At 69.4% G+C, this 55917-nt stretch carries 52 protein-coding genes, 2 tRNA genes and 1 riboswitch (1 of these 55 only partly in view); of the genes, 41 read left to right on the top strand and 13 right to left on the bottom strand.

Going from position 1 to position 55917, the window contains the following annotated elements; all coding sequences use genetic code 11:
- Positions 1–2 precede the first annotated feature (2 nt).
- The 6 genes from boxC (at position 3) to KAK06_RS03710 (ending at position 7340) form a co-directional block, all read left to right on the top strand.
- Positions 3–1673, top strand: coding sequence for a 2,3-epoxybenzoyl-CoA dihydrolase (boxC, locus tag KAK06_RS03735; RefSeq protein ID WP_210800483.1), 1671 nt, complete (start codon positions 3–5; stop codon positions 1671–1673).
- Between the two features lie 97 nt (positions 1674–1770).
- Positions 1771–3198 carry a benzoyl-CoA 2,3-epoxidase subunit BoxB gene (gene boxB / locus KAK06_RS03730; RefSeq protein WP_210800482.1) on the top strand — a complete coding sequence of 476 codons (1428 nt, stop codon included), beginning with the start codon at positions 1771–1773 and terminating at the stop codon, positions 3196–3198.
- A gap of 108 nt (positions 3199–3306) precedes the next feature.
- The gene (gene boxA / locus KAK06_RS03725; protein ID WP_210800480.1) at positions 3307–4605 is read left to right on the top strand and encodes a benzoyl-CoA 2,3-epoxidase subunit BoxA; all 1299 of its coding nucleotides are present in this window, start codon (positions 3307–3309) and stop codon (positions 4603–4605) included.
- A 5-nt stretch (positions 4606–4610) separates the two neighbouring features.
- Positions 4611–5405, top strand: coding sequence for an enoyl-CoA hydratase-related protein (locus tag KAK06_RS03720; RefSeq protein WP_210800478.1), 795 nt, complete (start codon positions 4611–4613; stop codon positions 5403–5405).
- Positions 5398–6909, top strand: coding sequence for a 3-hydroxyacyl-CoA dehydrogenase (locus KAK06_RS03715; protein WP_247652617.1), 1512 nt, complete (start codon positions 5398–5400; stop codon positions 6907–6909). The genes KAK06_RS03720 and KAK06_RS03715 overlap by 8 nt, the downstream gene beginning before the upstream one ends.
- Positions 6906–7340 (top strand): MaoC family dehydratase, encoded by a 435-nt coding sequence (locus tag KAK06_RS03710; protein ID WP_210800477.1) that lies wholly within the window; start codon positions 6906–6908, stop codon positions 7338–7340. Before KAK06_RS03715 ends, KAK06_RS03710 begins: the two co-directional genes overlap by 4 nt.
- A gap of 6 nt (positions 7341–7346) precedes the next feature.
- On the opposite strand, the gene KAK06_RS03705 is transcribed toward KAK06_RS03710, so the two are convergent.
- Positions 7347–8108 carry a hypothetical protein gene (locus KAK06_RS03705; protein WP_210800475.1) on the bottom strand — a complete coding sequence of 254 codons (762 nt, stop codon included), beginning with the start codon at positions 8106–8108 and terminating at the stop codon, positions 7347–7349.
- 97 nt (positions 8109–8205) lie between these two features.
- Here KAK06_RS03705 and mnmH point away from each other — a divergent pair, with 97 nt between their 5' ends.
- Positions 8206–9252, top strand: a complete 1047-nt coding sequence (gene mnmH, locus KAK06_RS03700; RefSeq protein WP_210800474.1) for a tRNA 2-selenouridine(34) synthase MnmH — start codon at positions 8206–8208, stop codon at positions 9250–9252.
- Here the strand turns inward: mnmH and KAK06_RS03695 are convergent, their stop codons facing one another.
- A complete protein-coding gene (locus KAK06_RS03695; protein WP_310741025.1) occupies positions 9253–10140 on the bottom strand; it encodes a LysR family transcriptional regulator in 888 nt (295 codons plus the stop codon).
- 98 nt (positions 10141–10238) lie between these two features.
- Between KAK06_RS03695 and KAK06_RS03690 the strand changes: the two genes are divergently transcribed.
- From KAK06_RS03690 to KAK06_RS03665, 6 genes are all read left to right on the top strand, one after another.
- The gene (locus KAK06_RS03690) at positions 10239–11243 is read left to right on the top strand and encodes a tripartite tricarboxylate transporter substrate binding protein (RefSeq protein WP_210800472.1); all 1005 of its coding nucleotides are present in this window, start codon (positions 10239–10241) and stop codon (positions 11241–11243) included.
- Positions 11240–12409 (top strand): M20 aminoacylase family protein, encoded by a 1170-nt coding sequence (locus KAK06_RS03685; RefSeq protein ID WP_210800471.1) that lies wholly within the window; start codon positions 11240–11242, stop codon positions 12407–12409. The genes KAK06_RS03690 and KAK06_RS03685 overlap by 4 nt, the downstream gene beginning before the upstream one ends.
- 94 nt (positions 12410–12503) lie before the next feature.
- Positions 12504–12624: riboswitch (glycine riboswitch) on the top strand.
- 43 nt (positions 12625–12667) lie between these two features.
- Complete coding sequence (locus KAK06_RS03680) at positions 12668–13945, top strand: D-amino acid dehydrogenase (RefSeq protein ID WP_510604441.1); 1278 nt, start codon at positions 12668–12670, stop codon at positions 13943–13945.
- A 65-nt stretch (positions 13946–14010) separates the two neighbouring features.
- On the top strand, positions 14011–14799 hold the full coding sequence (locus tag KAK06_RS03675) for a class I SAM-dependent methyltransferase (RefSeq protein ID WP_210800468.1): 789 nt from the start codon (positions 14011–14013) through the stop codon (positions 14797–14799).
- A gap of 103 nt (positions 14800–14902) precedes the next feature.
- Positions 14903–15376 carry a helix-turn-helix domain-containing protein gene (locus tag KAK06_RS03670; protein WP_210800466.1) on the top strand — a complete coding sequence of 158 codons (474 nt, stop codon included), beginning with the start codon at positions 14903–14905 and terminating at the stop codon, positions 15374–15376.
- Entirely contained in the window at positions 15369–16076 is a 708-nt protein-coding gene (locus KAK06_RS03665) for a nucleotidyl transferase AbiEii/AbiGii toxin family protein (protein WP_210800465.1), read from the top strand. The genes KAK06_RS03670 and KAK06_RS03665 overlap by 8 nt, the downstream gene beginning before the upstream one ends.
- 82 nt (positions 16077–16158) lie before the next feature.
- Here KAK06_RS03665 and boxB (KAK06_RS03660) read toward each other — a convergent pair whose 3' ends face one another.
- A complete protein-coding gene (boxB, locus tag KAK06_RS03660) occupies positions 16159–17613 on the bottom strand; it encodes a benzoyl-CoA 2,3-epoxidase subunit BoxB (protein WP_210800679.1) in 1455 nt (484 codons plus the stop codon).
- Positions 17614–17823: 210 nt separating this feature from the next.
- On the opposite strand from boxB (KAK06_RS03660), the gene KAK06_RS03655 reads away from it, so the two are divergent.
- The 5 genes from KAK06_RS03655 to miaB all read left to right on the top strand — a co-directional run bounded on the left by KAK06_RS03655 (position 17824) and on the right by miaB (position 22813).
- A complete protein-coding gene (locus KAK06_RS03655) occupies positions 17824–19635 on the top strand; it encodes a feruloyl-CoA synthase (protein ID WP_210800460.1) in 1812 nt (603 codons plus the stop codon).
- A gap of 11 nt (positions 19636–19646) precedes the next feature.
- Positions 19647–20894 carry a thiolase family protein gene (locus tag KAK06_RS03650; RefSeq protein WP_210800458.1) on the top strand — a complete coding sequence of 416 codons (1248 nt, stop codon included), beginning with the start codon at positions 19647–19649 and terminating at the stop codon, positions 20892–20894.
- Positions 20895–20946: 52 nt separating this feature from the next.
- Positions 20947–21023: transfer RNA gene (locus tag KAK06_RS03645), tRNA-Met, on the top strand.
- Between the two features lie 66 nt (positions 21024–21089).
- Complete coding sequence (locus KAK06_RS03640; RefSeq protein WP_210800457.1) at positions 21090–21473, top strand: hypothetical protein; 384 nt, start codon at positions 21090–21092, stop codon at positions 21471–21473.
- A complete protein-coding gene (gene miaB / locus KAK06_RS03635) occupies positions 21470–22813 on the top strand; it encodes a tRNA (N6-isopentenyl adenosine(37)-C2)-methylthiotransferase MiaB (protein ID WP_210800451.1) in 1344 nt (447 codons plus the stop codon). The genes KAK06_RS03640 and miaB overlap by 4 nt, the downstream gene beginning before the upstream one ends.
- Here the strand turns inward: miaB and KAK06_RS03630 are convergent.
- Positions 22803–23078 (bottom strand): hypothetical protein, encoded by a 276-nt coding sequence (locus KAK06_RS03630; RefSeq protein WP_210800449.1) that lies wholly within the window; start codon positions 23076–23078, stop codon positions 22803–22805. The genes miaB and KAK06_RS03630 overlap by 11 nt on opposite strands.
- Positions 23079–23199: 121 nt before the next feature.
- Here KAK06_RS03630 and hemA point away from each other — a divergent pair, with 121 nt between their 5' ends.
- The 6 genes from hemA (at position 23200) to KAK06_RS03600 (ending at position 28131) form a co-directional block, all read left to right on the top strand.
- A complete protein-coding gene (hemA, locus tag KAK06_RS03625) occupies positions 23200–24504 on the top strand; it encodes a glutamyl-tRNA reductase (protein WP_210800447.1) in 1305 nt (434 codons plus the stop codon).
- Positions 24505–24573: 69 nt separating this feature from the next.
- Positions 24574–25656, top strand: coding sequence for a peptide chain release factor 1 (gene prfA / locus KAK06_RS03620; RefSeq protein ID WP_210800446.1), 1083 nt, complete (start codon positions 24574–24576; stop codon positions 25654–25656).
- Complete coding sequence (prmC, locus tag KAK06_RS03615) at positions 25653–26486, top strand: peptide chain release factor N(5)-glutamine methyltransferase (RefSeq protein ID WP_210800444.1); 834 nt, start codon at positions 25653–25655, stop codon at positions 26484–26486. The genes prfA and prmC overlap by 4 nt, the downstream gene beginning before the upstream one ends.
- Before the next feature lie 106 nt (positions 26487–26592).
- The gene (locus KAK06_RS03610) at positions 26593–27156 is read left to right on the top strand and encodes a hypothetical protein (protein WP_210800443.1); all 564 of its coding nucleotides are present in this window, start codon (positions 26593–26595) and stop codon (positions 27154–27156) included.
- A gap of 82 nt (positions 27157–27238) precedes the next feature.
- On the top strand, positions 27239–27550 hold the full coding sequence (gene grxD / locus KAK06_RS03605; RefSeq protein ID WP_210800442.1) for a Grx4 family monothiol glutaredoxin: 312 nt from the start codon (positions 27239–27241) through the stop codon (positions 27548–27550).
- A 2-nt stretch (positions 27551–27552) separates the two neighbouring features.
- Complete coding sequence (locus tag KAK06_RS03600; RefSeq protein ID WP_210800441.1) at positions 27553–28131, top strand: UbiX family flavin prenyltransferase; 579 nt, start codon at positions 27553–27555, stop codon at positions 28129–28131.
- Here KAK06_RS03600 and KAK06_RS03595 read toward each other — a convergent pair whose 3' ends face one another.
- Together KAK06_RS03595 and KAK06_RS03590 are read right to left on the bottom strand one after the other, a co-directional pair.
- Entirely contained in the window at positions 28132–28764 is a 633-nt protein-coding gene (locus KAK06_RS03595; RefSeq protein WP_210800439.1) for a lytic transglycosylase domain-containing protein, read from the bottom strand.
- Complete coding sequence (locus KAK06_RS03590; RefSeq protein WP_210800432.1) at positions 28761–30509, bottom strand: proline--tRNA ligase; 1749 nt, start codon at positions 30507–30509, stop codon at positions 28761–28763. The genes KAK06_RS03595 and KAK06_RS03590 overlap by 4 nt, the downstream gene beginning before the upstream one ends.
- A 100-nt stretch (positions 30510–30609) precedes the next feature.
- Between KAK06_RS03590 and KAK06_RS03585 the strand changes: the two genes are divergently transcribed.
- Entirely contained in the window at positions 30610–31206 is a 597-nt protein-coding gene (locus tag KAK06_RS03585) for an RNA pyrophosphohydrolase (RefSeq protein WP_210800431.1), read from the top strand.
- A gap of 262 nt (positions 31207–31468) precedes the next feature.
- On the opposite strand, the gene proB is transcribed toward KAK06_RS03585, so the two are convergent.
- The 4 genes from proB to rplU form a co-directional block, all read right to left on the bottom strand.
- The gene (proB, locus tag KAK06_RS03580; RefSeq protein ID WP_210800429.1) at positions 31469–32590 is read right to left on the bottom strand and encodes a glutamate 5-kinase; all 1122 of its coding nucleotides are present in this window, start codon (positions 32588–32590) and stop codon (positions 31469–31471) included.
- Between the two features lie 7 nt (positions 32591–32597).
- Positions 32598–33959, bottom strand: coding sequence for an Obg family GTPase CgtA (cgtA, locus tag KAK06_RS24015; RefSeq protein WP_247652616.1), 1362 nt, complete (start codon positions 33957–33959; stop codon positions 32598–32600).
- A gap of 106 nt (positions 33960–34065) precedes the next feature.
- A complete protein-coding gene (rpmA, locus tag KAK06_RS03565) occupies positions 34066–34323 on the bottom strand; it encodes a 50S ribosomal protein L27 (protein ID WP_210800428.1) in 258 nt (85 codons plus the stop codon).
- A 26-nt stretch (positions 34324–34349) separates the two neighbouring features.
- Complete coding sequence (gene rplU, locus KAK06_RS03560) at positions 34350–34661, bottom strand: 50S ribosomal protein L21 (protein WP_210800427.1); 312 nt, start codon at positions 34659–34661, stop codon at positions 34350–34352.
- A gap of 283 nt (positions 34662–34944) precedes the next feature.
- Between rplU and ispB the strand changes: the two genes are divergently transcribed.
- From ispB to KAK06_RS03500, 12 genes are all read left to right on the top strand, one after another.
- The gene (gene ispB, locus KAK06_RS03555; RefSeq protein WP_210800678.1) at positions 34945–35886 is read left to right on the top strand and encodes an octaprenyl diphosphate synthase; all 942 of its coding nucleotides are present in this window, start codon (positions 34945–34947) and stop codon (positions 35884–35886) included.
- 24 nt (positions 35887–35910) lie between these two features.
- A tRNA-Pro gene (locus KAK06_RS03550) sits at positions 35911–35987 on the top strand.
- 249 nt (positions 35988–36236) lie between these two features.
- The gene (gene pilB / locus KAK06_RS03545) at positions 36237–37955 is read left to right on the top strand and encodes a type IV-A pilus assembly ATPase PilB (protein ID WP_210800425.1); all 1719 of its coding nucleotides are present in this window, start codon (positions 36237–36239) and stop codon (positions 37953–37955) included.
- 32 nt (positions 37956–37987) lie between these two features.
- The gene (locus tag KAK06_RS03540; RefSeq protein ID WP_210800423.1) at positions 37988–39208 is read left to right on the top strand and encodes a type II secretion system F family protein; all 1221 of its coding nucleotides are present in this window, start codon (positions 37988–37990) and stop codon (positions 39206–39208) included.
- Between the two features lie 21 nt (positions 39209–39229).
- Positions 39230–40141 carry a prepilin peptidase gene (locus KAK06_RS03535; RefSeq protein WP_375140875.1) on the top strand — a complete coding sequence of 304 codons (912 nt, stop codon included), beginning with the start codon at positions 39230–39232 and terminating at the stop codon, positions 40139–40141.
- Positions 40141–40764 carry a dephospho-CoA kinase gene (gene coaE / locus KAK06_RS03530; RefSeq protein WP_210800421.1) on the top strand — a complete coding sequence of 208 codons (624 nt, stop codon included), beginning with the start codon at positions 40141–40143 and terminating at the stop codon, positions 40762–40764. The genes KAK06_RS03535 and coaE overlap by 1 nt, the downstream gene beginning before the upstream one ends.
- A gap of 40 nt (positions 40765–40804) precedes the next feature.
- On the top strand, positions 40805–41560 hold the full coding sequence (gene zapD / locus KAK06_RS03525; protein ID WP_210800420.1) for a cell division protein ZapD: 756 nt from the start codon (positions 40805–40807) through the stop codon (positions 41558–41560).
- Positions 41561–41576: 16 nt separating this feature from the next.
- A complete protein-coding gene (locus KAK06_RS03520) occupies positions 41577–41774 on the top strand; it encodes a DNA gyrase inhibitor YacG (protein WP_210800419.1) in 198 nt (65 codons plus the stop codon).
- A 200-nt stretch (positions 41775–41974) separates the two neighbouring features.
- The gene (gene groES / locus KAK06_RS03515; RefSeq protein ID WP_210800418.1) at positions 41975–42265 is read left to right on the top strand and encodes a co-chaperone GroES; all 291 of its coding nucleotides are present in this window, start codon (positions 41975–41977) and stop codon (positions 42263–42265) included.
- A gap of 53 nt (positions 42266–42318) precedes the next feature.
- On the top strand, positions 42319–43962 hold the full coding sequence (groL, locus tag KAK06_RS03510; protein WP_210800417.1) for a chaperonin GroEL: 1644 nt from the start codon (positions 42319–42321) through the stop codon (positions 43960–43962).
- Between the two features lie 130 nt (positions 43963–44092).
- Positions 44093–45469: a cytochrome P450 gene (locus KAK06_RS03505; protein ID WP_210800416.1), complete on the top strand. Its 1377-nt coding sequence runs from the start codon at positions 44093–44095 to the stop codon at positions 45467–45469.
- Positions 45466–47709 (top strand): patatin-like phospholipase family protein, encoded by a 2244-nt coding sequence (locus KAK06_RS03500; RefSeq protein ID WP_310741024.1) that lies wholly within the window; start codon positions 45466–45468, stop codon positions 47707–47709. Before KAK06_RS03505 ends, KAK06_RS03500 begins: the two co-directional genes overlap by 4 nt.
- A gap of 6 nt (positions 47710–47715) precedes the next feature.
- Here KAK06_RS03500 and KAK06_RS03495 read toward each other — a convergent pair whose 3' ends face one another.
- Together KAK06_RS03495 and yihA are read right to left on the bottom strand one after the other, a co-directional pair.
- Complete coding sequence (locus KAK06_RS03495; protein WP_210800415.1) at positions 47716–48594, bottom strand: alpha/beta fold hydrolase; 879 nt, start codon at positions 48592–48594, stop codon at positions 47716–47718.
- The gene (gene yihA / locus KAK06_RS03490) at positions 48587–49297 is read right to left on the bottom strand and encodes a ribosome biogenesis GTP-binding protein YihA/YsxC (protein WP_210800414.1); all 711 of its coding nucleotides are present in this window, start codon (positions 49295–49297) and stop codon (positions 48587–48589) included. The genes KAK06_RS03495 and yihA overlap by 8 nt, the downstream gene beginning before the upstream one ends.
- 135 nt (positions 49298–49432) lie before the next feature.
- Here yihA and KAK06_RS03485 point away from each other — a divergent pair, with 135 nt between their 5' ends.
- The 4 genes from KAK06_RS03485 (at position 49433) to KAK06_RS03470 (ending at position 53973) form a co-directional block, all read left to right on the top strand.
- The gene (locus KAK06_RS03485; RefSeq protein ID WP_210800413.1) at positions 49433–50059 is read left to right on the top strand and encodes a c-type cytochrome; all 627 of its coding nucleotides are present in this window, start codon (positions 49433–49435) and stop codon (positions 50057–50059) included.
- Positions 50060–50149: 90 nt separating this feature from the next.
- Positions 50150–52270 (top strand): cytochrome c biogenesis protein ResB, encoded by a 2121-nt coding sequence (locus tag KAK06_RS03480; protein WP_210800412.1) that lies wholly within the window; start codon positions 50150–50152, stop codon positions 52268–52270.
- Positions 52267–53607 (top strand): c-type cytochrome biogenesis protein CcsB, encoded by a 1341-nt coding sequence (gene ccsB / locus KAK06_RS03475; protein WP_210800411.1) that lies wholly within the window; start codon positions 52267–52269, stop codon positions 53605–53607. Before KAK06_RS03480 ends, ccsB begins: the two co-directional genes overlap by 4 nt.
- Positions 53608–53652: 45 nt before the next feature.
- Positions 53653–53973, top strand: a complete 321-nt coding sequence (locus tag KAK06_RS03470) for a hypothetical protein (protein WP_247652615.1) — start codon at positions 53653–53655, stop codon at positions 53971–53973.
- Between the two features lie 6 nt (positions 53974–53979).
- Here the strand turns inward: KAK06_RS03470 and KAK06_RS03465 are convergent, their stop codons facing one another.
- Positions 53980–55917 carry the 3' portion of a putative bifunctional diguanylate cyclase/phosphodiesterase gene (locus tag KAK06_RS03465; RefSeq protein ID WP_210800410.1) on the bottom strand. The gene runs 576 nt beyond the window's last position, so only the last 1938 of its 2514 coding nucleotides appear in the window; the start codon falls outside the window, past its right edge; the stop codon is at positions 53980–53982.

Below are 55917 nucleotides of genomic sequence, written 5' to 3'. Positions count from 1 at the left end.
CCATGAGCACCACCCCCGACACCGCCGCCCTGGTCGACTACCGCACCGAGCCCGGCCGCTACCGCCACTGGACCCTGAAGTTCGAAGGCCCGGTCGCCACGCTGGCGATGGGCGTGGACGAGAACGCCGGCCTGCGCCCCGGCTACAAGCTCAAGCTCAACAGCTACGACCTGGGCGTGGACGTCGAGCTGCACGACGCGATCAACCGCATCCGCTTCGAGCACCCCGAGGTGCGCACCGTGGTGCTGACCTCCAGCCGCGAGCGCGTGTTCTGCTCGGGCGCCAACATCTTCATGCTGGGCGTCTCCAGCCACGCCTGGAAGGTGAACTTCTGCAAGTTCACCAATGAGACCCGCAACGGCTTCGAAGACTCGTCCAAGCACTCGGGCCTGAAGTTCCTGGCCGCCGTCAACGGCTCCTGCGCCGGCGGCGGCTACGAGCTGGCCCTGGCCTGCGACGAGATCCTGCTGGTCGATGACCGCAGCTCGGCGGTGAGCCTGCCCGAAGTGCCGCTGCTGGGCGTGCTGCCCGGCACCGGCGGCCTGACCCGCGTCACCGACAAGCGCAAGGTGCGCCATGACCTGGCCGACATCTTCTGCACCACCACCGAAGGCGTGCGCGGCCAGAAGGCCGTGGCCTGGCGCCTGGTCGACGAGATCGCCAAGCCCGCCCAGTTTGCCGCCCGCGTGCAGGAGCGTGCTCTGCAACTGGCCGAGCAGAGCGACCGCCCGGCCGACGCCCAGGGTGTGGCCCTCACCCCGATCCAGCGCACGTTCAACGGCGACAGCCTACAGTGGCAGCACGTGGGCGTGGAGATCGACCGCGCCAAGCGCCAGGCCGTCATCACCGTCAAGGCGCCCGAGGGCGCGCAGCCGGGCAACGTCGAGCAGATCGTCGCCGCCGGTGCCGACTGGTACGCGCTGGCCCTGGCCCGCCAGCTGGACGACGCCATCCTGCACCTGCGCACCAACGAGCTGGAGATCGGCACCTGGGTGCTAAAGACCAGCGGCGATGCCGAGGCCGTGAAGGCGCTCGACGCCCTGCTGCTGGCGAACCAGAACCACTGGCTGGTGCGCGAAACCACCGGCCTGCTGCGCCGCACCCTCAGCCGCCTGGACGTGTCCTCGCGCTCGCTGTTCGCGCTGATCGAGCCGGGCTCGTGCTTCACCGGCACCCTTCTCGAGCTGGCCCTGGCCTGCGACCGCATCTACCACCTGGCCCTGCCCGACGACGAAGCCAAGGCGCCGAAGATCGGTGTCGGCGAGATCAACTTCGGCCTGTTCCCGATGGCCACCGGCCAGAGCCGCCTGGCCCGCCGCTTCTACGAAGAAGAAGCGCCGATGGCCGCGGTGCGCGCCAGCATCGGCCAGGCGCTGGACGCCGACGCCGCCTTCGCGCTGGGCCTGGTCACCGCCAACCCCGACGACATCGACTGGGACGACGAGGTGCGCCTGGCGCTGGAAGAGCGCGCCGCGATGTCGCCCGACGCGCTCACCGGCATGGAAGCCAACCTGCGCTTCAACGGCCCCGAGAACATGGTCACCCGCGTCTTCGGCCGCCTGACCGCCTGGCAGAACTGGATCTTCCAGCGCCCCAACGCCGTGGGCGAGAAGGGCGCGCTGAAGGTCTATGGCAAGGGCGAGAAGAGCCAGTTCGACATGAACCGGGTCTGAGTCCGACACCTCACTTTCGACGTTGGGCGGCGCGGTTCCGGGTGGAGCGCGCCGCCACCGAAACACCACTCCCCCGATCCCGGCACACGGAGACACCATGTCCTCGATCAACTACTCGGAAAAGATCCCCAACAACGTCAACCTGGCGGAAGACCGCACGCTGCAGCGCGCGCTCGAGCACTGGCAGCCCAACTACCTGCAATGGTGGCAGGACATGGGCCCGGACGGCTCGACCGACTACGACGTCTACCTGCGCACCGCGATCAGCGTCGACCCCGACGGCTGGGCGCAGTTCGGCCACGTCAAGATGCCCGACTACCGCTGGGGCATCTTTCTGAACCCCAAGGAAGAAGGCCGCCAGGTCAACTTCGGCGAGCACAAGGGTGAAGCCGCCTGGCAAGACGTGCCTGGCGAACACCGCGCCAACCTGCGCCGCATCATCGTCACCCAGGGCGACACCGAGCCGGCCAGCGTGGAGCAGCAGCGCCACCTGGGCCTGACCTGCCCCAGCCAGTACGACCTGCGCAACCTGTTCCAGGTGAACGTGGAAGAAGGCCGCCACCTGTGGGCCATGGTCTACCTGCTGCACCGCTACTTCGGCCGCGATGGCCGCGAGGAGGCCGAGGCCCTGCTCGACCGCCGCTCGGGCGACCAGGACAACCCGCGCATCCTGCAGGCCTTCAACGAGAAGACGCCCGACTGGCTGAGCTTCTACATGTTCACCTACTTCACCGACCGCGACGGCAAGTTCCAGCTGTGCGCGCTGGCGGAGTCGGGCTTCGACCCGCTGGCCCGCACCACCAAGTTCATGCTGACCGAGGAAGCCCACCACATGTTCGTGGGCGAGTCGGGCGTGAGCCGGGTGATCCAGCGCACCTGCCAGGTGATGAACGAGCTGAAGACCGATGACCCGGCCAAGATCCGCGCCGCTGGCGTGATCGACCTGCCCACCATCCAGCGCTACCTGAACTTCCATTTCTCGGTGACGATCGACCTGTTCGGCGCCGACGAGTCCAGCAATGCCGCGATCTTCTACAACACCGGCCTGAAGGGTCGCTATGAAGAGACCAAGCGCGGCGACGACCACCGCCTGCAGGGCCAGCACTACACGGTGCTGGGCCTGAAGGACGGCCATCTGGTGGAGCGCCAGGTGCCGATGCTCAATGCGCTGAACGAGGTGCTGCGCGACGACTACATCAAGGACTCGATCGGTGGCGTCAACCGCTGGAACAAGGTCATCGAAAAGGCCGGCATCCCCTTCCGCCTGACCACGCCGCACAAGGCCTTCAACCGCAAGATCGGCACGCTGTCGGGTGCCTGCATCACGCCGGAAGGCCAGGCCGTCAGCGCCGTCGAGTTCGCGGCCCGCGAGAAGGACTGGCTGCCCAGCGCCGAGGACCGCGCGTTTGTGGCCAGCCTGATGGGCCGCGTCGTCGAGCCGGGCAAGTTCGCCAACTGGATCGCGCCGCCGGTGATGGGCATCAACCGCCAGCCCGTCGACTACGACTACGTGAGATTTAATTGACCCCCCCGAGGCGGCTGCGCCGCTTCTCCCCAGGGGGCGCCGTCTGCGGCCCGGCGAAGCCGGTTCCGCGACGGCACTTGGTTAGCTAGTGCTACTGCAAGGCCCGTCATGAATGCACCGTTGCCCACTGTCGTCAAGCAGCACGTCATCGACCCCGAGATCTGCATCCGCTGCAACACCTGCGAAGCCACCTGTCCGGTCGGCGCGATCACGCACGACTCGCGCAACTACGTGGTCGACGTGGCCACCTGCAACTGGTGCAACGCCTGCATCTCGCCCTGCCCCACCGGCTCGATCGACAACTACCGCAGCGTGCCGGCCGGTCGGCCCTACACGCTGGAGGAGCAGTTCAGCTGGGACGAGTTGCCGGCGGAGCTGAGCCCCGAGCAGTTGCAGGCCGCCGTGGCCGAATCCGGCGGTGACGCCAGCGCCGTGGCCGCCGAGCCTGCCGCTGCACCCGCAGCAGACCCGAGCGGCGAAACCGCCTTCCGCAGCGCCGATTGGGGCGCCACGCTGCCCCCCTGGTCGGCCGCGCACGCCTACACCAACCTGTACGGCCCGAGCTCCAAAAATGCAGCCGCGCAGAAGACAGTCACCGCCACGGTCACCGGCAATGTCCGCGTCACCGAGGTCGGCAAGGACTACGACACCCACCACATCGTGCTGGACTTCGGCGCCATGCCCTTCCCGGTGCTGGAAGGCCAGTCGATCGGCATCGTGCCGCCGGGCACCGATGACAAGGGCAAGCCGCACCATGCGCGCCAGTACTCGATCGCCAGCCCGCGCAACGGCGAGCGCCCGGGCTACAACAACCTCTCGCTGACCATCAAGCGGGTGCTGGAAGACCACGCCGGCAAGCCGGTGCGTGGAGTGGCCAGCAACTACATGTGCGACCTCCAGGTGGGCGACACGGTGCAGGTGATCGGCCCCTTCGGCACCAGCTTCCTGATGCCCAACCACCCGCGCTCGAACATCGTGATGATCTGCACCGGCACCGGCAGCGCGCCGATGCGGGCGATGACCGAGTGGCGCCGGCGCCTGCGTGCCAGCGGCAAATTTGAAGGCGGCAAGCTGATGCTGTTCTTCGGTGCCCGCACCCAGGAAGAGCTGCCCTACTTCGGCCCGCTGCAGAACCTGCCCAAGGACTTCATCGACATCAACTTCGCGTTCTCGCGCACGGCCGGCGCGCCCAAGCGCTACGTGCAGGATGCGATGCGCGAGCGCGCCGCCGACCTGGCCGCGCTGCTGCAGGACCCGAACACCTGCATCTATGTCTGCGGCCTGAAGTCGATGGAAGAAGGCGTGGTGCTGGCGCTGCGCGACGTGGCGCAGCAGGCCGGCCTGAGCTGGGACACCATCGGCACCGCCCTGAAGACCGAAGGTCGCCTGCACCTGGAAACCTATTGACCCCGATGAGCTACAGCACGCTGGATGTCACCGTCGCCCCCGTTGCCCGGGTGCGGATGAACCGCCCCCAGGTCTTCAACGCCTTTGACGAGGCGATGATCGGCGAGTTGGACCAGGCCTTCAGCGCCCTCACCGCCGATCCGTCGGTGCGGGTGATCGTGCTGGAGGGCGCCGGCAAGGCCTTCAGCGCCGGCGCCGACCTGCAATGGATGCAACGCGCCAGCACCGCCAGCATCGACTGGAACGAGGCCGATGCGCGCCGTTTCGCCGGCATGCTGCACACGATCCACCGCTGCCCCAAGCCGACGATCGCGCGGGTGCACGGCGTGGCCCTGGGCGGCGGTGTGGGCCTGACCTGCGCCTGCGACATCGCCATCGCCAGTGAGGACGCCAAGTTCTCGGTCAGCGAGGCCAAGTTCGGCATCCTGCCCTCGGTCATCGGACCCTACCTGACCAACGCGGTCGGCAAGCGCCAGGCACTGCGGCTGGCACTGACCACGCAGCGCATCGGCGCTGCAGAAGCTCTGGCCATTGGCCTGGTCCAGCAGGTGGTGACGGTCGATGCGCTGGACGCCACGGTGGACGCCACCGTGGCCGAGCTGCTCAATGGCGGCCCAAACGCGCTGGCCGAGATCAAGGCGCTGTTCGCCCAGTTCGCGGTGGGCCCGATCAGCCCGGACGTGCGCGAACTGACCGCGCGTACCATCGCCCGCGTGCGCGGGACCGAGGAAGCCCGCGCCGGCTTCGCCGCCTTCCTCGCGAAACAACCTGCCCCCTGGGTTCCCCAAACGAATGACTGATCTGACTAACGCCCCGATGCTCGTGGTGGGCGCCGGCATCATGGGCGCCGGCATCGCCCAGGTGGCCGCCCAGGCCGGCCACCGCGTGTGGCTGCACGACACCCGCGAAGGCGCCGCCGCCAGCGCCAAGACCGCCCTGGCCAAGACGCTGCAGGGCCTGGTGGACAAGGGCAAGCTGGCCGCCGACGCCGCCGAGGGCGCACTGGCCCGCATCACGCCGATCAGTACGCTGGCCGAAGCGGCTGCCGCCCGCGTGGTGGTCGAAGCCATCGTCGAGAACCTCGAGGTCAAGCGCGGCCTGTTCCGCGACCTGGAAGCGCTGCTTTCCGACGACGCGATCCTGGCGACCAACACCTCGTCGATCTCGGTCACCGCCATCGCCAACGGCCTGCGCCTGCCGGGCCGGCTGGTGGGCATGCATTTCTTCAACCCCGTGCCGCTGATGAAGCTGGTCGAGGTGGTCTCGGGCCTGCACACCGAGCCGCCGGTGGCCGAGGCGATCTACGCGCTGTCCCAGGCCTGGGGCAAGGTGCCGGTGCATGCCAAGAGCTCACCCGGCTTCATCGTCAACCGCATCGCCCGGCCCTACTACGCCGAGACCCTGGCGCTGCTGCAGGAGCAGGCCGCCACACCCGCGGTGCTGGACGCCTGCCTGCGCGGCGCCGCTTTCCGCATGGGCCCGTGCGAGCTGATGGACCTGATCGGCCACGACACCAACTTCGCGGTGACGAACTCGGTCTACGGCGCCTATTTCCAGGACAAGCGCTTCGGCCCCTCGGGCGTGCAGCGCGACCTGGTGGATGCCGGCTGGCTGGGCCGCAAGAATGGGCGCGGCTTCTACCCCTACCCGCAGAGTGATGCCGACAAGGCCCTGCCCGCCGCGCCACAGGCGGCGCCGGGCGCGCTCACCGTGCACGGCCAGTGCGCCTGGGCAGCACGCATCGCCGACGCGCTCAGTGCGGCCGGCCTCAGCGTCACGCGTGACACCGCGGCCGCCGCTGTGGCGATCACGCTGGCCGAGGGCGGTGAACTGCGCCCCACCGATGGCCGACCCGCGGCCCAGCTCGCCTTTGAAGGCGGCGCGCGCGACGTGGCCGTGTTTGACTGGAGCGTCACCGAGACCGTGGCGCCCGGCACGCCCATCGCCTTCGCGCTGGCCAGCGGCGCCAGCGACGCTTTTGCCGCCCGCGCCGCCGGCGTGCTGGCCGCTGCCGGTTGGCAGCCGCTGCGCGTGGCCGATGCCGCCGGTCTGGTGGTGGCGCGCACCATCGCCATGCTCGTCAATGAAGCTGCCGACGCCGTGCTGCAAGGCGTGTGCAGCCCCGAGGGCGCCGATGCCGCGATGAAGCTGGGCGTCAACTACCCTGCCGGCCCCTTTGAATGGCTGGCCCGCGTGGGCGCGCCCGCCGTGATGGGCCTGCTCGACCGCCTGGACACCCACTACCGCGGCGAGCGCTACCGCGTGAGCCCCTGGCTGCGCCAGCGGGTGTGGAGCGCCGCATGAAGTTCGCCGAGTTCCATGCCGGCCAGGTGATCGAAGCCGGCCCCTACACGATCACCGAACAGCAGATCCTCGACTTCGCGACCGACTGGGACCCGCAGTGGTTCCACACCGACCCCGAGGCCGCCGCCCAGGGCCCGCACGGCGGCCTGATCGCCAGCGGCTGGCAGACCTGCGGCATCGCGATGCGCCTGCTGGCCGAGAAGGCGCTGGCCGGCAGCGAAAGCTTCGCCTCGCCTGGCCTGCAGTACGTGAAGTGGCTCAAGCCGGTGCGCCCGGACGACACGCTGCGCGTGGTCGCCACCGTGATTGAGACCCGCCGCGCCTCGGCCAAGCCGATGGGCATCCTGCGCTGGCGCTGGCAGCTCTTCAACCAGGACGGCGCCGAGGTGCTGGACCTGGAGGCGACCAGCCTGTTCCGGCTGGCCGATTGAGTCCGGTCAGCGCAGCGTGCCGGTGATCGTCACGCTCACTGGGTCGCCGCTGATGGCCTGCAGACCCGCCCGGCGGCAGTCGTAGCTGGGTCTGACCACCTGCTCCATCGTGACCTCCTGCCCGGTGCGGCCATTGCGGCAACGCACGGCGTAGGGCAGTTGGGCCCAGTCGGCGCGGCCGGCCACCCGCGGCGGCGGCTGCACGCGGCCATCATGCACTGGCCAGGGGATCATCGGATTGCCCGACAACGCGGTGTTCCAGCCATAGCCTTCCATGCCGAAGGTCGTGATGATCGGGCCCCAGACCTCGCTGGTCCAGACGTAGCGGCCTGTGCTGTCGTCATCAGCCGGGTAGCTGCCCAGGTTCATGAACGGCCCGCGCTCCTGCAGCACGTTGCCGCTGTGGCCCAGCGTCTGGAAGAACATCGAGCCGAACTCGGCCGGCGATGGCAGACGCCAGCCGCCCACGTCGCCGAAGCGCGCCCGGGCCAGCCAGCGCTGCGCGTTGTCGAACTCGGCCAGGGGCGTGCTCACATGGCCGTGCGACGGATCGGTCCAGGCATAGCGGGTGCCCTGCACCGCGCCCACGTCGGCCAGCCAGGTGATGCCCAGGCGCGTGTCGTAGAAGGCCTCGAAGCCGGGCTTCTCTGGCTCGAGATCGATGCCTTCGAGTGTGGTGAGCCAGTCTCCCGCTGCCGAGGCCAGCACCGGGTGCAAGGTGCCGGCCAGGGCCAGGCACAGGGCGGCGGTGGGGCGCAGTCGGACCATGGCGCAATCTCCTGAGCAACGGGAGCCGCATCGTGCCGGCCCGCCGCCGCCGGCACATCCTCCAGGCAGTGGACGCGCGGCCGGAGACAATCAGGCCATGAGTGCCCACCGCCCTGTCGGCGTCGACCAGATCGACCGCTTCGACGCCATCATCGACGCCCGCTCACCCGCCGAGTTCGCCGAGGACCACCTGCCCGGCGCGATCAACTGCCCGGTGCTGGACGACGAGGAGCGCCGCATCGTCGGCACGCTGTACGCCACGCAGGGCGCCTTCGTGGCGCGGCGCATCGGTGGCGCGATGGTGGCCGCCAATCTGTCGCGCCACCTGCGCACGCAGTTCAGCGGCATGCCCGAGCGCTGGCGCCCCCTGGTCTACTGCTGGCGCGGCGGCATGCGCAGCGGCTCGATGACCACCTGGATGCGCATGGTCGGCTGGGACGCCCAGCAGCTGGCCGGCGGCTACAAGAGCTTCCGGCGCCATGTGATCGCGCGGCTGGATGCGCTGGCACCCACGCTGGACCTGCGCGTGGTCTGCGGCCCCACCGGCAGCGCCAAGAGCCGGCTGCTGCGCCTGCTGGCTGACGAAGGCGCGCAGGTGCTGGATCTGGAAGCGCTGGCGGTGCACAAGGGCTCGGTGCTGGGCCAGGTGCCTGGTCAGGGCCAACCGACACAAAAGGCCTTCGAGACCCGGCTGTGGCAGGCCCTGGAGCCGCTGGATGCGGCGCGGCCGGTCTTCGTCGAGGCCGAGAGCCGGCGCATCGGCCGCGTGCAACTGCCCACGGTGCTGCTTGAGCGCATGCGCCAGAGCCGTTGCATCGAGCTGCAGGCGCCGGTGGCCGCGCGCCTGGCCTATCTGCTGCAGGACTACGCCTACCTGGGCGACGACCGGGCCGCGCTGGTGCGCCAGCTGGGACTGCTGCGCGGCCTGCACGCCAACACCACGATCGACCAGTGGCAGGCCTGGGCGCAGGCGGGCGAGCTGGCCCCGTTGTTCGAGGCGTTGATGGTGCAGCACTACGATCCGGCCTACGCCCGATCGCAGCGTGGCGATTTTCTGCGTCTGGCCGAGGCCGAGCAGCACCCGCTGGCGTCGCTAGACGATGCCGCCCTGCGCGTGCTGGCCAAGCAGCTGTCCGCGCGCTGATCAGGCGCAGCGCTCGCGCGCCAGCGTGCGCAGCAGCACCAGCGCCGGCGGCGGGCTGCGTCCGGCCAGCGTCACCAGCCCGAAGCGCGCCACTGCCTGCAGTGGCGGCTCCACCGTCAGCTCGACCAGGCTGGGCGCCGCAGCACGTACCGCGATCAGCACCGCATCGCTGGCGGCCGTGGCCTCGACCAGGCCGGCCAGGTCGTCGCCGCGCAGCGTGACGCAGCGCTCGGGATGGGCCTCGGGGCCGTAGCGGTCCATCAGCACGCCGGCCACCGCGTCGCTCAGCGGCGTGGCGGCGATCGGCCAGGCCTGCAGATCGGCAAAACGCAGCGGCTTGCGCTTGCGCAGCAGCGGATGGCCGCGCCGGCACAGGAAACCGCCGGGCAGCTCGCCGACGATCTCGCAGCGCAGGTCGGGGGCCGGTGGCAATGAGTAGGCATCCACCACCAGCGCGTCGAGCGCGCGCGCGCGCAGCGCATCGACCAGCAGCGCCGTGCCGCCACGGCGCAGCTCCAGCCGCAGCCCCTGGCCCTGCGCGGCCACGCGCTGCAGCAGCGGCACCGTCAGCAGCGCGCCCGGGCCCGAGCCCAGGCCCACGCGCAGCGTGCCGGCGCGGGCGCCGCGCACCGCCTGGCCCTGGGTCACCAGCTCATCGGCGTCGGCCACCAGTTGCCGTGCGCGCGCCAGCAGTTCGCGGCCCAGCGGTGTGGGCTCGGCACGGCGGCCGATGCGGTCAAACAGCCGGCCGCCCACCTCGTCCTCCAGGGCCGCGATGCTGCGGCTGAGCGCCGGCTGGGTGAGGTGCTGACGCTCGGCCGCCCGGCTGAATGAGCCGGTGTCGGCCAGGCTGATCAGGTGGCGCAGCTGGACCAGAGTCATATCCATGAGTAGAACTCATCGAACAGAGCATTGCAATGCATTGGACTGCCGAGGGTGCGCTGCCTAGGATCCGCACGACACCCACCCCTGCCGGAGCCTGACCCATGACTTCCCTGCTGCGTCGCATCCCTGCCCTGGTCGCCACCGTGATGACCAGCCTGTGTCTGGCCACCGGCGCCCTGGCCCAGTCGCCCTCCAAGCCGGTGAACCTGATGGTGCCCTACCCCGCGGGTGGCCTGTCGGACGTGATCGCGCGCATCGTCAACCAGCCGCTGGGCAAGGCGCTGGGGCAGCAGGTGATCGTCGAGAACCTGGGCGGCGTCAGTGGCGCCTTGGGCGCGCAGAAGGTGCTGGCCGCGCCATCGGACGGCCAGTACCTGTTCCAGGGCTCGCCCAACGAGCTGATCCTGGCGCCGCTGGCCAATGCCGCGGTGAAGTTCAAGAGCGAGGACTTTCGCCTGGTGCAGATGATCGGCGTGTCGCCCATCGCCATCCTGGCGCGGCCCGGCCTGCCGGCCAAGAACGTGGATGAGCTGGTGGCGCTGGCCCGCAAGGCCGCGGCCGAGGGCAAGCCGCTGAGCTACGCCAGCGTGGGCGTGGGCTCGTTCTACCATGTGCTGGGCGAGCACTTCTCGCAGACCATCGGCGCGAAGATGACGCACATCCCCTACAAGGGCATCGCGCCAATCTTCCAGGACCTGGGCGGCGAGATGGTGGACATCTCGATCATCGTCAGCGGCGCCCAGGTCGGTGGCCTGGTCGACAGTGGCCGGCTGAAGATCATCGGCACACTGGCCCCGGCCGGCAAGGTGGAAGCGCCCTTCCTGAAGCAGTACCCCAGCATCAACGACAGCAAGTCGGTCAAGGACTTCGCGTTCAACATCTGGACCGGCTACTTCGTCAAGAAGGACACGCCCGAGCCGGTGGTGCAGGCCCTGCACAAGGCCCTGTCCTCCGTGCTGACCGACCCCGCCGTGCACACCCAGCTGGAGCAGCAGGCGGTGATGGCCGCCAAGCCGCTGTCGCTGGCCGACGCGCAGGCCGAGTACGTGGCACAGACCGCGCGCTTTCGCGCCATCGCCAAGGCCATCAAGCTGGAAGCGCAATGAGCGCCGTTACGCTGGACGACTTCGTCGCGCTGCGGCGCGATCTGCACCAGCACCCGGAACTGGCCTTCGAGGAGCACCGCAGCGCCGGCCTGGTGGCCGAATGCCTGCGCGAATGGGGTTATGAGGTCACCACCGGCCTGGGTGGCACCGGCCTGGTGGGCACGCTGCGCCGCGGCAGCGGAGCGCGCCGCCTGGGCTTGCGCGCCGACATGGATGCACTGCCGATCAGCGAGCAGTCCGGCCGTCCCTGGGCCAGCCGCAAGCCCGGCCTGATGCATGCCTGCGGCCACGACGGCCACACCGCGATGCTGCTGGCCGCCGCACGCCGGCTGGCCGACGAAGGCGGTTTCGACGGCACGCTGCACCTGATCTTCCAACCGGCCGAGGAAGGTGGCGGCGGCGCGTTGCGGATGATGGCCGACGGCCTGTTCGAGCGCTTCCCCTGCGACGCTATCTTCGCGATGCACAACATGCCCGGCACGCCGCAGGGCCACCTGGTGTTCCGCGATGGTCCGGCCATGGCCTCCAGCGACTACGCCACGATCACCCTGCACGGCGTGGGCGGCCACGGCGCCATGCCGCAGCACACCGCCGACCCGGTGGTGGCCGCCGCCAGCCTGGTGATGGCGCTGCAGACGGTGGTCTCGCGCAATGTGGATCCGCTGCAGGCCGCGGTGGTCACCGTGGGCGCGCTGCAGGCCGGCCAGGCCAACAATGTGATCCCCGCCAGCGCCCGGCTGGAGCTGAGCGTGCGCGCGCTGGACCGAGCGGTCCGCGCCACGCTGGAGCGCCGCATCCGTGCCCTGGCCTCGGCCCAGGCCGAGAGCTTCGGCGTGCGCGCCGAGGTCGACTGGCGGCCGGGCTACACCGTGCTGGTCAACCACGCCGAGCCCACCGCTATCGCCCGCGCCGTGGGGGCCGAGCTGCGCGGCGAGGCCGGCATCACCCGGCAGGGCCCGCCGCTGACCGGCAGCGAGGACTTCGCCTTCATGCTCGAGCGCGTGCCCGGCAGCTACCTGCTGATCGGCAACGGCGGCACTGAGAGCACCGTGCCGGCCCATGCCTGCATGGTCCACCACCCCGGCTACGACTTCAACGACGACAACATCGCCGTCGGTGCCGCCTACTGGACGCTGCTGGCCCGGAGGTTCCTGGCCACCGCATAGAATCACCCCCTGGCAGGAGAGTGCTGCGGCCCTGCGCCGCAGCCACCGAAGGCGCAAACTCCCATGCACGCTCAGGTCCCGTACTGCCAACTCACACAGGCCGTCTGGAGAGCCGTCAGCGTCCGTTCACACAACGGCTGACGCACCGAAGGAGCAAGGCCCGGCCCGCAAGGTCGGCGCTGAATCTCTCAGGTACCAAGGACAGGGGGAGCGGCACATCGGCAGCCTCACCGCTGCGGATGCCATCGCTGCTCATCCTTGAATGGAGACTCTCCCATGCACGTCATCGTGTTGGGTGCCGGCCTGCTCGGCACCACCTCGGCCTACTACCTGCGTCAACTCGGCCACGAGGTCACGGTCGTTGACCGCCAGGCCACGCCCGCCGCGGAAACCAGCTTCGCCAACGGCGGCCAGATCTCGGTCAGCCACGCCGAGCCCTGGGCCAACCCCGGCGCCCCCGCCAAGCTGCTGAAGTGGCTGGGCCAGGAAGACGCGCCGCTGCTCTTCCGCCTGCGCGCCGACATGCGCCAGTGGCTGTGGGGCCTGCAGTTCCTGCGCGAATGCACGCCGGCGCGCACCCGCCACAACATCGAGCAGATCGTGCGCCTGGGCACCTACAGCCGCAGCGAGCTGCAGGCGCTGCGTGCCGAGCGCGGCATCGAGTACGACCAGCGCACCCAGGGCATCCTGCACTTCTACACCAGCCAGAAGGAATTCGACGCCGCCGAGGCCCCCGCGCAGCAGATGCGCGACCTGGGCTGCGACCGCCGCGTCATCAGCGCCGATGAAGCGGTGAAGCTGGAGCCCGCGCTGGCCCACATCCGCCCGCAGCTGGCTGGCGCCACCTACACCGCCGAGGACGAATCCGGCGATGCCAACCGCTTCGCCCGCGAACTGGTCAAGCGCTGCGAGGAAGACGGCGTGCGCTTCCTGATGAGCCACACCGTCACCGCGCTGCGCACCGCCGGTGGCGAGATCGACCACGTCGAAGCCACTGACGCCGAAGGCCGCTTCCAGCGCCTGCGCGCCGACGCCTACGTGCTGGCGATGGGCTCGCTGAGCCCGGTCTATGCGCAGACGCTGGGCCTCTCGCTGCCGATCTACCCGGCCAAGGGCTACTCGGTGACGATGCCGGTCAAGGACGCCAGCAAGGCGCACCAGGTCTCGCTGACCGACGACGAGTTCAAGCTGGTCTTCTCCCGCCTGGGCGACCGCCTGCGCATCGCCGGCACCGCCGAGTTGAACGGCTACGACCGCGACCTCAACCGCGTGCGCTGCGAGGCCATCGTGCGCCGCACCGAGGAGCTGTTCCCCGGCGCCGGCGACACCGAGCAGGCCCAGTTCTGGACCGGCCTGCGCCCGGCCACGCCGTCCAACGTGCCGCTGATCGGCCGCAGCCGCGTGGGCAAGCTGTTCCTCAACACCGGCCACGGCACGCTGGGCTGGACGCATGCCTGCGGCTCGGGCAAGAGCATTGCGCGCATTGTCAGCGGGATGCGGCCGGAGCTGGATTTCGCGTTTCAGCCCGGTGCGTAAAGGACAACCGGCCACTGCAGGCCGACCAGCGCCGGCCCGCAGTGGTTTTGCCGTAGGATCGTTCAATGACTACGGCCGGGTTTTACGACGCGCTCGCACCTGACTACCACCTGTTGTACGGCGACTGGAACGTGGCCATCGATCGGCAAGGCGAGGCCCTGGCCCAGTTGCTCACCAGCGCGGGCGTGCCGCCAGGTTCGGTGATTCTTGACGCAGCGTGTGGCGTCGGAACCCAGACCATAGGGCTGGTCGCTCGAGGCTATCGGCTGCAGGCGTCAGACCTGGCGGCTGGTGCCGTCGAGCGCTTGTCCCAGGAATTGCTGGCTCGCGGCCTCAGCGCAGACCTCCGGGTCGATGACATTCAAACGCTCCAGTCCGTCCAGGCCGGCTCGATGGACGCGGTCATCGCATGCGACAACAGCATCCCGCATCTGTTGTCAGACGAACAGATCCTGTGTGCCCTGCGGGCCTGCTATCGCAGCCTCAGACCGGGCGGCGTCATCGTGCTGTCGGTTCGCGACTACGCAGCGGAGGACCGCAGCAGTCCGTCCGTGAGGCCCTACCGGCTGCACCAGGCGCACGGCGAGCGCTTTTTGGCGGTGCAGGTGTGGGAGTGGGACGGTGATCACTACGGCCTTCGCCTGTACCTGACGAGGGAATCGCCAGACGGCACCTGCCAGACCCAAGTCCTGCTGAGCCGCTACTACGCCATCACGACTGATCGCCTTCTGGCGCTGCTAGAGAGCGCTGGCTTTGTTGACGGCGAGCGACGCGACTCGGTGCTGTTCCAGCCCGTGCTGTGGGCGCGACGGCCGGCGCGTGCCGCACCCACCGAAGCGAACGGCGTCGCCTGAGCATCCGGCATTCCATGCCTACCAGGACCGACGCCATCGGGGATGGGATCACAAGATGTCTCTCATTATTGACATTCGTCTTGAATGAGGAAATCATCTGAGCATGCCCGCCCGCGCCCCTGTCCCCACTGACCCCGCCATCCAGCGCTGCCTGGAACAGCTGGGCCAGCAGTTGCGTGAACGCCGCCAATCGCTGCGCATCGCCGCCGGCAGCGTCGCGGCCGCGGCCCAGATGTCGCGGCAGACGCTGCACCGCATCGAGCACGGCGAGCCCTCGGTCACGATGGGGGCCTACCTCAATGCACTGCGGGCGTTGGGCCTGCGGCTGCAGGTGGCGGATGACGCGCCCCCGGCGCCGCTGGCCGCGTCGGCGGTTGAGACGCTGCGTGTGGCCGACTACCCGCAGCTCCAGCTGCTCGCCTGGCACCGCGCGGGCGAGGTGGTCACCGCCGAGGAGGCGTTGGCGCTGTACGAGCGCAACTGGCGGCATGTGGACCGCGCAGCCCTGACCCCGGCCGAGCGTGATCTGATCCACCGGCTGGCCCAGCGCCATGGCCAGGGGGCGCTGCTTGTTTGAGCGGCCGCACCACCGGCGCATCGCCGCGCTGCTGTCGGCGCTGGATGCCGAGCTGCTGCGCACGCACCATTGCCTGTTTGGCGGCGGCACGCTGATCGCCTTGCTGCATGGTGAATACCGCGAGTCGCGCGATGTGGATTTCCTGGTGTCGGATCTGACCTGCTACCGCGCACTGCGCGGCGTGGTGACGCAGCAGGGAATCGGCGGGCTGTTTCGCACGCCAGTGGCGGCGCTGCGCGAGGTGCGGATGGACCAGTACGGCATCCGCACGCTGATCGAGGTGGAGGCTGTGCCGATCAAATTCGAGATCGTGCTGGAGGCGCGCATCGCGCTGGACGGGCCGATGCCGTCAGCTGCCGTGTGCGGCGTGTCCGCGCTGTCACCGGTGGATCAGGTCGCCGAGAAACTGCTGGCCAACGCCGACCGCTGGGCCGATGACGCGGTGGATGCGCGCGACCTGATTGACCTGGCGATGATGCTGCCCGACGGGCGCATTCCACGCGCGGCACTGGACAAGGCCAGCGGCGCCTATAGCTCGATCGAGGCCGACCTGGACAAGGCCAAGGCGCACATCGAGCGGCCGGGGCGTCTGGCACGCTGCATGACCCATTTGCAGATGACACTGCCGCCGGCGCTGCTGCTGGATCGCATTCGCCGACTCAGGCCGGCACCGCCGTCTCGGCGGCGTGGCGCACCGTGAGCGCTTCTGACCCAGAAGACACCTCGGGCCAAGCCCTGGCCCGAGGGCCAGCCCGAAGGTGCTCAGCGCCGCGCGGCCCTCATCAGTCGATCTTCACGTACTCGTAGTCCACCGGCTGCTGGTTGATGCCCATCCGCGGCGGGGCGATCCAGCTGGCGTACTGGCCGGCCTCGTGGTGGGGCTTCATCAGCGAGTTGATGAAGTCCAGGTCCTCGGCGTTGGGCAGCCACTCGTGCTTGCTGGCCTCCCAGACCTCGGCGCTCATCACTTCGCCCGTGGGGCTGATCTTGTGGCCGGCGAACTCGCCGATGCGGCGGTTGAAGCCCTTGTGCGGCTGGCTGATCTTGAAGCTGATGCCGGCCTTCTCGATGATCTTGTTCCAGCGGTCGATGCCGCCCTGGCAGTCGGCGATGTAGTCGTCGAGCAGGCGGGAGTTGATGGCACGCAGCGCCGGCACGTCTTCCCACACCAGCTCGCCGTTGACGACGCGCTGCACCTTGTAGGTGGCGTCCTGCAGCTGGTGGTCGTCGCCTTCCAGCTTGGCCTCGTTGAAGCGGCCCTTCAGGCCGGTGTTGAAGGCGTCGGCGCCGTTGGAGCTGATCTCGCTGCCGAACAGGTCGCGCGTCACGCTCATGTGGAAGTTGGCCTTGCGCTGCAGCAGCGGCAGGTCGACCACGCCCAGTTTCCGGATGGCCTCGATGTCGTACGGGTCGGTGATGCCGGCCTTGACCATCGCGGCGCAGGTGGCCTCGATCGTGCGGCCCACGCCGGTCTCGCCGACGAACAGGTGGTGCGCTTCTTCGGTGAGCATGAAGCGGCAGCTGCGGCTCAGCGGGTCGAAGCCCGACTCGGCCAGCGCGGCCAGCTGCATCTTGCCGTCGCGGTCGGTGAAGTAGGTGAACATGAAGAAGCTCAGCCAGTCGGGCGTCTTCTCGTTGAAGGCACCCAGGATGCGCGGGTTGTCCTGGTGGCCGCTGCGGCGCTCCAGCAGGGCCTGGGCCTCTTCGCGGCCGTCCTTGCCGAAGTACTTGACCAGCAGGTAGACCATGGCCCACAGGTGGCGGCCCTCTTCCACGTTCACCTGGAACAGGTTGCGCATGTCGTACAGGCTGGGGGCGGTGGCACCCAGCCAGCGCTGCTGCTCGACGCTGGCCGGCTCGGTGTCGCCCTGCACCACGATCAGGCGCTTGAGCAGCGAGCGGTACTCGCCCGGCACTTCCTGCCAGGCCGGCTCGCCCTTGTGCTTGCCGTGCGGGATGGTGCGGCCTTCCACCTTGGGTGCCAGCAGGATGCCCCAGCGGTAGTCGGGCATCTTCACGTAGCCGAACTTGGCCCAGCCGGCCGGGTCCACCCCCACCGCGGTGCGCAGGTAGACCTCGGCGTTCTGGAAGCCCTCGGGGCCCATTTCCTTCCACCAGTCGACGTAGTTGGGCTGCCAGCTCTCCAGCGCGCGCTGCAGCTGGCGGTCGGAGGACAGGTCGACGTTGTTGGGAATGCGGTCGTCGTAGTTGACCTCGACGAAGCGGTCGTTCTGGATCGATTCGCGGTCTTCGACCAGGCTGTCGGTGTTGAGTTGGCTCACAGGGGTCTCCTCGGGGTGTCGGTGGACTGAGGGTTTTCCATGCACTTTGATGCGTTAACCCTCAAGACGTATGCAGTATCATGCGTGTCGTTCGGTCGGCACTTTGCGCTAGATCAGAAAAACAGTGCATCGCGCCGCGGCCGCCCACCGCTGCAGGAGACACCCATGGCCACCTTCGTCGACGACACCGACAACGTCGCGCCGCCCCGCGCCGAGCTGCTCACACTGACCGATGGCAGCTTCGTGCTGCGCTCGCCGCAGGCGCTGGGCCCCTACGCCCGTTGCATTGGTGACTGGCTGGAGAAGTGGGCCAAGGACACGCCCGACGCGCTGGCCGTGGCCGAGCGCGCGCCCAGTGGCGACTGGCGCCAGCTGACCTGGGCGCAGCTGCGTGCCGGTGTGGGCCGGGTGGCGCAGGGTCTGCTGGGTCTGCACCTGCCGGCCGACAAGCCGGTGGTGGTGCTGTCCGACAACTCGGTCGACCACCTGGTGCTGATGCTGGCCTGCATGCACATCGGCCGCCCGGTGTGCACGGTCAGCAGCGCCTACTGCCGCCTGAGCAAGGACTACGTGAAGATCCGCGAGATCCTGCAGATGCTCGACCCCGCGCTGGTCTACGCCAGCGACGCCGCCACCTACGGCCCCGCCATCCGCGCCTGCCTGGACGGCGGCGCGCTCAAAGGCGTGGTGGTGCTGGGCACCGGCGCTGACGAGGTGCCCGGTGCCTTCCCCTGGGACACCCTGGCCAGCCGCCCCGAGGGCCCCGGCGTGATGCAGGCCTTCGCCCGCCTGCTGCCCGACACGGTGGCCAAGTACCTGCTGACCAGCGGCTCCACCGGCCACCCCAAGGTGGCCATCAACACCCACCGCATGCTGTGCGCCAACCAGCAGATGATGGCCCAGACCTGGCGCTTCCTGCGGCGCGAGAAGCCGGTGCTGCTGGACTGGCTGCCCTGGAGCCACACCTTCGGCGGCAACCACAACCTGAACATGGTGCTGTGCCACGGCGGCACGCTCTACATCGACGACGGCCGCCCGGTGCCTGGCGCGATCGAGAAGACGGTGCGCAACCTCAAGGACTGCCAGCCCAACATCCACTTCAACGTGCCCCGCGGCCTGGACATGCTGATGGGGTTCTTCGAGGACGACCTGGCCTTCGCGAAGAAGGTGCTGGCACCGCTGCGCGCCGTGTTCTACGCCGGCGCCGCGCTGCCGCAGGCCAGCTGGCAGCGGCTGCAGGCCATCGCCGCCAAGGTGCGCGAGGAGCCGCTGTGGCTGACCACCTCCTGGGGCTCCACCGAGACCGCGCCGGCCGTCACCAGCGCCCACTTCATGCTGGAGGGCGCCGGCTGCATCGGCCTGCCGCTGCCCGGCACCGAGCTGAAGTTCATCCCCAACGGCGAGAAGCTGGAGCTGCGCGTGCGCGGCGTCAACATCTTCCCCGGCTACCGCGGCCAGCCGCAGCTCAGCGCCGAGGCCTTCGATGAAGAGGGCTACTACAAGATCGGCGACGCCGGCTTCCTGGTCGACCCGGCGCACCCCGAGAAGGGCGTGATGTTCAACGGCCGCGTGGCCGAGGACTTCAAGCTGACCACCGGCACCTGGGTGTCGGTGGGCACGCTGCGGGTGAAGCTGGTCTCCGCGCTGGCCCCGCTGGCCACTGACGCGGTGATCACCGGCCACGACCGCGACGAGATCGGCGCGCTGCTCTTCCTCAGCCCCGCCGGCCAGGCCATGGAGCGCGAGGCGCTGCACGCCAAGGTGCAGGCGGCGCTGCAGGAGCTCAAGCGCGGCGGCGGCTCGTCGCAGTGCCCGGCGCGGGTGCTGCTGATGACCGAGCCGCCCAATGCCGACGCCGGCGAGATCACCGACAAGGGCTACATCAACCAGCGTGCGGTGCTGAGCCGCCGCGCGGTGGAGGTGGCCACGCTGTATGCCGAGACGATCGACGCGCGCGTCGTCGCGCTGGGCCACTGAGAGGACACGCGATGAGCACGCCCAAGGGCCAGTTCCAGGCCTTCAACGACGTCTGGATGCTTGACGGCATCCGCACCCCCTTCGTCGACTACTGCGGCGCGCTGGCCGACGTCAACCCGATCGACCTGGGCATCAAGGTGGCGCGCGAGGTGATCGCGCGCAGCGGCCTGAGCGCCGAGCAGGTGGACTCGGTGCTGGCCGGCAACATGGCGCCGGGCGACTTCGACCAGTTCTACGTGCCACGCCACATCGGCCTGTACGCCGGTGTGCCGCAGCACGTGCCGGCGCTGATGGTGCAGCGCATCTGTGGCACCGGCTTCGAGCTGTTCCGCCAGGCGGGCGAGCAACTGGGCAGCGGCATCGCCAGCCTGGCGCTGCTGGTGGGCACCGAGTCCATGTCGCGCAACCCGGTGATGGCCTTCGACCACCGCCAGGGTTTCAAGCTGGGCGCGCCGGTCAACTTCCGCGACAACCTGTGGGAGATGCTGAAGGACCCGGCCGCCGGCATCACGATGATCCAGACCGCCGAGAACCTGGCCAGGCAGTACGGCATCACGCGCGAGGAGGTGGACGCCTTCGCCTCGGCCTCGTTCGCCAAGGCGGTGGCGGCGCAGGAGAGCGGCTTCCTGGCCGGCGAGATCGTGCCCGTCAGCAGCGAGAAGTTCGAGCTGAGCGGCTACAAGACCCGCGGCATCCGCCTGGCCGGCAAGGCGCCGGTGGCCGACAAGGACACCCACCCGCGCCCGTCCCCGCCCGAGGTGCTGGCCAAGCTGCGCGCCGTGTACGAAGGCGGCGTGCAGACCGGCGGCAACAGCTCCGGCCTGACCGATGGCGCCGCCGCGGCGCTGGTGGCCAATGGCACGGTCAAGGCGGCCTGGGGCCGCCCGGCCCTGGCCCGCGTGGCCGCGGTGGCGGTAGTGGGCGTGCCGCCCGAGACCATGGGCATCGGCCCGGCCCCGGCGATCCAGTTGCTGCTGCAGCGCGCCGGCCTGACGCTGGACGACATCAGCCTGGTCGAGGTCAACGAGGCCCAGGGCGCGCAGACACTGGCTGTGCAGCGCGCGCTGGAGCTGGACGGCGCCAAGCTCAACGTCAACGGCGGCGCGATCGCGCTGGGCCACCCGCTGGCCGCCAGCGGCGTGCGCTTGACCATCACCGCCGCACGCGAACTGCAGCGCCGCGCCGGCCGCTGGGCCGTGGCCTCGGCCTGCATCGGCGGCGGCCAGGGCATTGCGGTGCTGCTGGAGAACGCGGCCTGAGCCGAAGCCCCTTCACAAGTCGGCGAAAACTCAGCTATACTCTTGGGCTCTTGGCGCTTTAGCTCAGCCGGTTAGAGCGACGGAATCATAATCCGCAGGTCCGGGGTTCGAATCCCTGAAGCGCCACCAGAATCCCGGCCCGAAGTGCTTGCACTTCGGGCCGTTTTGTTTTGACCCAGCCTCTGGATCCACACCATGCACCGCTCGGTCCCCTTGTTCTTTGCGGCCGCCCTGGTCGCCGCTGTCCCGGCACAGGCCCAGGTCCAGCGCCTCTTTCCCTACCAGGCCCTGCGCGGCGAGATCGCGTTCGACGCGCCGCCCACAGTGCGCCTGAACGGCCAGACCACCCAGCTGGCGCCCGGCGCACACATCCGCGACGCGCAGAACATGGGCATCGTCTTCGGCGCGCTGGAAGGCAGCAAGGCGGTGGTGAACTACACCGTCGACCAGCTGGGCCAGCCCAAGGAAATCTGGGTGCTGACCGCCGACGAGGCCGCGCGCAAGCCCTGGCCCCGCACCGACGCCGAACGCCAGGCCTGGCAGTTCGATTACGTCGCCCAGACCTGGACCAAGCCATGAGCGGGAAGAAGGTCTACATCCGCACCTTCGGGTGCCAGATGAACGAATACGACTCGGACAAGATGTCCGATGTGCTGCGCGCCGCCGAGGGCTACGAGCCCACCGACAACGTCGAAGAGGCCGACCTGGTGCTGTTCAACACCTGCTCGGTGCGCGAGAAAGCCGCCGAAAAGGTGTTCTCCGACCTGGGCCGCGTCAAGCACCTGAAGAGCAAGGGCGTGCTGATCGGCGTGGGCGGTTGCGTGGCCAGCCAGGAGGGCGCGGCCATCGTCGAGCGTGCGCCCTACGTGGACATCGTCTTCGGCCCGCAGACCCTGCACCGCCTGCCGCAGATGATCGCCGAGCGCCAGCGCGCGCAGCGCCCGCAGGTGGACATCAGCTTCCCCGAGATCGAGAAGTTCGACCACCTGCCGCCGGCCAAGGTGGACGGCGCCAGCGCCTTCGTCTCGATCATGGAGGGCTGCTCGAAGTACTGCACCTACTGCGTGGTGCCCTACACCCGCGGCGACGAGGTCTCGCGCCCCTTTGACGACGTGCTGACCGAAATCGCCGGTCTGGCCGCGCAGGGCGTCAAGGAAGTGACGCTGCTGGGCCAGAACGTCAACGCCTACCGCGGCCGGATGGGTGACACCGCCGAGCTGGCCGACTTCGCGCTGCTGCTGGAGTACGTGGCCGAGATCCCCGGCATTGCACGCATCCGCTACACCACCAGCCACCCCAACGAGTTCAGCCAGCGCCTGATCGACGTCTATGCCAAGGTGCCGCAGCTGGTGAACCACCTGCACCTGCCGGTGCAGCATGGCAGCGACCGCATCCTGATGGCGATGAAGCGAGGCTACACCGCGCTCGAATACAAAAGCACGATCCGCAAGCTCAAGGCCATCCGCCCCGACATCAGCCTGTCCACCGACTTCATCGTCGGCTTCCCCGGCGAGACCGACGAGGACTTCGGCAAGCTGATGAAGCTGGTCGACGATGTCGGCTTCGATGCGTCCTTCAGCTTCATCTACAGCCCGCGCCCCGGCACGCCGGCCGCCGCACTGGCCGACGACACGCCGCATGCGGTGAAGCTGGCGCGGCTGCAGACCCTGCAGGCGCGGCTGGAAGACAACGTGCGGGCGATCAGCGCCGCCCGCGTGGGCACGGTGCAGCGCATCCTGGTCGAGGGCCCGTCGCGCAAGGACCCGAACGAGCTGATGGGGCGCACCGAGTGCAACCGCATCGTCAACTTCGCCGGCCCGGCACGGCTGGTGGGTCAGATGCTCGATGTGAGCATCACCAGCGCGCTGCCGCACTCGCTGCGCGGCGCGGTGGTGGTGGCTGACTCAGTCAGCGCCTGACGAAACCCCGCCACCACAGCGCCAGCGCGGTGGCTGCCACCAGCGCGCCGTAGCTGGCCATGCGGCCGTCGCGACCGAAGGCGATCAGGCCGCCCAGCAAGCTCAGGCCGCCGGCACCGGCGCTCCACAGCCACAGCGGCCGCCAGCCCACGCCGGCCAGCTCACGCCGGAACAGCAGCTTGGCCAGCAGCGTGGTGATCAGGCCCAGGCCCAGGGCCGGTGCGGCGAAATTGAGCAGGTGCCACAGGGCGTCCAGGGGTCCCATCGTCCGTCGTGTGCGGTGCGGGGCGTGTCAATCGGAACTGACTTGACTTCTGTCAAGATGGGACAGACACAGCCCCGCATGGAGGTTGGCGAAAGCGCCAGGGATTTTATAATCCGGAACCATGAGTGTCTTCGCGCTCGGCCTGAACCATCACACCGCCCCGCTGGATATCCGCGGGCGGTTCGCGTTCGCGCCTGAGCAGCTGACGCCGGCGCTGCAGGCGCTGCGCCACCAGCTGCTGCGTGCGGTGCCCGAAGCCGCCATCCTGTCCACCTGCAACCGCACCGAGCTGTACGTGGCCGCAGGCCAGGGCCGTGCCGCCGAGATCGTGCGCCCCACCATCGAGTGGCTGGCCACGCAGGGCGGCATCAGCGGCAGCCAGCTGGTCGACCACACCTACGTGCTCGAGAACAAGGACGCGGCGCGCCACGCCTTCCGCGTGGCCTCGGGCCTGGATTCGATGGTGCTGGGCGAGCCGCAGATCCTGGGCCAGATGAAGCAGGCGGTGCGCGGCGCCGATGAAGCCGGCACGCTGGGCACCACGCTGCACCAGCTGTTCCAGCGCAGCTTCTCGGTGGCCAAGGAGGTGCGCACCAGCACCGAGATCGGCGCCCATTCCATCAGCATGGCCGCCGCCACCGTGCGCCTGGCGGCCCAGCTGTTCGAGGACCTGCGCGAAACCCAGGTGCTGTTCGTGGGTGCTGGCGAGATGATCGAGCTGGTCGCCACGCACTTTGCCGCGCGCGAGCCCAAGGCCATGGCGGTGGCCAACCGCACGCTGGAGCGTGGCGAGAAGCTGGCCAGCCGCTTCGGCGCGCAGGCGCTGCGCCTGGCCGACCTGACCACCCGCCTGCATGAGTTCGACATCGTCGTCTCCTGCACCGCCTCCACGCTGCCGATCATCGGCCTGGGCGCGGTAGAGCGGGCGCTGAAGGCGCGTCGCCGCCGCCCGATGTTCATGGTCGACCTGGCCGTGCCGCGCGACATCGAGCCCGAGGTCTCGCGCCTGGACGACATTTACCTCTACACGGTGGACGACCTCACCGAGGTGGTCAAGACCGCTGGCGAGAAGCGCCAGGCCGCGGTGGAGCAGGCCGAGGCCATCATCGATGCCGGCGTGCAAAGCTTCGCCCACTGGCTGGACCAGCGCGCCAGCGTGCCGCTGATCCAGGCGCTGAACCGCCAGGCCGACGACTGGCGCGCCGCCGAAATCGCCCGCGCCCGCAAGCTGCTGGCCAAGGGCAATGACCTGGACACCGTGCTGGAAGCGCTCAGCCGCGGCCTGACCCAGAAGATGCTGCACGGCGCGCTGGCCGAGCTGCACGCGTCCGAGGGCGAGCAGCGCCACCAGACGGCCGAGGTGCTGTCGCGCTTGTTCCTGCGCACCACCTCGCGCAACCCGGCCGACGAATCCGGCGGCCGTTAGCGGCGCGCGCCTGCTGCGCCGCCCGGGTGGCCACCGCCGCCCGCCCCTGCTCCCACCGGACCCGCCCCCATGAAAGACTCGCTGCGCCAGCAGCTCGACCGCCTCGCGATGCGCCTGGCCGAGCTGGACGCCAACCTGGCCGATCCGGCCGTGGTGGCCGACATGGCCCGCTACCGTCAGCTCGCCCGCGAGCAGGCCGAGGCCGCCGAGGTCACCGGCCTGTGGCGCGCCTTCCAGCAGCGCGAGCGCGACCTGACCGCCGCCCGCGAGATGCAGTCCGAGCCCGAGTTCGCCGAGATGGCCGCCGAGGAGATCACCGGCGCCGAGGCCGACCTGGCGCGCCTGGACGCCGCGCTGCAAACCGCCCTGCTGCCGCGCGACCCCGACGACGCGCGCAACGCCTTCATCGAAATCCGCGCCGGCACCGGCGGCGAGGAATCCGCCCTCTTTGCCGCCGACCTGGCGCGCATGTACCTGCGCTTTGCCGAGACCCAGGGCTGGCGCTGCGAGGTGATGAGCGAGAACGCCTCCGACCTGGGCGGCTACAAGGAGATCGTCATCCGCGTGGAAGGCGACGGCGTCTACGGCCGGCTGCGCTTTGAATCGGGCGGCCACCGCGTGCAGCGCGTACCGGCCACCGAGGCCCAGGGCCGCATCCACACCAGTGCCTGCACGGTGGCGGTGATGCCCGAGCCCGACGAGGCGGCCGAGGTGACGCTCAATCCGTCGGACCTGCGCATCGACACCTTCCGCGCCAGCGGCGCCGGTGGCCAGCACATCAACAAGACCGACTCGGCGATCCGCGTCACCCACCTGCCCACCGGCCTGGTCGCCGAGTGCCAGGACGACCGCAGCCAGCACCGCAACAAGGCCAAGGCGCTGGCCGTGCTGCAGGCCCGTCTGCGCGACAAGGAAGCGCAGGAGCGCGCCGCCGCCGAGGCCGCCACCCGCAAGGCACTGGTCGGCTCGGGCGACCGCAGTGACCGCATCCGCACCTACAACTTCCCGCAGGGCCGCATCACCGACCACCGCATCAACCTGACGCTGTACAAGCTGGGCGCGGTGGTCGACGGCGACCTGGGCGAGCTGATCGCTGCCCTGCAGGCTGCGCGCGCCCAGCAGCAGCTGGCCGCGCTGGAGACCGGGCAGTGAGCCTGAGCGTGGCTCAGGCGCTGCAGGCGGCGCACACCGCCGGCCTGGACCGGGTGGACGCCTTTGCGCTGCTGGGCGCGCTGCTGCGCTGCGAGCGCGGCTGGCTGATCGCCCACGATGATGCGCTGCTGGACGCCGACCAGACGGCACGCTGGGCCGACTGGTGTGGGCGCCGCGCCGCGGGCGAGCCGGTGGCCTACCTGGTGGGCGAGCGCGAGTTCCACGGCCTGCGGCTGGCGGTGTCCCCCGCGGTGCTGATCCCGCGGCCCGACACCGAAGTGCTGGTGGATTGGGCGCTGGAGCGGCTGGCCGCGGCCGCACTGCCCGCGCCGCAGGTGCTGGATCTGGGCACCGGCAGCGGCGCGATCGCGCTGGCGGTCAAGCACCGCCACCCGGCCGCGCAGCTCACCGCGGTCGATGCCAGCCCCACCGCACTGGCCCAGGCCCGCGCCAACGGCGAGCAGTTGGGCCTGGCGGTGGACTGGCGGCTGGGCGATTGGTGGCAGGGCCTGGCAGGGCACCGCTTCGATCTGGTGCTGTCCAACCCGCCCTACATCGCCCAGGACGATCCGCACCTGCAAGCGCTGACGCACGAGCCGCTGTCGGCGCTGGCCTCGGGCTCCGACGGGCTGGACGACATCCGGCGTCTGCTGGCGGGTGCTTCGGCCCACCTCGCTCCGGGCGCCTGGCTGCTGCTGGAGCACGGCTGGGACCAGGCCCCGGCGGTGCGGGCGTTGCTGGACAGCCACGGCTTCAGCCAAGTGCAGTCGCGCCTGGATCTGGCGGGCCACGCGCGCTGCAGCGGCGGCCGCTGGCCCGGTACACCCTGATACCGACGCTCACTTCAAGGCACGGAACAGCAATGTGCCCTGTGCGTTTTTCCGCGCACGCGCTGAACTCATCGGAGTAGCATGGGTCAGACCAAGGAGGTGTGCCATGCGTGCGATCCGCTCCATTCCGGTCTGTCTGGCTCTGCTGGCCGCGCTGTCGTCGGCCCAGGCGGCGCCCACGGGTGACGGTCTGCAACTGACCGAGCCCACCGGCTGGACCTCCTGGCAAACCCATTTGTCCATCGTCACGGTGTCGCCGCCGATGCCCGCCAGCCTGGTGAACGCGCCTGCGCTGGGTGCGGCGCGCGTGTCCTCCGATCTGTTTTTCGATGTCGGCCGCCTGGGCGACGGCGGTGGCTTGCGTGCCACCGGCGCCTTGCTGCTGGGCTCGCGCAGTCTGGCGCTGGGCGCGGGCAGCACCAGCACGCTGTGGCGCAGCGTGGGCCTGCCCGACAACCCGGCCGACGCCGCCGCCACACCCTATGTGGGCGTGGGCTACAGCGCCTGGTGGACCCGGGCCGGCGTGGGTCTGAGTGCCGACCTGGGCCTGATGGCCCAGCGCCCCGGTCAGGGCCTGCGGGCGCTGACCGGCGGCTCCAGCCTGGACAACACGGTGCGGGCGCTGCAGCTTTCGCCGGTGTTCCAGCTGAACCTGTCCTACGCGTTCTGAAGCCCTGCCTGCGTCGTGGGTCGGGGCGATCGCGCGACAATGCGCGCATCGACATCCATTCCCTCGCGGAAGACCAGTAGCCATGAGCGACGTCCAGCAGCGCATCGACCAGATCGTCAAAGGCCACAAGGTGGTCCTGTTCATGAAGGGCACGGCCCAGTTCCCGATGTGCGGCTTTTCCGGCCGCGCGGTGCAGGTCCTGAAGGCCTGCGGCGTGAACGATCCGCACACCGTCAACGTCCTGGAGGACGAGGACATCCGCCAGGGCATCAAGGAATACGCCAACTGGCCGACCATCCCGCAGCTCTACATCAACGGCGAATTCGTCGGCGGCTCGGACATCATGATGGAGATGTACCAGGCGGGTGAGCTGCAGCAGGCGCTGACCGCCTGACGATGAGCGACGCCGGCCGCCCGGCCCGGGTCATCGTCGGCCTCACCGGCGCTTCCGGCGCCGTCTACGGCGTGCGGCTGCTGCAGCGCCTGAAGGCGCTGGGCGCGCAGACCCACCTGGTGTGTACGCCCGCAGGCCTGCTGAATGTCCACCACGAGCTGGGTCTGGACCGCGAGGCGCTGTCGGCGCTGGCGCACCAGAGTCACGGCATCGGCGAGGTCGGGGCCTGCATCGCCAGCGGCAGCTTCACCGTCGATGCCATGGTCATCGCGCCCTGCTCGGTGAAGACGCTGGCTGCGGTGGCCCACGGCTTTGGCGACAACCTGCTGACACGTGCGGCCGATGTCACGCTCAAGGAGCGGCGCCGCCTGGTGATGATGGTGCGTGAGACGCCCTTCAACCTGGCCCACCTGCGCAACATGACCGCCGTCACCGAGATGGGCGGCATCATCTTCCCGCCGCTGCCGGCCTTCTACCACCGGCCGGCCAGCATCGACGAGCTGGTGGCCGACACCGTGGAGCGGGCGATCGAGCTGCTGGCGCTGGGCGTGGCCGCGCCGAAGCGCTGGAACGGGCTCTGATCAGACCGGCAGCAGCCACTGGCGGCGCGCTGCCATCACCATGTCCGGGTACTCGGCGCGGCCCCGGCTGCCGTTGTAGCGGCCCAGCGCAAAGAACAGATCGCCCCGCTCGCGCTCCAGGTAGTGGCGCAGGATCACGCAGCCAAAGCGCAGGTTGACCTGCATGTGGAAGAGCTTGGCCACATCACCGTCGCCAATCAGCCGCGCCCAGAAGGGCATCACCTGGGTGTAGCCGCGCGCACCCGCCACGCTGACCGCGTACTTGCGAAAGCCGCTCTCCACCTGCACCAGGCCCAGCATCAGCGCGGGTTCCAGCGCGGCGCGCTTGCTTTCGTACCACAGCGTATCGAGGAAGTCGGAGCGGGTCTGGAACTCGGCGATGCGGCGCTTCAGGCGATCGGCCGCCTGGCCCTTCCAGCGCAGGTAGGCCAGCCGGTCCTCGATGCGGCTGAACTGCGGCGAGGGCGGCGCCGGGTTGGCAATGGCCGCCGACAGCACGGTGCGCACCGAATCGGCCAGCGGCTCCTCGGCCTGTCGACCGGCGCGGGCCGGGGTGCTCCAGCCACCCAGCAGCCAAGCCGGCGCAGCCAGCAGGGCGCGGCGGGTGGGTCCGGCCGCGTCGCCGTGCGTCATGCGCCCAGCCGCGCCTTCACGGCCGCGGCCACCTCGGCCAGCGGCAGCTTGCTGGCCTCGGCCTCGCGGCGGCCCTGCACCTCGACCTGACCGTCCTTCAGGCCACGGTCGGACAGCACCACACGCTGCGGCACGCCGATCAGCTCCCAGTCGGCGAACATCGCGCCGGGGCGCTCGCCACGGTCATCGAGGATGGCATCGACACCCAGCGCCAGCAGCTCGGCATGCAGCGCATCGGCTGCGGCCTGGACCTCGGCCGAGCGGTCGTAGCCGATCGGGCAGACGGCCACCTGGAAGGGGGCGATGCTGGCCGGCCAGATGATGCCGCGGGCGTCGTGGTTCTGCTCGATCCCCGCGCCCAGGATGCGGGTGACGCCAATGCCGTAGCAGCCCATCTCGAAGGGCTGGGGCTTGCCGTTCTCATCGAGGAACTGCGCCTTCATCGGTTGGCTGTACTTGCCGGTGCCCAGGTAGAACACATGGCCGACTTCAATGCCGCGCTGGATGGCCAGCACGCCCTGGCCATCGGGGCTGGGGTCGCCTTCCACCACGTTGCGGATGTCGGCCACCAGGTCGGGCTCGGGCAGATCGCGGCCCCAGTTGACGCCGGTGATGTGGAAGTCCGCCTCGTTGGCGCCGCAGACCCAGTCGCTCATGGCCGCCACGGTGCGATCGGCCACCACCTTGACCGGCTTCTTCAGGCCGATCGGCCCCAGGTAGCCGGGCTTGCAGCCAAAGTGCTCCTCGATCTCGGTCACGGTCGCGAAACGGAAGGCGTCCTTCAGGCCCGGCAGCTTGCCGACCTTGACCTCGTTCATCGCGTGGTCGCCACGCACGAGCAACAGCCACACCGTGGTCTTCACGATGTCGCCAGCCTCGTTCTTGTCATCGGTGGCGAGCACCAGCGACTTCACGGTCGTCGCCAGCGCAATGCCCAGCAGCGCGGCCACCTCCTCGCAGGTGCTCTTGCCGGGCGTCGGGGTCTTGGCCAGGGCCTGCGTCGGCGCGGCGCGCGTGGCGATCAGCGACACCGCTTCGGCCAGCTCGACGTTGGCGGCGTAGTCGCTGGTGGGGCAGTAGGCGATGGCGTCCTCGCCGGTGTCGGCGATGACCTGGAACTCGTGCGACGCATCGCCGCCGATGGCGCCGGTGTCGGCGGCCACCGCGCGGTACTGCAGGCCGAAGCGGTCAAAGATGCGCTTGTAGGCATCGAACATCAGCTGGTAGCTCTTCAGCGCACCGGCCTTGTCGCGGTCGAAGGAGTAGGCGTCCTTCATCGTGAACTCGCGCCCGCGCATGACGCCAAAGCGCGGCCGGCGCTCGTCACGGAACTTGGTCTGGATGTGATAGAAATTGCGCGGCAGCTGCTTGTAGCTGCGCAGTTCCTGGCGGGCGATGTCGGTGATCACCTCTTCGCTGGTGGGCTGGATGATGAAGTCGCGGTCGTGCCGGTCCTTCACCCGCATCAGCTCGGGGCCGTAGGCCTGGAAGCGGCCGGTTTCCATCCACAGCTCGGCCGGCTGCACCACCGGCATCAGCAGCTCCACCGCGCCAGCGCGGTTCATCTCGTCGCGGATGATGGCCTCGACCTTGCGGATCACCCGCAGGCCCATCGGCATGTAGTTGTAGATGCCAGCGCCCAGGCGCTTGATCATGCCGGCGCGCATCATCAGCTGGTGGCTGACGACCTCGGCGTCGGCGGGGGCTTCCTTGAGCGTGGAGATGAAGAACTGGGAGGCTTTCATGGGCATCGGTGCAATGACCGGCCCCTCGGGAAAGCGAGAACCTGTGCCCGCGTGGCCGCCAGTGCTATATTGATTTCAATTCAAGAATTGGGGTTCGATTATGCTCGACCGGGAAGGCTACAGGCCCAACGTCGGCATCATCCTGCTCAACGCCCGCAACCAGGTGTTCTGGGGCAAGCGCCTGCGCACCCACTCCTGGCAGTTCCCGCAAGGGGGCATCAAGTATGGCGAGTCGCCCGAGCAGGCGATGTTCCGCGAGCTGCACGAGGAAGTCGGCTTGCTGCCCGAGCACGTGCAAATCCTGGCGCGCACCCGCGACTGGCTGCGCTACAACGTGCCCGACCACTTCATCCGCAAGGATGCGCGTGGCCACTACAAGGGCCAGAAGCAGATCTGGTTCCTGCTGCGCCTGATGGGCCGCGACAGTGACATGAACCTGCGCGCCACCGACCACCCCGAGTTCGACGCCTGGCGCTGGAACGAATACTGGGTGCCGCTGGACGTGGTGATCGAGTTCAAGCGCGACGTCTACCAGATGGCGCTGACCGAGCTGGCGCGCTACCTGCCGCGCGTGAACCACCACAACCGCTACCTCAGAGGCGGCATGCGCCACCACGGCCCGCGCCCGCGCGAGGAGCACGAGATGGAGTTGCCGCCAAGGGCGACGCTGGAGCCACCGCCGGAGCAGGCGGCCTGAGCTGCGCTGGGTTGTGGCTGCGGCCCGGCCCTGCGGGCCTTCACGTCCGCTGCGCGGACATGAGCCTGCGCCGCATGCCCTGGTCAGCCGGCAAAGGGTTGTGGCTGCGGCCCGGCCCTGCGGGCCTTCACGTCCGCTGCGCGGACATGAGCCTGCGCCGCAACCCCGGCAACGCCGCGCTGGATTGTGGCTACGGCCCGGCCCTGCGGGCCTTCACGTCCGCTGCGCGGACATGAGCCTGCGCCGCAACCTCGTCCTGGCCTCAGGCCAGCACGAGGTTGTCTCTGTGGATCAGCTCAGGCTCGTTGGCAAAGCCCAGCAGCCCCTCGATCTGCGATGAGGGCTTGCGGGCGATGAGCCGCGCCTCGGTGCTGGCGTAGTTCGACAGGCCGCGGGCGATTTCGGCGCCGGCGGTGTTGCGCACCGCGATCACGTCGCCACGGTGGAATTCGCCTTCCACCTCGATCACGCCGATCGGCAGCAGGCTTTTTCCCTCCTCGCGCAGCTTGATCACCGCGCCATCGTCCACCCGCACCGCGCCGCGCAGTTGCAGGTGGTCGGCCATCCACTGCTTGCGCGCGGCCAGCTTGGGCGTGCCGGCCAGCAGCGCGGTGCCGATGGCTTCACCGGCAGCCAGGCGCAGCAGCGCGTCGGGCTCGCGGCCCCAGGCGATCACGGTGCTGGCGCCGCTGCCGGCAGCGCGCTTGGCGGCCAGGATCTTGGTGATCATGCCGCCGGTGCCCACGCGCGAGCCGGCACCGCCGGCCATCTGCTCCAGCGCCGGGTCGCCGGCCTGGGCGACGTCGACAAAGCGGGCGTCGGGGTTGGAGCGCGGGTCGGCGGTGTACAGGCCGCGCTGGTCGGTCAGGATCACCAGCGCGTCGGCCTCGACCAGGTTGGCCACCAGCGCGCCGAGGGTGTCGTTGTCGCCGAACTTGATCTCGTCGTTGACGACGGTGTCGTTCTCGTTGATGACCGGGATGACCTTCAGGCCCAGCAGCGTCAGCAGCGTCGAGCGGGCGTTCAGGTAGCGCTCGCGGTCGGCCAGGTCGGCGTGGGTGAGCAGCACCTGGGCGCTGCCCATGCCATGCTCGCTGAGCAGGCGCTCGTACATCTGCACCAGGCCCATCTGGCCCACGGCCGCCGCGGCCTGCAGCTCGTGCAGTTCCTTGGGCCGGGTGCGCCAGCCCAGGCGCTTCATGCCCTCGGCGATCGCACCCGACGAGACCATCACCACCTCGCGGCCCTGGTGCGCCAGCGCCGCCAGCTGGCGGCACCAGTTGCCGATGGCCTCGGCGTCGACGCCCTTGCCCTCGTTGGTGACCAGGCTGGAGCCAACCTTGACGACGATGCGCCGGGCGTTCTTCAGGGGACCTTCGCTCATCGGCGCATCACTCGTCGGTCGGAGGATCGAAGCGGGGGTCGCGCTCGGGCGCGGGAATGACCTTCTCGGTCTTGCCACGGCCCTTGGGGCCGGGCTTGGTCAGGCTGCCGCCGGTGCGCACACCGGCCGTCACCTTGCGGGTGCGCTGGGCGGGGCTGGGCGCGTCGTCATCGCGCGTGGCAAAGCGCGGGTCCGGCGCCTCGACGATCTTCTGCTGGTCCTTGGCCACCTCGTCCCAAATGGCGTGGATCAGCGGCTGCAGGCCGTCGCGCGTGAGCGCCGAGATCTGGAACACCGGCCCCTTCCACTTGAAGCGCTTGACGAAGTCCTTGACCTTCGCGGCACGCTCGGCCTCGGGGACCATGTCGAGCTTGTTCAGCACCAGCCAGCGCGGCTTGGACATCAGCGGCACGCCATGGTGCGGCAGCGGCGCGGGCTCGTCGGATTCCTCGGGCAGCTCGTCCGCAACCTCGTCCTCACCCTCGTCCCAATCCTCGTCGTCGGGGTCGGGCATCGGCGCCTGGGCGCGGCGGCGCGGGCGCTTCGGGCCTTCCTCGTCGTACTTGCGCAGTTCCTCGACGATGGCCTTGGCCTGAGCCACCGGATCCACCGTGTCATCAAAGGGCGCCATGTCCACCACATGCAGCAGCAGCCGGGTGCGCTGCAGATGGCGCAGGAACAGGTGGCCCAGGCCGGCACCTTCCGAGGCGCCCTCGATCAGGCCCGGGATGTCGGCGATGACGAAGCTCTTCTCGGGCCCCACGCGCACCACGCCCAGGTTGGGGTGCAGTGTGGTGAAGGGGTAGTCGGCGATCTTGGGGCGGGCGTTGGAGACACCGGCGATCAGCGTGGACTTGCCGGCGTTGGGCATGCCCAGCAAGCCCACGTCGGCCAGCACGCGCAGCTCGAGCTTCAGGTTGAAGCGCTCGCCCGGCCAGCCCGGCGTGGACTGGCGCGGCGCGCGGTTGGTGCTGCTCTTGTAGTGCAGGTTGCCGAAGCCGCCGTCGCCGCCCTTGGCCAGCAGCACCGGCACGTCGGGCTCGATCAGCTCGGCCAACACCTGGCCGGTGGCGGTGTCGGTGATGATCGTGCCCACCGGCATGCGCAGCACCACGTCCTGGGCGGCGGCGCCAAAGCAGTCGGCGCCGCGGCCGGATTCGCCGTTCTTCGCCTCATGGCGGCGGGCGTAGCGGTAATCAATCAGCGTGTTGAGGTTGCGGTCGGCCACGGCATAGACGCTGCCGCCCTTGCCGCCGTCGCCGCCGTCCGGGCCGCCGAAAGGGATGAACTTCTCGCGCCGGAAGCTCACGCAGCCGGCGCCGCCGTTGCCGGCGGCGATATCGATGGTGGCTTCGTCGACGAATTTCATGGTGGATGCAGATGGTACCGGGCGGCGCCTGGGGCGGGCCCGAAAACGACGAAGCCCCGGCGAGCCGGGGCTTGGCAGCGGCCGCCCGCAGGCGGCGGGGGGCTGCTTACAGCGGGGTGACGCTGACGGTGTGACGGTTGCGCTCGCCCTTGACGGCGAACGACACGGTGCCATCGACCAGCGCGAACAGCGTGTGGTCACGGCCCATGCCGACATTGGTGCCGGCGTGGAACTTGGTGCCGCGCTGGCGCACGATGATGGAACCGGCCGAGATGGCCTGGCCACCGTAGGCCTTCACGCCGAGCATCTTCGGCTGGGAGTCACGGCCGTTCCGGGTGGAACCGCCGCCTTTTTTCTGTGCCATGGTTCAGTGCTCCTGGATGGTGCCGATCAGGCGGTGATGCCGGTGATCGACAGCTCGGTGAAGTTCTGGCGGTGACCGCCGTGCTTCTGGTAGTGCTTGCGGCGACGCATCTTGAAGATGCGGACCTTGTCATGACGACCATGCGCCACGACGGTGGCCTTCACACTGGCACCGCTCACCAGAGGAGCACCGACCGTCAGATCTGCGCCGTTGCCCACGGCCAGCACCTGATCGATCACCACTTCCTGGCCAACGTCCGCAGCAATCTGTTCTACCTTGATCTTCTCGCCGACGGCAACTTTGTATTGCTTGCCACCGGTTTTTACGACCGCGTACATAAGGACCCTTTGCAAAAGTGCACGCCAGACCCGGCCAGTGACGGCCGCGCAAGGCGAATTCCCCCGAACCATTCGGGCGAAGCCGGGCATTCTAGCACGTCGCGTCGCCCCTTGCCAGTGGCTTGGTCAGACCTGGCCGGCGGCCGGCGCGCCGGCCAGGCTCAGGCCTTCCTATAATCTGCGACTTTTGTCTCGTCGACGCCGTACCTTGAACGCCAGCCCACCGTTGCCCGACACCGACGCCCGCGCGGCCAACGCACCGGCGTCCGCCCCGGCCGACCCGATGGCCGCGGCCATGGCGCGCGTGGACGAGGTGATCCGCCAGCGCCTGTCCTCGGACGTGGCGCTGATCGAGCAGATCTCGCACTACATCATCGGCGCCGGCGGCAAGCGCATCCGACCGCGCCTGGTGCTGCTGTTCGCCCAGGGCCTGGGCTACGAAGGCCCGCAGGCCGACGAGTTGGCGGCCACGGTGGAGTTCATCCACACCGCCACGCTGCTGCACGACGATGTGGTCGACGAGTCCTCGCTGCGCCGCGGCCGCCAGACCGCCAACGCCATGTTCGGCAACGCCGCCAGCGTGCTGGTGGGCGATTTCCTGTACTCGCGCGCCTTTCAAATGATGGTCTCGGTCAACCGCATGCGGGTGCTGGAGGTGCTGGCCGACGCCACCAACGTGATCGCCGAGGGCGAGGTGCTGCAGTTGATGAACATGCACGACCCCGACACCACGGTCGAGGACTACCTGCGCGTCATCCGCTTCAAGACCGCCAAGCTCTTTGAGGCCAGCGCCCGCCTGGGCGCGGTGATCGCCAACGCCGATCCGGCGATCGAGGAGGCCTGTGCCGACTACGGCCGCGCGCTGGGCACCGCCTTCCAGCTGGTCGATGACCTGCTCGACTACGAGGGCGACCGCGAAGCCCTGGGCAAGAACGTGGGCGATGACCTGCGCGAAGGCAAGCCCACGCTGCCGCTGCTGTTTGCAATGGACCACGGCACCGAGACCCAACGCCAGCTGATCCGCCACGCCATCGAGCACGGCGAGGTCGAGCGCCTGCCCGAGATCATCGCCATCGTGCGTGCCACCGGGGCGATCGAGGCCACGCGCCAAGCCGCGCGCGATGAGGCCGAACGGGCCCGCGAGCGATTGTCGGCACTGCCGGCTTCAGAAGCCAAAAATCTTCTGCTAGAATTAGCGGCTCGATCGGTTGAGCGCTCTTTCTGAGCCGCACCAAGACCAGTTCGACATCGGGGTGTAGCTTAGCCTGGTAGAGCGCTACGTTCGGGACGTAGAGGCCGGAGGTTCGAATCCTCTCACCCCGACCAGGATGTTCCTTGAAGCCTCGGCCCACCGCCGGGGCTTCTTCGTTTGCGGGGCTTCGTCGTTCAGGGGGCTTCGTCGTTTCTGCCCCACCCTCGGCCCCGCGTCGACGGGCAAATGGCATCAGCGGACCGTGCGCGCCGGAGCGGCGGCCACGGACCGCGGTACGATCAGGCGTTTGCAAGCCCGGCCGGGCCTTGCCAGGCATCGCCATGGCAGGAATCCGGCACCGACACCCTTCCTGACCAGCGTCCGTGGACACCATCGCCGAAGCCCCGTCCCCAGCCCTTTCGGGCGTTGCCCGCGTGCTGGTGCACGGCGGCAAGCTGTCGGCCAAGGCGGCCGAGGACCTGGTGCTGGCGGCCAAGGAAAAGCGGCAGAGCTTTGTCGAGGCCCTGGTCAGCTCGGGCGCCATGTCGGCACAGGCGCTGGCCCATGCGCTGTCGTCGGCGCTGTCGGTGCCGCTGCTCGACCTGGACGCAGTCGACATCCCGCGCCTGCCGGCCAACCTGATCGACGCCAAGCTGGTCACCCAGTACAAGGTGCTGCCGCTGGGGCGCCGCGCCAGCCGCCTGTTCCTGGCCTGCTCCGACCCCACCGACCAGGAAGCCGGCGAGCGGATCAAGTTCGCCACCCAACTCACCCCCGAGTGGGTGCTGGTCGAGCACGACAAGCTGGGCCGCATCGTCGATGCGCAATCAGCCAGCGCCTCCCAGGTCATCGAGAACATGGCCGGTGGCGACTTCGACTTCGAGGTCAACGACGACGAGCCGCAGCAAGCCAGCACCCAGGAGGTGGTGGCCGAGGTCGAGGACGCGCCGGTCGTGCGCTTCCTGCAGAAGATGCTGATCGACGCGATCAACCTGCGCGCCTCCGACCTGCACTTCGAGCCCTACGAGTACAACTACCGGGTGCGCTTCCGCATCGACGGCGAACTGCGTGAGATCACCCAGCCGCCGATCGCCATCAAGGACAAGCTGGCCTCGCGCATCAAGGTGATCTCGCGGCTGGACATCGCCGAGAAGCGGGTGCCGCAGGACGGTCGCATGAAGCTGCGCTTCGGCAACCGCTCGATCGATTTCCGCGTCAGCACCCTGCCCACGCTGTTCGGCGAGAAGATCGTCATCCGTATCCTCGACTCCTCCAGCGCCAAGCTGGGCATCGAGGCGCTGGGCTACGAGCCCGACGAGAAAAGCCGGCTGCTCGAGGCGATCAAGCGCCCCTACGGCATGGTGCTGGTCACCGGCCCCACCGGCTCAGGCAAGACGGTGTCGCTCTACACCTGCCTGAACCTGCTGAACCAGCCGGGCGTCAATATCTCCACCGTGGAAGACCCGGCCGAAATCAACCTGCCGGGCATCAACCAGGTCAATGTCAATGACAAGGCCGGGCTGAACTTCGCCACCGCGCTGAAGGCCTTCCTGCGCCAGGATCCGGACATCATCATGGTCGGCGAAATCCGCGACCTGGAAACCGCCGACATCGCCATCAAGGCCGCCCAGACCGGCCACCTGGTGCTGTCCACGCTGCACACGAATGACGCGCCCTCCACGCTGACCCGCTTGCTGAACATGGGCGTGGCGCCTTTCAACATCGCTGCCAGCGTGCTGCTGATCACTGCCCAGCGCCTGGTGCGCCGTTTGTGCGAGAACTGCAAGACCCCGGTCGACTATCCGCGCGAGGCCATGCTGGATGCCGGCTTCACGGACGCCGACCTGGAAGGCGGATGGCGCCCCTACCGCGCGGTGGGCTGCGGCAGTTGCAACAACGGCTACCGCGGCCGGGTAGGCATCTACCAGGCGATGCCGATCTCCGACGAGATCCAGCAGCTGATCCTGAACCAGGGCTCGTCCACCGACCTGGCCAACCAGGCCCGCCGCGAAGGCGTGCGTGACCTGCGCCAGTCGGGCCTGGTCAAGGTGAAGCTGGGCGTCACGACCCTCGAGGAAGTGATCGCCTCGACCAACGAATAATCCGACCGACACACGAGACCGCCGGAGGCGAGATGGCCACTGCAGCAGCGACAGCCAGGGTTCAGGAGTTCATCTTCGAGTGGGAAGGCAAAGACCGCGCCGGCAAGGTCGTGCGCGGCGAGCTGCGCTCGGCCGGCGAGGCGGCGGTCAGCGCCAGCCTGCGCCGCCAGGGCATCCTGGTCACGAAGATCAAGAAACGGCGCGCCAGCGGCGGACGCTCGATCGGCCAGCGCGACATTGCCACCTTCACGCGCCAGCTGGCGACCATGATGAAGGCCGGCGTGCCGCTGCTGCAGGCCTTCGACATCGTCGGCCGCGGCAGCCCCAATCCGCGCCTGACGCGGTTGCTGCTGGACATCCGCGCCGATGTCGAGACCGGCACCAGCCTGTCTTCGGCCTTCCGGCGCCACCCCAAGTACTTCGACGCGCTGTACTGCAACCTGGTCGAGGCCGGTGAGGCCGGCGGCATCCTGGAAGAGCTGTTGGCCCGCCTGGCGCAGTATCAGGAAAAGATCCTGGCGATCAAGCAGAAGGTCAAGTCGGCACTGATGTACCCGATCGCTGTGCTGGTGGTGGCCTTCATCGTGGTCACCATCATCATGATCTTCGTGATCCCGTCCTTCGAGTCGGTGTTCAAGTCCTTCGGGGCCGAGCTGCCGGCGCCGACGATGCTGGTGATCGCGATGAGCAAGTTCTTCGTGAGCTACTGGTGGGTGATCTTCGGGGTGATCTTCGGTGGCGGCTACATGTTCTACCGCACCTGGAAGCGCTCGGAGAACCTGCAGTTCGTGATGGACCGGCTGCTGCTGCGCCTGCCGATCTTTGGCGATCTGATCCGCAAGTCGGTGCTGGCCCGCTGGACCCGCACGCTGGCCACGATGTTCGCCGCCGGCGTGCCGCTGGTGGAGGCGCTCGATTCGGTGGGCGGCACCGCCGGCAACATCATCTATGCCCGCGCCACCGAGCAGATCCAGCGCGACGTGGCCGCCGGCTCGGGCCTGACCACCTCGATGTCAACCACCGGCGTCTTCCCCAGCATGGTGCTGCAGATGGCCGCGATCGGCGAGGAGTCCGGCTCTTTGGACGCGATGCTGTCCAAGGCCGCCGACTTCTACGAGGACGAGGTCGACGAGATGGTCAAGGGGCTGTCCACGCTGCTCGAGCCGATCATCATCGTCTTCCTGGGCACGCTGATCGGCGGCATCGTGGTGGCGATGTACCTGCCGATCTTCAAGCTCGGCCAGGTGGTCTGATCGCCGATGGGGCCCTTGGTCATCGACGCACTCTGGCTGTCGCCCTGGGTGCTGGGTCTGCTTGGTCTGTGCATCGGCAGCTTTCTGAACGTGGTGATCCACCGCCTGCCGCGCATGATGGAGCGGCAATGGTGGCAGGACGGCCTGGCCCAGCTGGCGGACGCCGAGTCCTGGCAGCGCACCGCCGGCCAGGCGCTGCCCAAGGCCGCCGCGCCGCTGTCCGCCGACATGACACGCACGCTGGAGGCGCTGCCGCCCTACACCCTGGCGCGTCCCGCCTCGGCCTGCCCGGCCTGCGGCCACCGCATCCGCTGGTACGAAAACCTGCCGCTGCTGTCCTGGCTGGTGCTGAGGGGCCGCTGCTCGGCCTGCGGCACCGGCATCTCGGTGCGCTACCCGCTGGTCGAGCTGCTGACGGGCGTGTTGTTCGCGCTGGCCGCCTGGCGCTTCGGCCCGGTGCCGGTCAGCCTGGCCTGGTGCGCGGTGCTGGCCACGCTGGTGGCGCTCACCGCGATCGACCTGGACACCATGCTGCTGCCCGACAGCCTGACGCTGCCGCTGCTGTGGGCCGGCCTGCTGGCCGCATCGGCGGGCTGGACGCTGCCGCTGTCCACCGCGGTGGTGGGTGCGGTGGTGGGCTACCTGTCGCTGTGGTCGGTCTACTGGCTGTTCAAGCTGGTCACCGGCAAGGAAGGCATGGGCCACGGCGACTTCAAGCTGCTCGCCGCGCTGGGCGCCTGGCTGGGCTGGCAGGCCATCCTGCCGATCGTGCTGATGTCCTCGGTGATCGGCGCCACCGTGGGCATCGCGCTCAAGCTCAGCGGCCACCTGGGCAGCGGGCGGCCCATGCCCTTCGGGCCCTTCCTGGCCGGCGGCGGCGTCGCCGTCATCCTGCTCGGCACGCCGCGCGTCCTGGGCTGGATCGGCCAGTGATGCGCCGGGCCGGTCCGACGCTCGGCCTGACCGGCGGCATCGGCAGCGGCAAGAGCACGGTGGCGCGAGCGCTGGCGGCGCGCGGCGCGCTGATCGTCGACACCGACGCCATCGCGCGTGCGCTCACCGCGCCCGGTGGTGCGGCGCTGCCCGCCATCGCCCAGGCCTTCGGTGAGGCCGCCATCGCGGCCGACGGCGCGCTGGACCGCGCCTGGATGCGTGAGCGCGTGTTCGCTGATGCGGCCCAGCGCGAGCGCCTCGAAGCCATCCTGCATCCGATGATCGGCGAACGCACCTGGTCCGAGGCAGCGGCAGCGGCGGCCGGGCAGCCGGTGGTCTTCGATGTCCCGCTGCTGACCGAGCGCGGTGCCCACTGGCGCCGCCAGGTCGACCGGGTGCTGGTGGTGGACTGCGACGAAGCCACCCAGGTGCAGCGCGTGCAGGCCCGCAACGGCTGGCCCGAGGCGCAGGTGCGTGCGGTCATCGCCCAGCAGGCCAGCCGCGCGGCGCGCCGGGCGATCGCCGACGCGGTGATCGTCAACCAGGACCTGACGCTGGACGCGCTGGACGCCGAGGTGGCCACGCTGTGGCGCCTGTGGGCGTGGCCTGCAGCGCAGGTGTGAAACAATCCGACGATTGCCTCGCCGCACCGGAACTGCCATCTTGGTCCTGTACGAATACCCGTTCAACGAAGGCATCCGCACCATGTTGCGGCTGGAGCAGCTGTTCGGGCGGCTCGCTGTGCTCGCCGCGCGCACCGAGGCCATCGACCACCACTTCGCGCTGGCCACGATGTTCGAGATCATGGACGTCGCCGCGCGCGCCGACCTGAAGTCCGACCTGCTCAAGGAGCTTGAGCGCCACAAGGCGCAATTCCAGTCCTACCGCGGCAACCCGCATGTCTCCGAGGCGGCCCTCGACGAGGTGGTGGGCCGCATCGACCAGGCCTTCCAGGCGCTCAACGCGGTGGCTGGCAAGGCCGGGCAGGCCCTGTCCGGCAACGACTGGCTGACCAGCGTGCGCAGCCGCATCAGCATTCCCGGCGGCACCTGCAGCTTTGATCTGCCGGGCTACTATGCCTGGCAGCAGCATCCGGCCGAGCGCCGCCAGGCCGACCTGGGCCGCTGGCTGGACACCCTGCAGCCGCTGGCCGACGCGCTGCGCCTGCTGCTGGGCCTGCTGCGCGACAGCGGCGTGCCGCACCGCGTGGTGGCCCAGGCCGGCCAGTACCAGCAAAGCCTGCCCCAGGGTCGCACCTACCAGCTGCTGCGCCTGCGCCTGGACACCGAGGTCGACATCGTCCCCGAGATCACCGGCCACCGCCTGATGGTCTCGGTGCGCCTGATGCGCGCCGACGCCGACGGCCGCCTGCGCCCGCTGGCACAAGACGTCGATTTCGACCTGGCGCTGTGCACCTGAGTCACCCCAGCCTGCGATGACCACGCCCGCCCCGCGGCCGATCGAGGTCGCCTGCCCCACCTGCGGCGAGACCACGGTCTATGCCGCCAGCAATGCCTTCCGCCCGTTTTGCAGCGCCCGCTGCCAGGGCCAGGACTTCGGCGCCTGGGCCAACGAGGCCTACCGCGTCGAGGCCCCGCCCAGCTCCGAAGACCAGGACGAGGCCGAGCGCTGAGTCGGCCCTGGGCCTGGGGTTTTTCCGCCCCTCTTGAAAGCCCGGCCCCCCACCCTATAATGCTTGTTAGCACTCAGGCAAGCCGAGTGCTAGCACCGGCAGACAGGCCTTGCGCCTCGCCGGACCGCCTGAAGTGATTGAGTGCTCACTTTTACCGAGCGCTCCAATTGTCCACATTGCCAACGCATTTAGGAGATGCAATGAAGCTTCGTCCGTTGCACGATCGCGTGATCGTCAAGCGCCTGGAGAACGAAACCAAGACCGCCTCGGGCATCGTCATCCCCGACAGCGCCGCCGAGAAGCCCGACCAGGGCGAGGTGCTGGCCGTCGGTATGGGCAAGCGCAACGACAAGGGTGATTTCGTCGCCCTGAACGTCAAGGTCGGCGACCGCGTCCTGTTCGGCAAGTACTCGGGCCAGACCGTCAAGGTCGATGGCGAAGAGCTGCTGGTCATGAAGGAAGACGACCTGTTCGCCGTGGTGGAAAAGTAATCCACCCGTCCAGGTCATCCCCCCCAGAACACTGAATTTCCGGAGTTACACACATGGCTGCAAAAGACGTTGTCTTCGGCGCTGACGCCCGTCATCGCATGGTTGAAGGCGTGAACATCCTGGCCAACGCGGTCAAGGTCACGCTGGGCCCCAAGGGCCGCAACGTGGTGCTCGAGCGCTCGTTCGGCGCCCCCACCGTCACCAAGGACGGTGTCTCGGTCGCCAAGGAGATCGAGCTCAAGGACAAGCTCATGAACATGGGCGCCCAGATGGTCAAGGAAGTCGCTTCCAAGACCAGCGACAACGCCGGTGACGGCACCACCACCGCCACCGTGCTGGCCCAGGCCATCGTGCGCGAAGGCATGAAGTACGTGGCCGCCGGCATGAACCCGATGGACCTCAAGCGCGGTATCGACCGCGCCGTGGCCTCGCTGGTGGCCGAGCTGAAGAAGGCCTCCAAGGCCACCACCACCTCGAAGGAAATCGCCCAGGTCGGCACGATCTCGGCGAACTCCGACGCCGACGTCGGCGGCATCATCGCCGAGGCGATGGACAAGGTCGGCAAGGAAGGCGTCATCACGGTTGAAGACGGCAAGAGCCTGAACAACGAGCTGGATGTCGTCGAAGGCATGCAGTTCGACCGCGGCTACCTGTCGCCCTACTTCATCAACAACCCCGAGAAGCAAGCCGCGCTGCTCGAGAACCCGTTCGTGCTGCTGTACGACAAGAAGATCAGCAACATCCGTGACCTGCTGCCGACGCTGGAAGCCGTCGCCAAGGCCGGCCGTCCGCTGCTGATCATCGCTGAAGAAGTCGATGGCGAAGCGCTGGCCACGCTGGTGGTCAACACCATCCGCGGCATCCTGAAGGTCGTCGCCGTCAAGGCCCCGGGCTTTGGCGACCGCCGCAAGGCCATGCTGGAAGACATCGCCATCCTGACCGGTGGCAAGGTGATCGCCGAGGAAGTGGGCCTGTCGCTCGAGAAGGTGCAGCTGACCGACCTGGGCCAGGCCAAGCGCGTCGAAGTGGCCAAGGAAAACACCACCATCATCGATGGCGCCGGTGCCGCTGGCGACATCGAGGCCCGCGTCAAGCAGATCCGCATCCAGATCGAGGAAGCCACCTCCGACTACGACCGCGAGAAGCTGCAAGAGCGCGTGGCCAAGCTGGCTGGTGGCGTGGCCGTCATCAAGGTCGGTGCCGCCACCGAAGTCGAGATGAAGGAAAAGAAGGCCCGCGTGGAAGACGCGCTGCACGCCACCCGTGCCGCCGTTGAAGAAGGCATCGTCGCCGGTGGCGGCGTGGCCCTGCTGCGTGCCCGTCAGGCTGCTGGCGCCATCAAGGGCGACAACGCCGACCAGGACGCCGGCATCAAGCTGGTCCTGAAGGCCATCGAAGCCCCGCTGCGCGAGATCGTGGCCAACGCCGGTGGCGAGCCGAGCGTGGTGGTCAATGCCGTGCTGGCCGGCACCGGCAACCACGGCTTCAATGCCGCCAACGACACGTACGGCGACATGATCGAGATGGGCATCCTGGACCCGACCAAGGTCACCCGCACTGCGCTGCAGAACGCCGCCTCGGTCGCCTCGCTGATGCTGACCACCGAGTGCATGGTCGCCGAGGCCCCGAAGGACGAGGCCCCGATGCCTGCCGGCGGCGGCATGGGCGGCATGGGCGGCATGGACATGGGCATGTAAGTCCCTGGCCATGCCCCGCGGGCGGCCTGCCGCCCGCAAGGCGTCCCCCACGGCGCACGAGCCTCACGGCCGTGCGCCGTTTTTCATGGGGCGCAGCGGAGCAGCGCTGGCAGAATTCCGGCCTTCACGCATGAGCCATCCCTGTCCCCACTACCCGGCCCCCGTGCGCCATCCCTGGACGCGCTGGTGGCGCTGGCTGACGCAGCGCAGCAACCTGCTGTCGCAGCTGACCGAAGGCTCCTACCGCATGCTGATGGGCCGGCGCCGCGTGGCCGGCCATGCGGTGCGCATCGTCAACGACCCGGCCGCCGTGCGCCAGGTGCTGGTGGACGAGGCGCCCAGCTACCCCAAGCACCGCTTCATGCACGACCTGCTGGAGCCGCTGCTGGGCGTGAGCATCTTCACCTCCAACGGCGAGACCTGGGCGCGCCAGCGCCGCCTGCTGGAGCCAGCCTTCGAGCGCACCCGCATGACGCACGCCTTCGCGCCGATGTCCGAAGCGGTGCAGGCGCTGGTGCAACGCCTGGCACCGCTGGCCGACGGTCGGCCGGTCAATATCGAGCACGAGACCACCCACGTCACCGCCGACGTGATCCTGCGCACCATCCTCAGCCTGCCGCTGGAGCGTGGGGACTCGCAGGCCATCTTTGAGGCCTTCGCGCACTACCAGCGCGAGGCGCCTGATGCCACGATGCCGCGCTACCGCCGCGCCTGGTGGCCGCGCCTGGGCTCGGCGGCACGCGCGCAGCAGGCAGGCCAGGACATCCGCGCGCTGCTGCGCCGGCACATCGCGCCGCGCCACGCCGCCTTCCACGCCGGCCAGGCCGGTCCGGCGCAGGACATCCTGGGCGCGCTGCTGGAAGCCCGCGACGCCGAGACCGGCGCCGCGATGGGCGTGGAGGAACTGGTCAACGAGATCGCCGTGCTCTTCCTGGCCGGCCACGAGACCTCGGCCAGCGCACTGGCCTGGGCCCTGTACCTGCTGACGCTGGACCCGGACGTGCAGCAGCGCGCGGTGGACGAGATCCAACGCGTCATCGGCGACGGCCCGCCCAAGCTTGAGCAGCTGCGCGAACTGGACCTGCTGCGCCGCATCTTTCGCGAGACGATGCGCCTGTACCCGCCGTTGGGCTTTCTGGTGCGCGAGGCCGCGGCCCCGGGCTGCCTGCGCGACGTGCCCACCGAGCCGGGTGAGACCGTCATCGTCTCGCCCTGGCTGATCCACCGTCACCAGCGCTTCTGGGAGCGCCCCGACGAGTTCGACCCCGACCGCTTCCTGGCGCCCGCCGGCCGCCAGGCCATGGCCCAGGCCTACCTGCCGTTCAGCATGGGGCCACGGGTCTGCGTCGGCGCCAACTTCGCGATGCAGGAGGCGGTGCTGGTGCTGGCCCTGGTGCTGCGCGCCTACCGCGTGCTGCCCGCCGACAAAGCACCGCCGGAGCCGATCGCGCGGCTGAGCCTGCGCTCGCAGCACGGCGTGTGGGTGCGCCTGGAGCGCCGGACGTGAGGGCCCTGCTGGGCGCCTGCCTGCTGGCGCTGGCCTTGGCACCAGGCCCCGCCGCGGCCGAGGAGCCGCCCGCCAGCAGCGCCACAGCGCGACCGCGGCTGGGCCTGGTGCTCTCCGGCGGCGGCGCGCGCGGCCTGACGCACGTGGGTGTGCTGAAGGTGCTGGAGCAGGAGCGGATTCCCGTGGACCTGGTGGCCGGCACCTCGATGGGCGCGATCATCGGTGGCCTGTATGCCAGCGGTATGAGCGCCGCCGCGCTGGAGTCCGACCTGCTGCAGGTCGACTGGACCAAGCTCTTCGCCACGCGCGTGAGCCGGCAGATGCTGTCGCAGCGGCGCAAGGAGGAAGACTTCGAGATTCCCGCGGCGATCGAGCTGGGCTGGCGCGAAGGCAGCTTCCACGCGCCGCAGGGCGCCGTCTCCAGCCGCGGCCTGGAGACCCTGCTGCGCCGCTACACGCTGCCGGTGCGCCGCATCAGCCACTTCGACGAGCTGCCCATTCCCTTCCGCGCCGTCGCCACCGACATGGAAACCGGCGACATGGTGGTGATGGACAGCGGCGACCTGGCGATGGCGCTGCGCTCCAGCATGAGCGTGCCGGGCGTGTTCCCGTCCACCGAGATCGACGGCCGGGTGCTGGGCGACGGCGGCCTGGTCAACAACGTGCCCGTCGACATCGCCCGCGCCATGGGCGCCCAGCGCCTGCTGGTGGTCAACATCGGCACGCCGCTGGCACCGCGCGAGACGCTGAACTCGGCGATCGGGCTGACGGCGCAGATGATCAACATCCTGACCGAGCAGAACGTGCGCCGCAGCCTGGCCACGCTGGGGCCGCAGGACCTGCTGATCGCGCCCGACCTGGGCCGGCTCAGCTCGGGCGACTTCGACAAGACCCAGGAGCTGATCGCGCTGGGCGAGGCCGCCGCCCGCGCCGCGCTGCCACAACTGCGGGCGCTGGCGCTGGACGAGGACAGCTACCGCCAGTGGCGCGCCGCACGCCGCGCCGACGCCCCGCCCAGCCCGGTGATCGGCAGCGTGGCCTTCGAGGGCAGCCGCCTCACCAACCCGCAGCGCCTGCTGCCGCAGCTGCAGTCCAGGCCCGGCCAGCCCTTCAACCCCGAGCGCGCTGCCGCCGACGCCCGCTTCCTGGCCGCCAGCGGCGACTACGTGCGCACCGATTACCACCTGGTCGACGGCGCGCCGGGCAGCGACGCGCTGCTGGTCTTCGAGGTCGAGGACAAGCCCTGGGGGCCCAACTACCTGCACGTCGGCCTGGACCTGTGGACCGACTTCAGCGGCCGCAGCGCCTTCAACATCAAGATCAGCCACAACCGCCACTGGTTGACGCCCACAGGCACCGAGTGGCGCAACCGGCTGCAGTTGGGCGAGACGCCCTCGCTGTTCAGCGAGCTCTACCACCCGCTGGGCTGGCGCCTGGGCCTGTGGGACGACTGGTTCATCGCCGGCTGGGGTGGGGTGCAGCGCCGCATCGTCTCGGTCTACGACAGCAGCAGTGGCCAGGAGCGCGCCCAGGTGCGGCAGAACCTGGCCGGGCTGGGCGTGGACCTGGGCCAGCCCTGGGGCCGTCTGGGCGAGCTGCGCCTGGGACTGCGCCATGTGATCGGCCGCGACGAGCCGCTGCTGCTGGCCGGGGCCTTGAGCGCCTCGCCACAGATCTGGCGCGAAACCGCCGCCCGCAGCCGCATGGTGATCGACCAGCTCGACTACGCCAACTTCCCGCTGTCGGGCTACCGGCTCACCGGCGAGCTGCAGTTCGGCCGGCGCTCGCAGCAGGGTCAGGAGGGCCAGAACCTGGTGCGCATCGAAGCCGATGCCAGCGGCGCCTGGACCGAGGGCAGCGACACGCTGAACCTGTACGCAGTGCTCAAGGCCGCCGACTCGCGACAGGGCGCGCTGGCCGGCCAGTACACGCTGGGTGGCTTCCAGAACCTCTCGGGCTACCGCACCGGCCAGCTCAGCGGCAATGCGCTGCTGCTGCTGCGCGGCGGCTGGTACCGCCGCCTAGCCGAGCCGCCGGTGTTCGCACGGGCGCTGTTCGTGGGCGCGTCGTTGGAGCTGGGCAACACCTGGACCGAGCGCCAGGCGATCACCGTGGCCGGCCTGCGAAGCGGCGCCAGCCTCTACCTGGGCGCCGACACCGGGCTGGGCCCGATGTACCTGGGCCTGACCTGGGCGCCGCGCGGCGAGGCCGGGCTGGCTTTCTTCATTGGGAGACCTTGAGTCCCCTCAGGGCAAGGCGTCGATGATCGCCTGGGCCACGCGTTCGGGCTGTTCGTGGACGATCCAGTGGCTGGCGCCGGGCACCCGCTCCACCGTCAGGTCGGGCACGAAGGCCTCCAGGCCGCCCAGCAGCGAGGGAGGCAGCGCGCGGTCGGCCTCGCCCCACAGCACGCGGGTGGGCACGCGCACTGTCACGGCCTCGTCGGGCAACTGCAGGGTCATCACGGGGTCCTGGGGCGTCAATGGCGGGCGCAGCGGTGACATGCGGTACCAGGCCAGCATGCTGTCCAGCGAGGCGCCCCACAGCGCGCGGTAGCGCTCGCGCAGCGGCGTATCCAGCCACTGGGCGCTGCCCGGACCGAAGTGCTCGAAGAAGGGCCACAGCGCCTGGAAATCATCGGCCGCCAGCCGCTCGGCGGCGCCGGGCGCGCACAGCGTGTTCATGTAGGCGCTGGCAGCCTGCTGCGCCGGGTCCTCGCGCAGCGCGCGCAGAAAGGGCACCGGGTGGGTGGCGTTGACGATCAGCAGCCGGCGCAGCAGGTCCGGCCGCTGGGCGGCCAGGTTCCAGGCCAGCGCACCGCCCCAGTCGTGGGCCACGACCAGATCGACCGGTGCGCCCTCCTGCTCGATCAGCGCCACCAGGTCGGCCACCAGCGCGCGCGGCTTGTAGGCCGCATCGCCTTCCGGGCAGCTGGAGGGCGCATAGCCGCGCTGGGTGGGCGCCAGCAGCCGGGCCTGGCCCTGCAGCCGCTGCATCACCGGCTGCCAGATGAAACCGGCTTCTGGAAAACCGTGCAGCAGCAGCACCCGCGGGCCCTGCTCGCCAGCCCGCCAGGTGTGCAGGCGCTGGCCGGTGGCGGACAGCGCGACCACACCTTCACGCATCGAGGTCCTGGACCGGCCGGCCGCTGTGGGTCCAGTCATGCACGGTGCTGGCCAGGTCGCCCAGGCCGGTGCGGTTCAGCCCCGAAAACAGCAGCAGTCCGACATCGGCCTCCTCGGTGGCCAGGTCGGCCAGCGCATCCTGGCCGGCGCGCACCGCGGCGTCCTGCTCCTTGCGGCTGAGCTTGTCGGCCTTGGTCAGCAGCACCAGCAGCCGCACCTCGCCGTTGACCACGCGCGGTGCAATGAACTCCAGCAACTGCTGGTCCAGCGGCGTCAGGCCGTGGCGGCTGTCGACCAGCAGCACCACGCCATGCAGGTTGCGCCGCACCTCCAGGTAATCGGCCATGACCTTCTGCCAGCGCAGCTTGGCGGTGCGTGCCACCGTGGCATAGCCGTAGCCGGGGAGGTCGGCCAGGTAGGCGTCAGGCTGGTCCTTGGGGCCCAACGCGAAGAGGTTGATGTGCTGGGTGCGGCCGGGCGTCTTGGACGCAAAGGCCAGCTGCCGGCGCTGGGCCAGTGTGTTGATGGCGGTGGACTTGCCGGCATTGCTGCGGCCGACGAAAGCGATCTCCGGAAGGTCGCCCGGCGGCAGCTGATCGAGCTGGCTGGCGGTGGTGAGGAAGCGGGCGCTGTGGGCCCAGGCCAGGGCGGCGCGCTCGGCGTCGGATGGCGGCAGTGTGACGGGTCGCAAGGGCGGGGGCATGGAGCATTGTAAAATCCGGCGGTTTGGTTTCCCAACACACCGTTGCCAAACCGGTGTGGCGCCTGTCGGCATGCTGTCAGGACACCGGGATACCGTGGTGATCACTAACTTCGAACCCACAGCAGGCCCTTCTCCATGAAGCCTTTCGTCGCGCTCACCGCCACCGTGCTGGCCGCCCTCCTGGCCGCACCCGCCTTTGCCAACGAGGCCGCCCCGGCGCCGGCCAAGGCCGATATCGCCAAGGGCGAGCAGACTGCCGCGGTGTGTGGCGCCTGCCACACCGTGGACGGCTCGCGCGGTCTGACCGCCAACCCGATCCTGCAGGGCCAGCACCCCGACTACATCGTCAAGCAGCTGACCGAGTTCAAGGCCGGCAAGCGCAAGAACGCGGTGATGAACGGCATGGCCGCGCCGCTGACCGAGGCCGACATGAAAAACGTCGCCGCCTTCTACGGCAGCAAGAAGCCGGTCCCCGGCGCCGCCAAGAACAAGGACACGCTGGCCCTGGGCGAGAAGATCTGGCGCGGCGGCATCGCCGACAAGCAGGTGCCCGCCTGCGCCGGCTGCCACGGCCCGGCCGGTGCCGGCATCCCGGCGCAGTACCCGCGCCTGGGCGGCCAGCACACCGAGTACCTGGAAGCCCAGATGAACGCCTTCCGCTCGGGCGAGCGCGCCAACAGCGCCCAGATGATGGCCATCGCCGCCAAGATGAGCGACAAGGAAATCAAGGCAGTCACCGACTACGCCACCGGCCTGCGCTGACACGCCCGCCCCCGCTAGCACAGCCTGAAGGGCCGGTCATTGACCGGCCCTTTTCTTTGGGGGCTTTCGCCACCCGGATAATCGCGCCCCATGTCCGATTCCGCCCTCATGCGCCGACCCTCGCCGCTGCGCACCGCCTACGAGCTGCTGTCGTCGATGCGCTTCGCGATCACGCTGCTGGCGGTGATCTGCATCGCCTCGGTGATCGGCACGGTCGTCAAGCAGAACGAGCCGCTGAACAACTACATCAACCAGTTCGGCCCGTTCTGGGCCGAGGTGCTGGGCCGCTTCAGCCTGTTCACGGTGTACAGCGCCGGCTGGTTCCTGGCGATCCTGGGCTTTCTGGTGCTGTCCACCAGCCTGTGCATTGCCCGCAATGCGCCGAAGATCGTGGCCGACCTGCGCAGCTTCAAGGAAGACATCCGCGAAGGCGCGCTCAAGGCCTTCCACCACAAGGGCGAGGGCACGCTGGCGCTGTCGCGCGAGGCGGCGATGCAGCACGCCTCGGCGGTGCTGGCCGGCCGCGGCTGGCAGGCCCGCGCCCAGCTGCGCGAGGGCGGCACCATGGTGGCTGCCCGCGCCGGCCGCGCCAACAAGCTGGGCTACCTGGCCGCCCACTCGGCGGTGGTGCTGATCTGCCTGGGCGGCCTGTCCGATGGCGACCTGGTGGTGCGCCTGCAGATGGCCCTGGGCGGCAAGAGCACCTTTGAGGGCGGCGGCCTGATCAAGGACGTGCCGCCCGAGCACCGCCTGCCGGCCACCAACCCCACCTTTCGCGGCAACCTGCTGGTCACCGAGGGCACCCGCGCCGGCGTGGCGGTGCTGAGCATGCCCGACGGCATCGTGCTGCAGGACCTGCCCTTCGACGTCGAGCTGAAAAAGTTCATCGTCGAGTACTACGACACTGGCATGCCCAAGCTGTTCGCCAGCCAGATCGTCATCCACGACAACGCCACCGGGCAGGCCACCGAGGCCACGGTCAAGGTCAACGAGCCGGCGATCCACCAGGGCGTGGCGATCTACCAGAGCAGCTTCGAGGACGGCGGCTCGCTGCTCAAGCTCAAGGCCGTGCCGATGGCCCGCAGCGGCCCCGCCTTCGACGTGCAGGGCCGCGTGGGCGACACGCTGCAGCTGACCAATGGCAACGACAAGCTCACGGTCGAGCTCAGCGGCCTGAAGGTCATCAACGTCGAGAACCTGGGCAGTGACCGCGACGGCGAACAGGGCACCGATGTGCGCCGTGTCGACCTGGGTGCCACGCTGTCCAGGCACCTGGGCAGTGGCGCCAAGCCCGACGGCCGCGCCAAGACGCTGCACAACATCGGCCCGGCCATCACCTACAAGCTGGTCGATGCCAGCGGCCAGCGGCGCGAGTTCCACAACTACATGGTGCCGGTCGAGCTGGAAGGCCAGCGCGTCTTCCTGGTGGGCATGCGTGAGCAGTTGTCCGAGAACTTCCGCTACCTGCGCATCCCGGCCGACACCGAAGGCTCGATGGACGGCTGGCTGCGCCTGCGCGATGCGCTGCGCGACCCTGCCGCCCGCAGCAGCGCCGCGCGCCAGTACGCCAAGGCCGCCACGCCCGACGGCCGCCCCGAGATGGCCGAGCAGCTGCGCATCACCGCCGAGCGCGCGCTGGCGCTGTTCGCCGGTGCCGAAAGCCCGGGCGACGGCCAACCGGTGACCGGCGGCCTGGACGCCTTCAGCCGCTTTGTCGAGCACAGCGTGCCCGAGGCCGAGCGCCAGAAGGTGGCCGAGGTGCTGCTGCGCATCCTCAATGGCGCCTTCTACGAGCTGGCCCAGATCTCGCGCGGCCGCGCCGCCCAGCCGCCGCTGCCGCCCGGCCCCGAGACCGAGCGCTTCCTGACCCAGGCCGTGCTGTCGATGTCCGACGCCTCGTTCTACCCGGCACCGGTGATGCTGCAGCTCGACAGCTTCGAGCAGGTCCAGGCCAGCGTGTTCCAGGTGGCGCGTGCCCCTGGCAAGACCCTGGTCTACCTGGGGGCCGTGTTGCTGATCGTCGGCGTCTTCGCCATGCTCTACATCCGCGAGCGCCGGCTGTGGATCTGGCTGTCCGACGACCCCGAGCGCCCCGGCGCCACGCGGGTGCAGTTGGCCATGTCCACGCCCCGTCGCACCCTCGACATCGACCAGGATTTCGACCGCCTGCGCAGCAGCCTGCTGGCCGGCCCCGGAGACACCCCCGCATGAACACCACCACCCTTGACCTCGGCCGGCCCGGCCTGCTGTCCGGCCGCAGCGCCTTTGATTGGCTGTTCGCCGCGCTGCTGCTGGCCGGCGCCGGCTATGCCTGGCAGCGCTATGGCGCCTCGATGGACGGCTACGAGCGCGGCATCCTGGTCGGCAGCGTGCCGGCCCTGGTGGCGCTGGGCTGGTTCTGGCGACCGCTGCGTGGGCTGAGCCTGGCGGTGGGCGCCACGGTGCTGCTGGCGATCTCGCTGTACCTGCGCCAGACCGATGCCTTCGGCGCCGATCTGGCCGCCGCCGAGCAGGTCTTCTGGCTCAAGTACCTGCTGTCCAGCCAGAGCGCGATCCTGTGGATGAGCACGCTGTTCTTCATGGCCACGCTGTTCTACTGGATCGGCTTCTTCGCCCCCGGCGACGACAACGCGGCACTGCGCATCGGCTCGCGTCTGGTCTGGGCCGCGGTGTTCATGGCCCTGGTGGGCACCTTCGTGCGCTGGTTCGAAAGCCACCAGATCGCCCCCGACATCGGCCACATCCCGGTCAGCAACCTCTATGAGGTCTTCGTGCTGTTTGCCTGGATGACCGCGCTGTTCTACCTCTACTATGAAGCCCACTACCGGGTGCGCACGCTGGGCGGCTTCGTGATGCTGGTGATCAGCGCGTCGGTGGCCTTCCTGCTGTGGTACACCGTGGCGCGCGAGGCGCACGAGATCCAACCGCTGGTGCCCGCGCTGCAGAGCTGGTGGATGAAGGTGCATGTGCCGGCCAACTTCATCGGCTACGGCACCTTTGCACTGGCGGCCATGGTTGCGCTGGCCTACCTGCTCAAGACGGCCACACCGCGTGCGCTGTGGACCGGCCTGGTCTGGGTGCCCGGCGGCGTGCTGCTGGCGGTGCTGGCCGGCTGGGCGCTGGGCCCGGCCGACCTGGCCCCGGCCCTGCGCAAGAGCGCCACGCTGCTGGGTGGCCTGATCGCGCTGTTCGTCGCCCTGGTGGCGGTGCGCGGCACGGTCAACGCGCGCACCCCCTCGCTGGAGCTGATGGACGACGTGATGTACAAGGCGATCGCCGTGGGCTTTGCCTTCTTCACGATCGCCACCGTGCTGGGCGCCTTCTGGGCCGCCGAGGCCTGGGGCGGCTACTGGAGCTGGGACCCCAAGGAAACCTGGGCGCTGATCGTCTGGCTGAACTACGCGGCCTGGCTGCACATGCGGCTGATGAAAGGCCTGCGCGGCCATGCAGCGGCCTGGTGGTCGCTGGGCGGCCTGGTGGTCACCACCTTCGCCTTCCTGGGCGTCAACATGTTCCTCAGCGGCCTGCACAGCTACGGCACCTTGTGACGAAGGTCGCTTCTCGCGCCGCCGGGGCGTCGCTATAGTCGGCGCATGCCCTACGTCATCCGCGACGACCACGGCCGCCTGGCCAGCCTGCACCGCGACGCGCCCGCCAGCGGTGCCGAGTTCCTGCCCGACGACCACGCCGAGGTGCAGGCCTTCGTTGGTGCCGGCGGCGACTTCCAGCGCCTGGACGCCGATTTCGTGCGCGTGCTGGAAGACGTGATCGACGCGCTGATCGCCCGCCACGTGATCACCATCACCGACCTGCCCACCGAGGCGCAGACCAAGCTGTTCTCGCGCAAGTCCTACCGCGAACGCCGCGGCACGCAGGCCCTGACGCTGTTCGGCGACGGCGATTTCCCGACCTGAGCCGCCTCAGGCGGTGGCCGGCGCGTACAGCAGGCCCGGCACATCGGCCGCCGACACCGGCCGCGACAGCAGATAGCCCTGCGCCTCGTCGGCGCCCAGCGCGCGCAGCTGCTCGAGTTGCGCCGTGGTTTCCACACCCTCGGCGATCACCCGTTTGCCCAGCGCGTGGCCCAGCGTGATGACCGCGCGCACGATCTCGACGTTCTCGGGCTTGTGCTCCATCTGCATCACGAAGGAGCGGTCGATCTTCAAGCTGTCGATCGGCAGCGTGCCCAGGTAGCTCAGCGACGAATAGCCGGTGCCGAAGTCGTCGATCGACAGGCGCACGCCCAGCCCGCGCAGGCGGCGGACCGTCTCCAGCGCCAGGTCCAGGCGCTCCATCAGCACGGTCTCAGTGATCTCCAGCGTGAGCCGCGATGGCGGCAGCCCATGGCGCAGCAGGGCATCGCGCACGGTGTCGACGATGTCGTTGCGCACCAGGTCGCGTCCCGAGAGGTTCAGGTGCATCGACGCCTGCGCCAAGTGCGGCGCCAGCCGATGCCACTGGGCCATCTGCGCCACTGCCTGGCCGATCAGCCAGGTGGTCAGCGCCTCAATGTGGCCTGACTCCTCGGCCAGCGCGATGAACTCGGCCGGACTGACCGCGCCACGCACCGGGTGGTGCCAGCGCGCCAGCGCCTCGAAGCCCGCGAGGCGACAGCCCTTGATCTCGTAGAGGGGCTGGTAGACCAGCGACAGCTGCTGCTCGGCCAGTGCGCGGCGCAGGTCAGCCTCCAGCGCCAGCCGGTAGGCGATGCGCTCGTGCATCGTCCGGTCAAAAATCGCCACCCGGCCGCGGCCGCCGGCCTTGGCCTCGTACATCGCCACGTCGGCGTCGCGCAGCAACTCGTCGACGGTGCGGTAGCCCAGGTCGCTGAACGTGATGCCCAGACTGGCGCCCGGGACCAGCTCGGTGCCGCACACCGGCATTGGTTGCATCAGCTCCGCCAGCATGCGCCGCGCCAGGCGCAGTCCGTCCGCGCTGTCCTGCAGGCCCAGCAGCATCACCGCGAATTCGTCGCCGCCCAGGCGCGCCACCAGGTCGCTGGGCCGCACGCAGGCCTGCAGGCGTCTGGCCACTTCGCGCAGCATCAGGTTGCCGGCCTCGTGGCCCAGGCTGTCGTTGACGATCTTGAATCGGTCCAGGTCCAGGAACATCACCGCGAAGCAGGCCTGCGGGTCGACCAGGCTGCGCTCCACGGCGCCTTCGAGCTGTTCCTGAAAGCGCGCGCGGTTGGCCAGGCCGGTGAGGTTGTCGTGGTAGGCGATGTGCTGCAGCCGTGCCTCGGCAGCGCGCCGCGCGCTGACATCGTGCAGCTGGTAAATCAGCGCATTGCCCTCGCCGCCGGGGTCGGCGAAGCGGCCGCAATGCATCATCACCCAGTGGTCGGCACCGGTCGGCGTGCGGCAGCGCAGCTCCAGCGCGAAGTCGTTGCGTGCATGGGCCTTCATCTCCAGGGTCTTGCGCTCGAAGACCGCGTGGTCGGCGGGGTGCAGCAGGTCGAGCATCGTGCGGCCAGGCAGGGTGCCCTCCGGCGCCTGCACCAGCGTGGCCAAGGCCTGGTTGACGCGCAGCAGGCGACCCTGTGCATCGGCGATGGCCATGCCCACTGCGGCATGGGTGAAGGCGGCGCTGAAGCGCTGCTGGTTCAGCTCGGCCTCGCGGCGCGCCTCGTCGATGCACTGCTCCTGGCGGGCGTGCTCGGCCTCCTGATGGGTCAGCGTGACGCGCACCAGCGCCAGCACGCCCAGCACCGCCACACCCAGCAAAGCCATCAGGCCGGCACCGTGCTGACGCGCCAGCAGCCAGGCCATCGCCGCCAGCAGCGCCGAGCCGATGTAGACCCCGCCGACCCAGGCCGTGCCGTTGAGCCAGGCCCTCGGTGCGGGCCACTGTTGGCGCTT

It is taken from the genome of Ideonella aquatica, assembly GCF_018069755.1.
GTDB lineage: Bacteria > Pseudomonadota > Gammaproteobacteria > Burkholderiales > Burkholderiaceae_C > Ideonella > Ideonella aquatica.
The sequence above is the reverse complement of the archived record's forward strand: the minus strand, read 5'-3'. Positions and strand labels throughout refer to the sequence as shown.

Bases quoted from the DNA above. Each gene is read 5' to 3' on its own strand.
- KAK06_RS03695 (WP_310741025.1), bottom strand. From the start codon at position 10,140: ATGGATATGACTCTGGTCCAGCTGCGCCACCTGATCAGCCTGGCCGAC.
- yihA (WP_210800414.1), bottom strand. From the start codon at position 49,297: ATGCCCCCGCCCTTGCGACCCGTCACACTGCCGCCATCCGACGCCGAG.
- ccsB (WP_210800411.1), top strand. From the start codon at position 52,267: ATGAACACCACCACCCTTGACCTCGGCCGGCCCGGCCTGCTGTCCGGC.
- proB (WP_210800429.1), bottom strand. From the start codon at position 32,590: ATGAGCGAAGGTCCCCTGAAGAACGCCCGGCGCATCGTCGTCAAGGTT.
- KAK06_RS03610 (WP_210800443.1), top strand. From the start codon at position 26,593: ATGCGTGCGATCCGCTCCATTCCGGTCTGTCTGGCTCTGCTGGCCGCG.
- KAK06_RS03705 (WP_210800475.1), bottom strand. From the start codon at position 8,108: ATGGTCCGACTGCGCCCCACCGCCGCCCTGTGCCTGGCCCTGGCCGGC.
- KAK06_RS03670 (WP_210800466.1), top strand. From the start codon at position 14,903: ATGCCCGCCCGCGCCCCTGTCCCCACTGACCCCGCCATCCAGCGCTGC.
- boxC (WP_210800483.1), top strand. From the start codon at position 3: ATGAGCACCACCCCCGACACCGCCGCCCTGGTCGACTACCGCACCGAG.
- groL (WP_210800417.1), top strand. From the start codon at position 42,319: ATGGCTGCAAAAGACGTTGTCTTCGGCGCTGACGCCCGTCATCGCATG.
- KAK06_RS03595 (WP_210800439.1), bottom strand. From the start codon at position 28,764: ATGACGCACGGCGACGCGGCCGGACCCACCCGCCGCGCCCTGCTGGCT.
- KAK06_RS03540 (WP_210800423.1), top strand. From the start codon at position 37,988: ATGGCCACTGCAGCAGCGACAGCCAGGGTTCAGGAGTTCATCTTCGAG.
- rpmA (WP_210800428.1), bottom strand. From the start codon at position 34,323: ATGGCACAGAAAAAAGGCGGCGGTTCCACCCGGAACGGCCGTGACTCC.
- hemA (WP_210800447.1), top strand. From the start codon at position 23,200: ATGAGTGTCTTCGCGCTCGGCCTGAACCATCACACCGCCCCGCTGGAT.
- mnmH (WP_210800474.1), top strand. From the start codon at position 8,206: ATGAGTGCCCACCGCCCTGTCGGCGTCGACCAGATCGACCGCTTCGAC.
- KAK06_RS03655 (WP_210800460.1), top strand. From the start codon at position 17,824: ATGGCCACCTTCGTCGACGACACCGACAACGTCGCGCCGCCCCGCGCC.
- ispB (WP_210800678.1), top strand. From the start codon at position 34,945: ATGGCCGCGGCCATGGCGCGCGTGGACGAGGTGATCCGCCAGCGCCTG.
- KAK06_RS03590 (WP_210800432.1), bottom strand. From the start codon at position 30,509: ATGAAAGCCTCCCAGTTCTTCATCTCCACGCTCAAGGAAGCCCCCGCC.
- KAK06_RS03520 (WP_210800419.1), top strand. From the start codon at position 41,577: ATGACCACGCCCGCCCCGCGGCCGATCGAGGTCGCCTGCCCCACCTGC.
- boxA (WP_210800480.1), top strand. From the start codon at position 3,307: ATGAATGCACCGTTGCCCACTGTCGTCAAGCAGCACGTCATCGACCCC.
- KAK06_RS03690 (WP_210800472.1), top strand. From the start codon at position 10,239: ATGACTTCCCTGCTGCGTCGCATCCCTGCCCTGGTCGCCACCGTGATG.
- cgtA (WP_247652616.1), bottom strand. From the start codon at position 33,959: ATGAAATTCGTCGACGAAGCCACCATCGATATCGCCGCCGGCAACGGC.
- miaB (WP_210800451.1), top strand. From the start codon at position 21,470: ATGAGCGGGAAGAAGGTCTACATCCGCACCTTCGGGTGCCAGATGAAC.
- KAK06_RS03505 (WP_210800416.1), top strand. From the start codon at position 44,093: ATGAGCCATCCCTGTCCCCACTACCCGGCCCCCGTGCGCCATCCCTGG.
- KAK06_RS03485 (WP_210800413.1), top strand. From the start codon at position 49,433: ATGAAGCCTTTCGTCGCGCTCACCGCCACCGTGCTGGCCGCCCTCCTG.
- KAK06_RS03715 (WP_247652617.1), top strand. From the start codon at position 5,398: ATGACTGATCTGACTAACGCCCCGATGCTCGTGGTGGGCGCCGGCATC.
- KAK06_RS03720 (WP_210800478.1), top strand. From the start codon at position 4,611: ATGAGCTACAGCACGCTGGATGTCACCGTCGCCCCCGTTGCCCGGGTG.
- KAK06_RS03600 (WP_210800441.1), top strand. From the start codon at position 27,553: ATGAGCGACGCCGGCCGCCCGGCCCGGGTCATCGTCGGCCTCACCGGC.
- KAK06_RS03650 (WP_210800458.1), top strand. From the start codon at position 19,647: ATGAGCACGCCCAAGGGCCAGTTCCAGGCCTTCAACGACGTCTGGATG.
- prfA (WP_210800446.1), top strand. From the start codon at position 24,574: ATGAAAGACTCGCTGCGCCAGCAGCTCGACCGCCTCGCGATGCGCCTG.
- KAK06_RS03640 (WP_210800457.1), top strand. From the start codon at position 21,090: ATGCACCGCTCGGTCCCCTTGTTCTTTGCGGCCGCCCTGGTCGCCGCT.
- KAK06_RS03495 (WP_210800415.1), bottom strand. From the start codon at position 48,594: ATGCGTGAAGGTGTGGTCGCGCTGTCCGCCACCGGCCAGCGCCTGCAC.
- coaE (WP_210800421.1), top strand. From the start codon at position 40,141: ATGCGCCGGGCCGGTCCGACGCTCGGCCTGACCGGCGGCATCGGCAGC.
- KAK06_RS03630 (WP_210800449.1), bottom strand. From the start codon at position 23,078: ATGGGACCCCTGGACGCCCTGTGGCACCTGCTCAATTTCGCCGCACCG.
- groES (WP_210800418.1), top strand. From the start codon at position 41,975: ATGAAGCTTCGTCCGTTGCACGATCGCGTGATCGTCAAGCGCCTGGAG.
- KAK06_RS03470 (WP_247652615.1), top strand. From the start codon at position 53,653: ATGCCCTACGTCATCCGCGACGACCACGGCCGCCTGGCCAGCCTGCAC.
- KAK06_RS03675 (WP_210800468.1), top strand. From the start codon at position 14,011: ATGACTACGGCCGGGTTTTACGACGCGCTCGCACCTGACTACCACCTG.
- KAK06_RS03585 (WP_210800431.1), top strand. From the start codon at position 30,610: ATGCTCGACCGGGAAGGCTACAGGCCCAACGTCGGCATCATCCTGCTC.
- KAK06_RS03710 (WP_210800477.1), top strand. From the start codon at position 6,906: ATGAAGTTCGCCGAGTTCCATGCCGGCCAGGTGATCGAAGCCGGCCCC.
- KAK06_RS03685 (WP_210800471.1), top strand. From the start codon at position 11,240: ATGAGCGCCGTTACGCTGGACGACTTCGTCGCGCTGCGGCGCGATCTG.
- rplU (WP_210800427.1), bottom strand. From the start codon at position 34,661: ATGTACGCGGTCGTAAAAACCGGTGGCAAGCAATACAAAGTTGCCGTC.
- boxB (WP_210800482.1), top strand. From the start codon at position 1,771: ATGTCCTCGATCAACTACTCGGAAAAGATCCCCAACAACGTCAACCTG.
- grxD (WP_210800442.1), top strand. From the start codon at position 27,239: ATGAGCGACGTCCAGCAGCGCATCGACCAGATCGTCAAAGGCCACAAG.
- KAK06_RS03480 (WP_210800412.1), top strand. From the start codon at position 50,150: ATGTCCGATTCCGCCCTCATGCGCCGACCCTCGCCGCTGCGCACCGCC.